The following is a 57,671-nucleotide window of genomic DNA, read 5'->3' on the forward strand; positions in this document are numbered from 1 at the left end:
AATCAGAGGGTTTTGTGTTGCCTGTGCGGACGCCATCGCGGGCAAGCCACGCTCCCACAGGATCGGGGTTACCACAGATTTGGCGAACGACGCCAAATCTGTGGGAGCGTGGCTTGCCCGCGATGAACGATGACGCGGTTTATCTTTGCAATACCAATATCCGCGACAACAACTCATCCCGGTCAACATAACAACCCTGGAAATGCCGGGCGCCGGTAGCGGGGTCGAAAGCGTTGCGGGCGTGGAGGGTGCGGCGGTTGTCGAAGCACCACAGCTCGCCGGGGTTGAGCCGGGTCATCACCCGGAAGCGCGCCTCGCGGGTCATCGCAATGAAGCGTCGGTAAGCGCGATACAGCTTGGGCATTTGCTCGACTGAAGCATCGAACGGCCCACGCAGAAAGTTCGCCATGCGGATTTCCGACACCTGCCCGAATGCATCCAGGTCAATGATCGGCGCCAGACAGCGGTAGTCGCTGTGGCGGTCCTTGTTGCGGAACTCCACGGGTATTTCACACAAGGCTTGAAACGCCTCGGGATCTTCCTGGCGCAAAGCTTCAGCGATGGCAAAACCGTCGACGAAAATGCTCTCACCACCGTCGGCGTCATTGACCAGGCAATGCAGAAATTGCAGCCCCGGTTGCAACTCTCGGGTCGGCAGGTCGCTGTGCAGCGGCAGGTTGAAGGCGGTGTAGGCATTGCTGTCGGCGTCGGCCTTGGATTGCACGTTGAACAGCACGCCGAAATTGCTCTCGCGGATGAAGGAGATCCGCTGTGCGATCAGCTTCAGCGAGCCCGGCTCAGTCGGTACGCCGCGAACCTGGGTCAGGCCGATGTCGCGCACGGCCAAGAGCCATTGCAGCAATGCTTCGTTGTCGTTCATCAACGCCTGATAGTCGAACACTGGAAGCTTCAGCTGGCTGTCCCACAGCTTACTTTTCGGTTTGGCGGCCCGGCGTTCGGCGCGGGACTCGTCGTCATAGGCGTGGGCTCGCAGCCAGCCTGGGTCGAAGCGGCTGAGGTGGCCGTCCTGCCAATCTATACACAGGCAACCTTCGGCATCGATTTGAGCGCTGTCAGGGATCAGATCTTCCGCGACATCGACGATTTCCAGCACTTGCTCGCGGGTCACGGTGTAGACGCACTGCGGGCACGGGCAGTTGTCCCGTAGCCATTGATGATGAAAAGGGCTGACCCGACCGTCCGCCCACTGCACTTGAATGCGGTCCGCCAGGGTGTGCATGGCGGTCAACGCGCTGATCAGCGGGTAGGTGCGGAAATCGGCAAAAGCGGCGGCGGTGTTCATGACGAGCTCCTTATTATTTTTCGGGCGGTAAAGCGATCACTCGGCCGATGAAGGCGGGGGCGGGCAGGTCGGCTTGCTCGGCGACAATGGCTTGTAGTTTGCTCAAGGTTTCTTCGCTGAACGGTGCGGATCGCGGCCCGGCCAGGTCGACGTGCAGCAGCATTTGTTCATTGCCCGCCAGCTCCTTGTCACCGCCCACCAGATGCAGGCTGTGGTAGAGGTGCAGGCGCTTGCGGTCATGGCCGATGATCTGGGTGTGCACTTCGACATCGGCATCGAGCTTCACTTCGTGCAGGTAGTTGAGGTGCAGTTCGAGGGTGAACAGCGAGTTGCCGCTGGCTTCGCGGTTGTTGCTGTCCATGCCCAGTTGATCCATCAGCGCGTCGGTGGCGTAGCTGAAAATCAGCAAATAGAAGGCATCGCGCAGGTGGCCGTTGTAGTCGACCCAGTCGGGGATGATTTTGGTTTGGTAGGTGGTGAGGGTGGGCATGGTGAGTGATCCAACGTTGGTGGTGTCTGGGCTGTCGCTATCGCGGGCAAGCCCGCTCCCACAGTGATTTGAGGTGTAAATACAATTTATGCCACCCAGTAGATCCCTGTGGGAGCGGGCTTGCCCGCGATGAGGCCAGACCTGCTGGCCTCTGACTTGGTTTATTCGCTAAACGCCATGCCATGTTTGGCCTTGGTGGTCTTCACCGCTTCCAGTACCGCCAGCAAGCAATCATCACGATAGCGCTCCAGCGCCGAAATGCTGTGCGTGCCCAACTGTTCGCTGGTGCCATCCACCACGTCATCGATCAATTTGTCGGTCAGCTCCGGTGCCGGCAGATACGTCCAGGGCAATTGCAACGCCGGCCCGAATTGCGCCATGAAGTGCCGCATGCCTGCGTCGCCACCCGCCAGGGTGTACGTCAGGAAAGTACCCATAAACGACCAGCGCAGGCCCGCGCCAAAACGAATTGCATCATCAATTTCGCCGGTGGTCGCCACGCCGTCGTTAACCAGATGCAGCGCCTCACGCCACAACGCTTCGAGCAAACGGTCGGCGATAAATCCTGGCACTTCCTTGCGCACATGCAACGGGCGCATCCCTAAGGATTCGTAGACTTTCATTGCCGCTTGCACCGCTTCCGGTGCGGTATTTTTGCCACCGACCACTTCCACCAAGGGCAGCAGGTAAACCGGGTTGAACGGGTGCCCGACCACGCAGCGTTCCGGGTGGGTCGAACTCTCGTAGAACTCGCTCGGCAACAGCCCCGACGTACTGGAACCGATCAAGGCATTGGGCTTGGCCGCCGCGCTGATTTTGCTGTGCAGTTCCAGTTTCAGGTCCAGTCGCTCTGGAGCACTTTCCTGAATGAAGTCCGCATCACGAACGCATTCTTCAATGGTGGCGACAAAGCGCAGACGATCCTGCGACGCGCCGGGTGCCAGGCCTTGTTTCTCCAGTGCGCCCCAGGCATTGGCGACACGTTTGCGCAGCGCCGCTTCGGCACCGGGCGCCGGGTCCCAGGCCACCACGTCGAGGCCGTGGGCGAGGGCGCGAGACACCCAGCCGCTGCCGATGACACCGCTGCCCAGGGCGGCGAAGGTTTTGATATCAGTGATAAAGCTCATGGCGACGTCCTAAAAAGTTCGGTGATCCCTGTGGGAACTGGCTTATGTGGCGAGGGGGCTTGCCCCCGTTCGGCTGCGAAGCAGTCGTAAAACATTGCATGCGGTGTGGCTGACACACCGCGGCTGCAGGTTTTGGGGCCGCTTCGCGACCCAACGGGGGCAAGCCCCCTCGCCACACAAGCCCGCTCCCACAGGTAAGGTGCAGGTTTGGTTAACCGCGCTTGGTCAGGCCCATTTTTGTCCGGCCTTCAGCTGGGGTCAGAACACGGGCGCCGAGGCGGCTGAGGATTTCCGAGGCGCGTTCGACCAGTTGGCCGTTGGTCGCCAAAACACCCTTGTCCAGCCACAGGTTGTCTTCCAGGCCAACCCGCACGTTGCCGCCGAGCAGTACAGCCTGTGCGGCCATAGGCATCTGCATGCGACCGATGCCGAACCCGGCCCAGACCGCGTCGGCCGGCAGGTTGTCGACCATGGCTTTCATGGTGGTGGTGTCGGCCGGCGCGCCCCACGGAATGCCCAGGCACAGCTGAAACAGCGGGTTATCGAGCAGGCCTTCCTTGATCATCTGCTTGGCGAACCACAGGTGACCGGTGTCGAAGATTTCCAGCTCAGGCTTAACGCCCAGTTCTTGAATGCGTTTGGCGCCAGCGCGAAGTTGCGCCGGGGTGGACACGTAAATGGTGTCGCCGTCGCCGAAGTTCAGGGTGCCGCAATCCAGGGTGCAGATTTCCGGCAGCAATTCTTCGACGTGGGCCAGACGGGTCAGCGGGCCGACCAGATCGGTGTTCGGGCCGAACTCCATCGGGTTCTCGCCCGCGCCGATTTCCAGGTCGCCGCCCATGCCGGCAGTGAGGTTGACGATGATGTCGACGTCGGCCTCGCGGATGCGCTCCATCACTTCGCGGTACAGCGCCACATCACGGCTGAATTTGCCGGTTTCGGGGTCGCGAACATGGCAGTGGACCACGGTGGCGCCAGCCTTGGCGGCTTCCACGGCAGCCGCGGCGATCTGTTTCGGGGTGACCGGCACGTGTGGGCTTCTGGCGGTCGTGTCGCCAGCACCGGTGAGTGCGCAGGTGATGATGACGTCGTGGTTCATGAGGCGGTTCCTTACAGGCGTGATTTTAGGTGTGGCTCAGGGCGTGACGATTCCGTTCGCAGCCCACATCGGGCTGCGAATCGGTGATTCATTTCAGGTTTATTTACTGGTCAGTTTCAGGTTTTCAGCAGCCGGTTTGCCGTCGAAGGTGGTCACGCCTTCGAGCCAGCGTTGCTTGTCTTGCGGGTGATCCTTGAGCCATTGCTTGGCCGACTCGAAGGCGTCCTTGTGATCGAGCAGCGGTTGCATCATTCGGCTCTCGTCTTCGGCGGTGTAGGTCAGGTTGCTCAGCAAGCGACCAATGTTCGGGCATTGCTCGGCATATTTCGGCGCGGTGACCGTCCAGACGGTGGCCATGCCTTCGTTCGGGCCGAGGGCGTCTTCACTGCCGGTGAGGTAGGTCATTTGCACGTTGACGTTCATCGGGTGCGGCGCCCAGCCGAAGAACACTACGGCTTCCTTGCGCCGCACGGCGCGATCCACCGCCGCAAGCATGCCGGCTTCGCTGGACTCGACCAGCTGGAACTTGCCCAGGCCAAACTGGTTCTTGGCGATCATCGCCTTGATCTGAGTGTTGGCGCCCGAGCCAGGCTCGATGCCGTAAATCTTGCCGCCCAGTTCTTTTTCGAATTTGGCGATGTCAGCGAAGGTTTTCAGGCCTTTGTCGGCGAGGTAAGTCGGCACGGCGAGGGTGGCGCGAGCATCCTTGAGGCTTGGGGCTTCAAGCACTTCGACCTGCTTGGCATCGACAAACGGCGTGATGGTCTGCGTCATCAGCGGGTTCCAGTAACCGAGGAACAAGTCCAGGCGCTGATCGCGAATGCCGGCGAAGATGATTTGCTGGGAGGCGCTGGTCTGTTTGGTGTTGTAGCCGAGGCCATCAAGCAATACTTGGGTCATGGCGCTGGTGGCGATCACGTCGGTCCAGTTCACTACGCCCATGCGCACGTTCTGGCACGACGCGGGTTCTGCCGCCATGACGCTGGCGCTCAAGAAAGTGGTACCGCTGAGTGCAAGAACACAGCTGCTGATCAGTCGTTTCATGTCGGGTTCCTCGGCAGACGTTATTGTGGGTTCCGGCATCTTCATGCGCCGGTGATGCCCAAGTTACGCAGCTGAGCCCCCGTAAAAACGCACTGCGGCGACCAGCTCTTGCACTGCAGCGACCTGCGCACTTGAATGCCGTCGGCAAGTGGCGTATCAACGTCCACACGCTTCCCGCCCTCTCGCTACCTGCCATCGAGTGCGCTCCATGTCCCAGGATTTCTACTTCTTGTTGATGCCGGGTTTTTCGGCGATCGGTTTTATCTCGGCGATCGAGCCGCTGCGGGTCGCCAATCGCTTTCGCGGCGAGCTGTACCGCTGGCATGTGTTGAGCGCTGATGGCGGGGCGGTGCTGGCCAGTAACGGCATGTCGGTCAACGCCGATGCGGCGCTGGAACCCCTGAAGAAAGGCGCAACCTTGCTAGTGGTCGCCGGTTTCGAGCCGCTGAAATTCACCAGCCCGGCACTGGAGCACTGGTTGCGTCGTTTGGACAACGAAGGCGTGACCCTCGGCGCCATCGATACTGGCAGCTTCGTCCTCGCCGAAGCCGGCCTGCTCGACGGCCACCGCCTGACCCTGCACTGGGAAGCGATCGACGCCTTCAAGGAGTCTTATCCACAGCTCAGCGTCACTCAGGAGCTGTTCGAGATCGACCGTCGGCGTATCACCTCTGCTGGCGGCACGGCTTCCATCGACCTGATGCTCGACCTCATCGGCCAGGCCCACGGCCCGGAACTGGCGATCCAGGTCAGCGAACAATTCGTACTCGGGCGCATCCGTCCGCGCAAAGACCACCAGCGCATGGAAGTCGCCACGCGGTATGGCATCAGCAACAAGAAACTGGTGCAGGTGATCGGGGAGATGGAACAGCACAGCGAACCGCCGCTGAGTACCCTGGAGCTGGCGGAATCGATCAAAGTGACCCGGCGTCAGCTGGAACGCCTGTTTCGCCTGCACCTGAACGACACGCCGAGCAATTTCTATCTGCGGTTAAGGCTGGAGAAGGCGCGGCAGTTGCTGCGTCAGACGAACATGAGTGTGTTGGAAGTGAGCATCGCGTGCGGGTTTGAATCGCCGTCGTATTTCACCCGCAGTTATCGGGCACGGTTTGAGCGGTGCCCGCGTGAAGACCGACGTACGGCTAAAGCGTAATTCTGACGACACCCGAGAAACCTGTGGGAGCGGGCTTGCCCGCGATGAGGCCTGCACATTCAATGTTGATGTTGACTGACACGCCGCCATCGCGGGCAAGCCCGCTCCCACAATGATCTGTGTTGATGAGAGAAAATGTTACTTCTTCATCAAGACCGAGCACGCCGCCTTGTAAGCCTCATGCTGATACTTGTTCAGCGTCTCCGGCAGTGCGAAATCGAACTTCTTGTTCTGCGCATTGATGGTCTGCGGCGACAGCAGCGTCACCTCGCAATTTTCCAGCAGCTGGAAAATCCCCTCAATCTTGAACGTAGTCGGCCCACCGGCGAATTCGCCTTTCTTGCTGCGCTTCTTGATCGCGATCCGGTCGATTGAATTCTCGCGAACAAACGACGCCACCTGAGCGGCAAAGACTTTAACGTTAGCGGCTTCGTCGTCCTCGTCGAGGGCGATTTTCTTGGTGGCGAGGGCGACGTGACTGAGCGCCTGACCGTCGAGGGAGGCCACGGCGATGATCGCTTCACTGCCTTTGATTTCGATGCCGCAGATTTTCATTTCAATCCCTTTTCCTGATGCTGGCGTTCAGCTTACAACTCTAGTTGGTTGGCGGTGATGCCAAAAGCTGCGGCAATTTTTTCACGGGTTGCCTTGCGGGGCTTGGCGACCGTTTCCTGCTGGGCGAAAGCCGGTTGGGAAATGCCCATGCGCTTGGCAACTTCATCCTGCGTAAGGTTCAGGTGTTCGCGCCAGGCGCGAATGGGCGTCGCGCCATCGACGATGCGACTGACCACTTCGTGGGGGATCAGATCGGGCTCGATCTTCTGCGCCACATACTGCGCGTACGGAATGACCACGAACGCCGGTTTTCCCTCCGCGTCGTTGATGATTTGAATCTCAGTAGGTGCGTTCATCGCGTTTTTTGACCTCTTGAATACTGACCACTTTGATCGCGCCATCCCAGTCGAACATGACCCGATAACTACTGACTCGCAGTCGATAGGCGTAGTCATGACCAACCAGTGCTTTGACGTTGCCTACATCAGGCATGCCAGCTAGCGCCGTGATGGCATCACGAACCTGGATCTGATGAACGGAATGCAATTTCAAGAGCTGCTTAACGGCCTTTCGAGTCCAGTGAATGCTGTTCATGGAGAATATAAGTCTTTTATAAGATTTGCTAATCTTTGCTTATATTTTTCAGGTGGCCAACAAACGAAATTTATCGGGATGTTGCTCGAAAAAACTGCTTTAACCCTTACCCCGCGGGACTTGTAGGCTTGCTCGGTGAAGCCTGTGGGAAAGGTCTTGATTGAAGGTAAAAGCTGGGAGGGCTACCAGCTTTCGACGGACGATTCAGGATCACTCCTGCCCAATCGACTCCAAAAACTCCGACCGCTCGTCACTCATGCGCGCCACGCAATCATTTTGCGCAATGGTGAACGCTTTGCTACCACTGGTCGCCGGAAATGCGTCCACTGCGCAATCGGCATCCCGGGTTTTCAGCCATTGCTGTTGCGCGGTTTTGATTTTGGCGGTGATGTCGGTCAGTTGCGCCTTGTTGTTGCCGTAAAGCGTTTGCATGCGCTCGGTCAGGCTCTGATAGTTGTCGCTCAGTAGCTGTTCGGCGGTGGTTCTGCTGTAGGCCGAGCATTCCAGGGTCTGGATTTCGTTTTCGACAGCATCGCAAGGGTTGTCGTCGGCCTCTTCAGCTGCTTGTACGCCAGTCGCAATCAGTGCCAAAGCCAGGAAGATCGATTTCATTGCGTCGCCGCCCCTTAATCCAGTCATGCATTCAGTAAAACATCCAGTGATGCGGCGAATTCTGGCCCAAGCGGGCGGCGTTGGATAGGTAGGCAATGACGCCTGTTGATGACCCTTTGTCGCGGATTGACGCTTTCGGCAATTCCTCTGTCGTTTTTGCACCCGGCTGCCCCGGCCCTCAGGCATATGCTGGCCCCAAAGCGCCGGCACACGATTCGGCGCATGAATCGCTAATAGGGGACAGCCTGATGAGCCCAGCCGAATTGCACGCCGACAGCATCGTTATCGACGGGCTGATTATTGCCAAGTGGAACCGCGAGCTGTTTGAAGACATGCGCAAGGGCGGTCTGACCGCGGCCAACTGCACCGTGTCGGTGTGGGAGGGCTTCCAGGCCACTGTCAACAACATCGCCGCCAGCCAGAAGCTGATCCGCGAGAACAGCGACCTGGTGATTCCGGTGCGCACCACCGCCGATATCCGCAAGGCCAAGGAGCAGGGCAAGACCGGTATCCTCTTTGGCTTCCAGAATGCTCATGCGTTTGAAGACCAGATCGGCTACGTCGAGGTCTTCAAGCAGCTCGGCGTCGGTATCGTGCAGATGTGCTACAACACCCAAAACCTGGTCGGTACCGGTTGCTACGAGCGCGATGGCGGCCTGTCGGGTTTCGGTCGTGAAATCGTCGCCGAGATGAACCGCGTCGGCGTCATGTGCGACCTGTCCCACGTCGGCTCGAAAACGTCCGAAGAAGTCATCCTCGAATCCAAGAAGCCGGTCTGCTACTCCCACTGCCTGCCGTCGGGTCTGAAGATTCACCCGCGCAACAAATCCGACGAAGAGCTGAAGTTCATCGCCGATCACGGCGGTTTCGTTGGTGTGACCATGTTCGCGCCGTTCCTGGCAAAGGGCATCGATTCGACCATCGACGACTACGCCGAAGCCATCGAATACACCATGAACATCGTCGGCGAAGACGCCATCGGTATCGGCACCGACTTCACCCAGGGCCATGGACAGGACTTCTTCGAATACCTGACCCATGACAAGGGCTACGCCCGCCGTCTGACCAGCTTCGGCAAGATCATCAACCCGCTGGGCATCCGCACCGTGGGCGAGTTCCCGAACCTGACCGAGACCCTGCTCAAACGCGGCCATTCCGAGCGGGTGGTGCGCAAGATCATGGGCGAGAACTGGGTGAACGTCTTGAAAGACGTTTGGGGCGAATAAGCCCACTTTGAATAACGATCCCTTGTAGCAGCTGCCGAGGTACGAGGCTGCGTCGGGCTGCGAAGCGGCCCCCGAGGGCGGTCCTACGGACACGCAACGCAGCCTCGTACCTCGGCAGCTGCTACGCAAAACACACAACGAATTTTCTGGAGTTAAGTTTCCATGGCCAAGATCGCCCCGCAATTGCCAATCGAAGTCGACAGCGAAACCGGTATCTGGACTTCCGACGCCCTGCCGATGCTGTACGTACCGCGTCACTTCTTCGTCAACAACCACATGGGCATCGAGGAAGTGCTGGGCGCCGAAGCCTACGCCGAAATCCTCTACAAGGCCGGCTACAAGTCCGCCTGGCACTGGTGTGAAAAAGAAGCTGAATGCCACGGCCTGGAAGGCGTCGCGGTGTTCGAGCACTACATGAAGCGTCTGTCGCAACGCGGCTGGGGCCTGTTCAAGATTCAGGACATCGACCTCGACAAAGGCACCGCCAGCGTCAAGCTCGAACACTCCGCATTTGTCTATGTGTACGGCAAGGTCGGGCGCAAGGTCGACTACATGTTCACTGGCTGGTTTGCCGGTGCCATGGACCAGATCCTGGCCGCTCGCGGCAGCAAGATCCGCACTGTCGCCGAACAAGTCTACGGTGGCTCCGAAGAAGGCCACGACGACGGTTTGTTCACCGTCAAGCCGTTGTAAGTCGAGGACCCCGCCATGGCTTTCGAAGCAATGTTCCAGCCGATCCAGATCGGCAAACTGACCATCCGCAACCGCGTGCTCAGCACCGCGCACGCCGAGGTCTACGCCACCGACGGCGGCATGACCACCGACCGGTACGTCAAGTATTACGAAGAGAAAGCCAAGGGCGGGATCGGCCTGGCGATTTGCGGCGGTTCCTCCAGCGTGGCCATCGACAGCCCGCAAGGCTGGTGGAAGTCGGTCAACCTGGCCGACGACCGGATTATTCCGCACTTCCAGAACCTGGCCGACGCCATGCACAAGCATGGCGCCAAGATCATGATCCAGATTACCCACATGGGCCGTCGTTCCCGCTGGGACGGCGAGCATTGGCCAACCCTGCTGTCGCCGTCGGGCATTCGTGAACCGGTGCACCGCGCGACCTGCAAAACCATCGAGCCGGAAGAAATCTGGCGGGTGATTGGCAACTACGCAAGCGCAGCCGCGCGGGCCAAGGCCGGTGGCCTGGACGGCGTCGAACTGTCCGCTGTGCACCAGCACATGATCGACCAGTTCTGGAGCCCTCGGGTCAACAAGCGTACCGACGAATGGGGTGGCAGCTTTGAAAACCGCATGCGTTTCGGCCTGGAAGTGATCAAGGCTGTGCGCAAGGAAGTCGGTCCTGACTTCTGCGTTGGCATTCGTCTGTGCGGTGATGAATTCCACCCGGATGGCTTGTCCCATGAGGACATGAAGCAGATCGCCAAGTACTACGACGACACCGGCATGATCGACTTCATCGGCGTCGTGGGCTCGGGTTGCGACACCCACAACACCCTGGCCAACGTTATTCCGAACATGAGTTATCCACCGGAGCCATTCCTGCACTTGGCCGCCGGTATCAAGGAAGTGGTGAAGGCTCCGGTTTTGCACGCGCAGAACATCAAGGATCCGAACCAGGCGACCCGTATTCTGGAAGGCGGCTACGTCGACATGGTCGGCATGACCCGCGCCCACATCGCTGACCCGCATTTGATCGCCAAGATCAAGATGGGCCAGGTCGACCAGATCAAACAGTGCGTCGGCGCCAACTACTGCATCGACCGTCAGTACCAGGGCCTGGACGTCTTGTGCATCCAGAACGCCGCGACTTCCCGTGAATACATGGGCGTGCCGCACATCATCGAGAAATCGACCGGTGTGAAGCGCAAAGTCGTGGTGGTCGGTGCCGGTCCTGCCGGGATGGAAGCGGCTCGCGTGTCGGCCGAACGCGGCCACGACGTGACCCTGTTCGAGAAGAAAGAATTCATCGGCGGGCAGATCACTACCGCGTCGAAAGCGCCGCAACGGGACCAGATCGCCGGTATCACTCGTTGGTTCCAGCTGGAACTGGCGCGCTTGAAAGTCGACCTGCGCCTGGGCGTGGCGGCGGATGCGGCGACCATTCTCGATCTGCGTCCGGACGTGGTGGTGCTCGCCGTCGGCGGTCATCCGTTCCTGGAGCAGAACGAACACTGGGGCGCGGCTGAAGGCCTGGTGGTCAGCAGCTGGGACATCCTCGACGGCAAGGTTGCACCGGGCAAGAACGTGCTGGTCTACGACACCATCTGCGAGTTTACCGGGATGTCGACGGCCGACTTCCTCGCCGACAAGGGCAGCCAGGTCGAGATCGTCACCGACGACATCAAGCCGGGTGTGGCCATCGGCGGTACGTCGTTCCCGACTTACTACCGCAGCATGTACCCGAAAGAAGTGATCATGACCGGCGACATGATGCTGGAGAAGGTCTACCGCGAAGGCGACAAGCTGGTGGCGGTGCTGGAAAACGAATACACCGGCGCCAAAGAGGAGCGGGTGGTCGACCAGGTGGTCGTCGAGAACGGCGTGCGTCCGGACGAAGAAATCTACTACGCGCTGAAGGAAGGCTCGCGCAACAAAGGCCAGATGGACATCGAAGCCCTGTTCGCGATCAAGCCTCAGCCTTCGCTGAGCCAGGCGGGCGACGGCTACTTGCTGTTCCGCATCGGCGACTGCGTGGCCCAGCGCAACACTCACGCGGCGATCTATGACGCGTTGCGGTTGTGCAAAGACTTCTAACGGCTTGCACATGACCCTGTGGGAGCGGGCTTGCCCGCGATAGCGGTGGGTCAGTCAATGCAAATGTGACTGACAAAATGCAATCGCGGGCAAGCCCGCTCCCACAGGAACCGAGTAAGGCATCTCGACCTGCAAGACCCCGAGGTCTTTGGGAGCTCCACATGTTGAACACCCTTCTTCCAATCCTGTTGTTCGCTGCCTTGGGCCTGGCTGTCCTGGGCGCGTTGCGGCGGGTGGCTATGTGGCGTCAGGGCCGGGCTTCGAAAGTCGACCTGATCGGCGGTCTGTTCGCCATGCCCAAACGCTACATGGTCGATTTGCACCACGTCGTCGCGCGGGACAAATACATTGCCAACACCCACGTCGCCACGGCTGGTGGTGCAGTGGCGTCCATTGTGCTGGCGATTCTGGTTCATGGCTTTGGCCTGCATAACCGCATCCTCGGTTATGCACTGCTGCTGATGTCGGCGGTGATGTTTGTCGGCGCGATCTTTATGTTCCTGCGCCGTCGCAACCCACCGGCCCGCTTGTCCAAAGGCCCGTGGATGCGCTTGCCGAAAAGCCTGATGGCGTTCTCGGCATCGTTCTTCCTGCTGACCCTGCCGGTCGCTGGCATCCTTCCGGAAAACTTCGGTGGTTGGTTGGTAGCTGCGATCCTCGGCGTTGGCGTGCTGTGGGGCGTTAGCGAACTGTTCTTCGGCATGACCTGGGGCGGGCCGATGAAGCACGCCTTCGCCGGTGCCTTGCACCTGGCCTGGCACCGTCGCGCCGAACGTTTTGGTGGCGGTCGTTCCACCGGTTTGAAGCCGCTGGACCTAAACGATCCAAACGCGCCACTGGGCGTGGAAAAACCCAAGGATTTCACCTGGAACCAACTGCTCGGCTTCGACGCCTGCGTGCAGTGCGGTAAATGCGAAGCGGCGTGCCCGGCGTTCGCCGCTGGCCAGCCGCTGAACCCGAAAAAACTGATTCAGGACATGGTCGTTGGTTTGGCTGGCGGTACTGACGCCAAATTCGCTGGCAGTCCGTATCCGGGCAAAGCCATTGGCGAACACAGTGGCAATCCGCATCAACCAATCGTCAACGGTCTGGTGGATGCTGAAACCCTGTGGTCCTGCACCACTTGCCGTGCCTGCGTCGAGGAATGCCCGATGATGATCGAGCACGTCGACGCCATCGTCGACATGCGTCGCCATCTGACTCTGGAAAAAGGCGCGACCCCGAACAAGGGCGCCGAAGTTCTGGAAAACCTGATCGCCACCGATAACCCGGGCGGCTTCGCGCCAGGCGGGCGGATGAACTGGGCGGCGGATTTGAACCTGAACCTGCTCAGCGAGAAGAAATCCACCGACGTGCTGTTCTGGGTCGGCGACGGTGCTTTCGACATGCGCAACCAGCGCACCCTGCGCGCCTTCGTCAAAGTGCTGAAAGCGGCCAAGGTCGACTTCGCAGTGCTGGGTCTTGAAGAGCGTGACAGTGGTGACGTGGCACGACGCTTGGGCGACGAAGCGACCTTCCAGCTGTTGGCCAAGCGCAACATCCAGACCCTGGCCAAGTACAGCTTCAACCGCATCGTCACCTGCGACCCGCACAGTTTCCACGTGCTGAAAAACGAGTACGGCGCCTTCGACGGCAACTACCTCGTACAGCACCACAGCACTTACATGGCGGAGATCATTGGCGAAGGCGCCCTGAACCTCGGCCAGCACAAAGGCAGCAGCGTGACCTATCACGACCCGTGCTACCTCGGTCGCTACAACGGCGAATACGAGGCGCCGCGTGAAGTACTGCGCGCGCTGGGCATCGAGATCAAGGAAATGCAACGCTCCGGTTTCCGTTCTCGCTGCTGCGGTGGCGGTGGCGGTGCGCCGATCACCGACATTCCGGGCAAGCAGCGGATTCCCGACATGCGCATGGAAGACATCCGCGAAACCGGCGCCGAACTGGTGGCCGTGGGTTGTCCACAGTGCACTGCGATGCTCGAAGGCGTGGTCGAACCGCGTCCAATGATCAAGGACATTGCCGAACTGGTGGCCGATGCGTTGCTCGAAGACGCAACGCCGGGAAAGCCATCGGCACCGGCCAAACGTGAACCTGCGGAGGTGCATTGATGAGCGACATTATCCGCCGCGACCCACGCGCCGAATGGATCGCCCGCAACCGTCTGCACCCGCTGCACGCGGCCATGCAACCGGCGCAACACAGCTGGATGGGGCCTAACGGCCTCATCCGCAAAAATCCTCACGGGATCGGTTTTATCGGCCCCAACGGCATCAAACGGATTGACCGCAGCGGCGCTCAGCAGGGCGGGGCGACTAAACGCTCGGCCGCGGTTGAAGTGCAATTGCCGCTGCATCAAGTGGCTGCACCTGCGTTCTACATCAGCGTGGTGCCGGACATGGTTGGCGGCCGCTTGAGCAGCCACGACCGCGACTTGCTCGGCCTGGCTCATCAGTTGGCCGGCAAGGACGGCGCAGTATTGGCTGTGGTCTTCGGTGAGCACAAGGAAAACGCCTTCGCCACGGCTGGCGTGGATCGCTTGCTGGTGCTTGAGGGCGACGAATTCAGCGGTTATGCACCGGAACAACGCGTCCAGGGCCTGCGGGCTGTGGATAACCAGTTCAGCCCACGTCACTGGTTGCTGCCGGACAGCCGCAGCGGTGGTGGCGAACTTGGTCGACGCTTTGCCGCCGCACTGGGCGAGCGCCCGGCCACGCGGGTCTGGCAGGTCAAGGATCAGGAGTGCATCGGCCGCGCCGGTGCTGGGTTGCAAGACCTGGCGCGTCCAGTCGCACGCTTGATTCTGGCTGCTGCCGAATGCGCTGAACCGGTCAGCGAAACCCGTCACGAGGCCTTGCCAGTGGAGTTATCCACAGCGGTCGCACGCAGCCTGTCGCGGATCGAAGATCTGGGCGCGGTGGCGGTGGACCCGGCGGCGATTCCGATGGCCGAAGCCGAATTCATCTTCTCCGGCGGCAACGGGGTCAAGGACTGGGGACTTTTCCACAGGACGGCCGAGGCGTTGGGCGCGACCGAAGGTGCGTCACGAGTGGCGGTGGACGACGGCTTCATGGCCCGCGACCGTCAGGTCGGTGCGTCCGGCACTTGGGTCACAGCACGGGTTTACGTGGCGGTGGGCATTTCCGGGGCGATCCAGCACCTGCAAGGCATCGGTGCCTGCGACAAGGTGGTGGCGATCAACCTCGATCCTGGCTGCGACATGATCAAACGGGCCGACCTGTCGGTGATCGGCGAGAGCGCCGAGATTCTTCAAGCCTTGATCGATGCGGTAGAGGCTTACCGCAATGAAGCCAAGCGCGATGCGGCTTAAGGAAAGGAAAGGGTTATGAGCACGAAAATCATCAGCCTGGTGTCCATCGGCGCCCACCCGACCTCCGGCCGGCCACGCCGCGCCGAGCAGGATGCGCGGGCGGTTGAACTGGGTTTGCAACTGGCTGGGGATAACCTGCAAGTGCTGCATGCCGGCGACGTCGCGGAACCGGCACTGCGCGCTTATCTGGGCATGGGCCTGGAGCAGCTGCATGTGCTGGAGCAGCCGGAAGGTGCTGACGCGCTGCCAGCATTGACCGCGTATTTGCGCGATGCCGGGGCGCAAGTGGTGCTGACCGGCAGTCAGGCGGAAACCGGTGAAGGCTCGGGCATGTTGCCGTTCCTGTTGGCGGAAAGTCTTGGCTGGCCGCTGGTGGTGGGGTTGGCGCAGGTCGAATCCATCGACGGTGGTTCGGCGCTGGTGCTGCAGGCCTTGCCTCGTGGGCAGCGTCGGCGCTTGAAAGTGCGCCTGCCGTTTCTGGCGACTGTGGATAACGCAGCGCCCAAGCCTCGGCAGAGCGCCTACGGTCCGGCCCGTCGCGGGGTATTGCAGGCGGATGAAGTCGAGGTGATTGACGATGAACTGCTGGCGGTGGCCACGCTGCAACCGGCCAAACCACGGCCCAAACGCTTGAAAGTGATCAAGGCCAAGAGCGGTGCAGATCGCATGAAGGCCGCGACGGCCAAGGCCAGTGGCGGAGGCGGGCAGGTGCTCAAGGGCGTGACCGCGCAGGCGGGCGCTGAAGCCATTCTCAAGTTACTGATTGAAGAAGGCGTGGTTCGCTAACGGTCCTGTGGAGCCCGGTAAATGGCAGTTGAGTTTCGTTCGGCCCTGCGCGCGGATGCGCGGGAGATTGCTCGCTTGTTTCAGATTTCATCAGAAGGTGCGGCGGATTACATCTGGAGCCAACTGGCGCAGCCTGGCCAGGACCTGCTGGAGGTCGGTGCCAGTCGTTACGCACGTGAAGACGTTGATTTCTCCTATCAGAACTGCCTGATCGCGCAGGCCGAGGGAAAGGTCATCGGCATGCTGCACAGCTACGCGATGCGCCATGACCCTCAGGCCGCTCCCGTGACCGATCCGGTCCTGGCGCCGTATGCCACGATGGAAATCCCCGACACCCTGTATATTTCGAGCCTGGCCCTGCATGAGGGCTGGCGCAATCAGGGTTTGGGCAAACAATTCCTCGCTTACGCCTACGACCGTGCCAACCGGTTGGAGCTCAACGGCTTGAGCCTGATCGACTACGCGGTGAACACCGGCGCCCGGCGGTTTTATGAGCGCCATGGCTTCCGGATCGTCGATACCTGCCAGATCACGCCCCACCCAATGATTCGGGTCACGGGGGAAGCCTATTTGATGTATCGGCCTTAAGGCTGAGCCCTGTTCGTGTGGGATCGCCGCACCGCCGCTCCCACATGGGTTCAGTGTCGAACACTGATTATGTGCACACCCACGTTACCCACAATCCCTGTTAGTGCTTCTGTGGATAACATGTTCGCCCCTCGCTACACCCCATGCCCATCAAGTCCTCCAGCCTTCCGTACAAAAAACAACCAATGTAAGCCACGGTTTTTTCGAGCTTTTTCCACAGAACAACTTCGCTCGTGAGCCGATACTTGCCCCCAATCTCTGTTGGCGCTTCTGTGGATAAGATGTTCGCTGTCCGCTACAGGCTATATAAAACGTGGCTTTCAGTGGGTTGATCAAATAATGTTCAATTGACCCTTTTCTCCCCCTGATCCTTCCGCAAACCCTGAATTTTCGCGGCTTTCAGCGGTTTTCCACAGAACCTGCAAAGTTGCCCCCAAAGTCTGTTGGCGCTTCTGTGGATAAGGTGTTCGCCATCCTCTACACGCCATATAAACCGTGGCCTGCAGACTTCTGATCAAAAAACGATCAATGCTTGCGTAAAACCCTGCTTCTGGATAAGTCACGGTTTTTCTTGGTTTTTTGTGAATGAATTTAGCCCGTCATCCACAGTTGTCCCCAATAGCTGTGGGTGGAGATGTGGATAACTTGTTCGCTAAACCCTGCAAGCCACGGCCCATATAGGCCACAACGCGATAGATCAGATTTCATACAGTTCTAAGGCACTACCTTGACTTCAATCTGTCGTCTGTCTTCACTCTCATGGCACAAGGACAGCCGTCACTTATCCACATCTGGTTCAGGGAGAACGCGTGATGGATAGCCAGCCACATCGCTCGCAGCCACATTCGCACCCCAGCCCCTGCATGACCTGTGTACCGACACCCGCCACCTTGCTGCGTAAACGGATTCATCGTCGCGCCACCAATCAGCGCGCTCGTCTATAGCGCCTGAAGCCTTTCCCCATCCCCTGACGCTGCTGCCATTGAGGCCCGACCGTGCCCGGTGACCAGGCGTTTGTTCGTCTATCGATTGCAGGCAACCACAGAGTTGCCCATCTGCCTGAGAGGAAATGACCCATGACACGGATCGCCACGCCCATCAGTGATATCAAGGAACATTACGACGTGATCGTCATCGGCTCCGGCTACGGCGGCGGGATCGCGGCGTCGCGCCTGTCCCGGGCCGGCAAGCGGGTGTGTCTGCTGGAGCGAGGCCGGGAAATCCAGCCCGGCGAATACCCTAATACGATGCTGGCGGCCACCGAAGAACTGCAAGTCCATGACCCGGACGGGCATATCGGTTCGCGCACCGGGTTGTTCGACCTGCACGTCAATGCCCAGCAGAACGTGGTGGTCGGTTGCGGCCTGGGCGGCACGTCGCTGATCAACGCTAACGTCGCTCTGGAACCGGAGCCCGGCGTGTTCGACGATCCGCGCTGGCCGCTGGCGGTGCGTGAACACCGCGACACGCTGCTTAAGGATGGGTACGCCCGGGCTCGGGAGATGCTCAAGCCCAATCCATACCCGAGTACCGCACCGAACCTGCCCAAACTAGACGCCAACAAAAAGTCTGCGGACTACCTCAAGCAAGGTGCGCATTTCTACAAGCCGCCGATCAACGTGACCTTCGACAAGCTGCCGAACAACCTCAACCATGTCGGCGTCGAGCAATTACCGTGCAACCACTGCGGCGACTGCGTGTCGGGCTGTAACAACAAGGCCAAGAACACCACGCTGATGAATTACCTGCCGGACGCCTGGAACCACGGCGCGGAGATTTTCTGCCAGGCCGAGGTGCGGCACCTGGAGCGCGACGGCGACGGCGACGGCTGGATCGTGCATTTCCAATACCTGGACAGCGGCCGCGAGAAGTTCTCGGCACCGACGCTATTCGTCAAGGCTGACGTCGTCGTGGTTTCGGCGGGCACCCTGGGTTCCACCGAAATCCTCCTGCGTTCTCGGGACAAAGGTCTGGCGACGTCCGATCAGCTCGGCGAGAACATGAGCGGCAACGGTGACATTCTCGGTTTCGGCCACAACTGCGACCAAGCGATCAACGGCATCGGTTTCGGCGCGCACCCGGCCAGTGAAATGAAACCGGTCGGCCCGTGCATCACCTCGATCATCGACATGCGCACCGAAGGCGACTGGCGCAGCCGCATGGTCATCGAAGAAGGCTCGATCCCCGGCGCGCTCGGCCGGCCCATGGTGCCGAGCATGGCCGCGTTCGCCGGGTTGATCGGCAAGCCCACCGATGACAGCTTCAGCGGCAAGCTCAAGTACGCCGAGCGAGAAACCGAAAGCTTCCTGCGCGGCCCGTATCACGGCGCCCTGCATAACATGCAGACCTACCTGATCATGAGCCACGACGACGGCAAGGGTCGCATGGTGCTCGACAGCAAGGATCAGCTGCGCATCGACTGGCCGGGTGTTGGCGAGCAGGAAAACGTCAAACTCGGTAACGAGCGTCTGCACCAGAGCACCAAGGCATTAGGCGGGATCTGGGTCGAGAATCCGATCTGGACCGAGCTGCTCAAACACAGCATCGTTTCCGTCCACCCGTTGGGCGGTTGCGTCATGGGCGAGGACGCGGAGCAAGGCGTGGTCAACCACAAGGGCCAGGTGTTCAGCAGTACCAGTGGCACCAATGTCTATGCCGGGTTGTACGTGACCGACGGCGCGGTGATTCCGACCTCCCTGGCGGTCAATCCGCTGCTGACCATTTCCGCCGTGAGCGAGCGCAACATGGGCCTGCTGGCGGCCGATCGCGGTTGGCACATCGACTACACGCTGCCCTCGGCGCCGCGCAAACAGGTGGCGCCGCCGACTCTCGGGGTGCAGTTCACCGAAACCATGAAGGGCTATTTCTCCAAAGACTTCACTCAGCCTCAAGGCACCGATCTCAAACTCTACGAGGCGGCGGCCACACGCGGCGAGTCAGAGAACTCGCCGATCGAGTTCACCCTGACCATCACCGCCAACGACCTCAACCGCATGATCAAGGAGCCGCAACACGCCGCGACGCTGGTCGGCACGCTCAATGCGCCGGGCCTGTCGCCGGAACCGCTGACCGCCAGCAATGGCGTATTCAATCTGTTCGAGGAATATCAGGAACAGGTCGGCGTGCGGCACATGAAATACGACATGAAACTGACCGCCGAGGACGGCAGCGATTATTACTTCAGTGCGTTCAAAACGGTGCCCGAAGACAACGGCGTGCTGAACGTCTGGCACGACACCAGCACCCTCTATGTGACGCTGTATCGCGGATCGGACAAGACCGGTGAAGTGATTGGTTCGGGTGTAATGCACATCCATCCAGTCGATTTCGCCAAGCAGATGACCACCATGAAGGTGCTCAATGCCCGCAACGAACGCGAGCGCATCGACGGGCTGGCGCGGTTCGGCAAGTTCTTCGCCGGCATCTTGTGGGAGAGCTACGGCGGGGTATTCGCGGGTGACATCTACTTCAATCCCGATGCACCGCCACGGCAGAAACGCCCGCTGGATGCGCCGACCCCGAGCGTGCATTTCTTCCAGACCGAAGACAACGTACAGCTACGCCTGACCCGCTATCAGGGTGGCAGCAAAGGGCCGGTGATGCTGGTGCATGGCTTGGGCGTGGGTTCGAATATTTTCTCCACCGACACCATCCAGACCAACCTGCTGGAGTACCTGTGCAAGCACGAGTACGACGTCTGGTTGCTGGATTTGCGAGTGAGCATTCTGTTGCCCGCGAGCAAGAAGGAATGGAATGGCGACCAGATTGCGCAGTACGACTTCAAGGCCGCCATCGCGCAGATCCAGCAAGCAACCAAGGCCGCGGACGTGCAATGCGTGGTGCATTGCTACGGCGCGACGACTTTCTTCATGTCGCTGCTGGCCGGATTGCAGGGCGTGCGTTCGGTGGTGTGTTCGCAGATCGCCGCGGATACGGTGGTCGCCACGGCAACCGGGCTCAAGGCAGGTCTGCACCTTCCGGGGATGCTTGACGCCATCGGCATCAAATCCCTCACCGCGTATGCCGACAACAAGGAGAGCTGGTTCAACAAGCTCTACGACAAGGCTCTCAACGGGTATGCCCGCATCGAGGCTCAGGGCTACTGCACCAACCCGGTGTGCCATCGCATCACCTTCATGTACGCGTCGTTGTACCGCCACGACACGCTCAACGAGACCCTGCATGACAACCTGCATGAGCTGTTCGGTGAATCGAACATGCAGACCTTCGAGCACTTGGCGTTGATCCTGCGCAAAGGTCATCTGGTGGACTTCAAGGGCCAGGACGTCTACATGCCGCACTTCGACCGGCTGACCATGCCGATCTGCTTCATCAGCGGCGAAGACAACCAGTGCTACCTGCCGGAAAGCACGCTCAAGACCTATGAGCGCGTGTGCAAAGTCCATGGGCCGGAGCGCTACAGCCGCCATGTGGTGCCGGGTTACGGGCATATCGACTGCATGTTCGGAAAGAATGCGGTGCTCGATGTGTACCCGATCATCCTGCAACACCTGGAGAAAACCGCTCAGGGTTGACGCAACCCCTGTAGGAGCTGCCGCAGGCTGCGATCTTTTGACTTTGCTTTAAAAAACAAGATCAAAAGATCGCAGCCTGCGGCAGCTCCTACGGGAGTGGTGTCGCGCTCGAAATGGACAAAAGGAAATGGATGCCATGGACAGTTACATCCGCTGGTTTCAACGCTTCATCTGGCTAGGCATTGTGATGAACATGGTTTTCGCGATTCCGGCGCTGTTTGCGCCGGCGTTGCTGACCTCAATGCTCGGGATGCCGCCGCAGCTCTCCGATCCGTGGCTGGAAAACGCCGGCATGCTGTTGGTGGGGATCAGCCTGTTCTACATGCCGTCTGGCTTCAACGCACCAAGATACGTCGTGCATTCATGGCTATGCGTGCTGTCGCGATTGGTCGCCGTTGCGTTCTGGATCTACCTGATCAACACCAGCAACCAGGCACAGGTATTTGTGCCGATGCTACTGGGTGATCTGAGCATGTTCCTGATCCTCGGGATTCTGTTGTACCGGGGCAGCGCGCCGGCCAATCGGCCCTTGGCGTTGCTTCGCGACGGCTGGCATGAGTGGCGCGCAGCGTGGGCGCGACGCTGGCAGCGGCACAGCTTCAAGGTTGCCACGCTGGTCGTGGTGCTGGCGTTGGGGTTTATCGGCTATGAGACCTGGTACCAGATGCTGCGGGTGGTACCGGAAGAGCAATACGCCTCCGATGAGGATCACTACAAATACGGCGCCATCGGCCTAGGCATCGAAGCGCGGATTCCCTATTACCTGTTCGCCGTATTGCCGCAAATGTGCCCGGATAAACTGCCGAAACCCGGCGGCTATGAAGTCTTCGGTTTCCTCTACGAGAATGGCAAGGACCTGCCGATCGGCATGGCCAAGCGGCAGATCGGCTACCCGACCGTAGAGCCCAACTGCGCCCTGTGTCACACCGGTTCCTACCGGGCCAATACCAGCGACGTCGCCATCCCGGTGACCACCGCGCCGGCCAATACCCTGCAACTGCAGGCCTTCCAGTGGTTCGCCTACAATTGCGCCAGCGATCCGAAATTCACCCCAGACGCGGTGATGACGGCGATCAACAGCAAGTTCCAGCTCGGGTTCTTCGAGCGGTTGTACAACCGCTACGTGATCATTCCGATGGCCACGAGCGCGCTGGTCAAACAGAAGCAGGCCTATGCCTGGCAACGCCTGCGCGCGCCGCAAGGGCCGGGGCGCACCGACACCTTCAACCCGACAAAAATGGTGGTGTTCGGCTTCCCGGATGACTCGACCATCGGCACGGTCGACTTGCCGCAAGTCTGGAACCAGAAGCCTCGGGAGTCGCTGTACCTGCACTGGGACGGCAACAACAACGACATCCATGAGCGCAACTACGCGGCGGCCATGGCGGTGGGCGCGACGCCGGAGTCGGTGCTGCCGGCCAGTTTCAACCGCGTGACCAACTGGTTGCTGGGCCACAAGGCGCCGACATGGCCGTTCGCGCTGGATCAGGCCAAAGTCGCACGGGGCAAACCGGTCTGGGAAAACAACTGCGCCGGTTGCCACGATTTCGGCCGCACCGACACCGGTCAGGTCACCACCAACATTGAGGAACTGGGCACTGATCCCCATCGGCTCAACTCGTTCACCAATGGTTTGGTGACGGCTTTCCATGGCTTCAAGAAATCACCGTTCGACTTTGGCGCCTATCGCAAAACCCAGAGCTACAGCAACACGCCCACCGACGGCGTCTGGTTACGCGCGCCGTATCTGCATAACGGTTCGGTACCGACCCTGTGGGACTTGCTGCAACCACCGGAAAAGAGGCCGCTGGTGTTCTTCACCGGCTCCGATGTGTACGACCCGGACAAGGTCGGCTTCGTCACCAGTGGCGCGCAGATGAAAGCCTCGGCGGACTTCAAATACGACACCCGTCTGGAGGGCAACCACAACGGCGGCCACCTGTACGGCACGCAGCTGTCGGAACTCGATAAGCGGGCGCTCATCGAGTTCATGAAAACCCTGTAATTCCACTACGGATGGAGGAAAACGACATGTCATTAGTCAGTCATTGGGAACACGAGTACGACAAGGTCAAGCTACGCGTACACGGCTTGTTCACTCGCCTGGAAATGGCCTGGAAGAAGCTCGTCAGCGAGCTTGAACCGGAGGAGTTCGAAGCCATCGTCGCGCTGCTGCAACGGGGTCACGATCAGGCGCAATACGTGCTCAAGCACGGCGATATGCCAGACGATCAGCCGAGTGTGCCGTGGGAGTTGTCCCACGGCTTGTCGATCCTGCACATCGGCAACGCCAGCCCCTTGCCGCAATCGGTAGACGAGCTGCAAACCCGAGTGCTCAAGGACGGCAGCCTGCTCGGTTGTCGCAAATGGGAGCTGCTGGATCTGTTGTGGAGCGAGGCGTTGCTCAAATGGATCGAGAACCTGCGGCATCACGCGCCGTTCGCCACCAACCCGGCGCTGATGCGCATGGACAGTGACGTGACCCTGGCCATCGCCGGCGACTGGGGCACCGGGCCGTTCGACAGCCATGCTCCGGCGGTGTCGGTGGCCAACCAGATGCAACTGGCCCAGGCTGACTTCACCATTCATCTGGGGGATGTGTATTACGCCGGCACCCGCTCCCAGGAAGACGTCGACATGGTCGGCTGGCCCATGGGCAAGCACGGCTCGTTCACCCTCAACTCCAATCACGAGATGTACAGCGGTGCCCATGGCTATTTCAAGGAACTGGCCAAGCGTTTCCCGGCGCAGCAGGGCACCAGTTATTTTGCGTTGTACAACGATGACTGGCTGGTGATCGGGCTCGACACGGCTTACGCCTCGGATGCGATCAACCTGTACATGGACGGTGCACTGAACAAGGAGCAGATCGACTGGATGAAAGACCTGCCTCAGCGCAAGAAGATCATGGTGCTCAGTCATCACCAGGGCTTCGACATTTCCGGGCACAACAAGACGGCGCTGTATCAACCGGTGTGCGATGCCTTGGGCCGTGAGCCGGATTACTGGTATTGGGGGCATTTGCACAACGGCATCTGCTACGCCGCTCAAGGCGGGTTGCATGCGCGCTGCGCCGGGCACGGGGCGATTCCCTACGGCAATGCCAGCGAGCTGAACGGGCATGCGCGGGTGCTGTGGTCGGAAACGGAAAATGCGCGGGATGAGGCGTACCCGGATCGGGTGTTGAACGGTTATGTGAAGGTGCGGCTGGTGGGGGAGAACATCGAAGAAACGTTTATTGGGGAGGACGGGTCGGTGCGGTGGTCTTCGAGTTAACGGGGTGACCGTGTTGGCCTCATCGCGGGCAAGCCCGCTCCCACAGTGATGGGGGTGTTCACAAAATCTGTGTACGCCGCCGATCCTTGTGGGAGCGGGCTTGCCCGCGATGCTTTTGCTCTTAGCCTTGAACCGGAACACCTTTGAGGTACGGCGCAGGCTCGGCCCCCAGGTTGTTCAGCAGACGCTCGCTGTACCAATCCACGAAGTTCACCACGCCAAACTCATAGGTCTTGGAGTAAGGCCCTGGCTGGTACGCGGTGGAGTTGATCCCGCGCTGGTTTTCTTCGGCCAGGCGACGGTCCTGGTCGTTGGTAGCATCCCAGACCTGGCGCATGCGCTCCACGTCGTAGTCCACGCCTTCGACCGCGTCCTTGTGGACGATCCACTTGGTGGTGACCATGGTTTCCTGAGCACTGATCGGCCACACGGTGAACACGATGATGTGGTCGCCCATGCAGTGGTTCCACGAGTGCGGCAGGTGCAGGATGCGCATCGAGCCCAGGTCCGGGTTCTGGATCCGGCCCATGAGTTTTTTGCAGCCCTGCTTGCCGTCGATCGTCATCGACACGGTGCCCTTGAGCAGCGGCATGCGCACGATACGGTTACGCAGGCCGAAACTGGCGTGGGCGTAAGGGATCTTCTCGGCTTCCCAGGCAGCGGCCGAAGCAGCGACGTGGTCCTTGAAGGCCTGGTCGGCACGCGGGTCGGTGACGTCGTCCCATTCCAGCAGGGTTTTCAACAGTTCCGGGTGCGACGCGTTGCAGTGGTAGCACTCGCGGTTGTTTTCCAGCACCAGTTTCCAGTTGGCCTTTTCGAACAAGGTGGTCTGGATCGCCACCTTGGTGTTCTCCATGTCGTACGGTTCCATGTAATGGTTCAGCGTCGACAGGAAGTCATCAATGGCCGGCGGGTTCTCCGACAGGCTGATGAAGATGTAACCGCCAGCGGTTTTCACATTCACAGGCTTCAAGCCGTACTGCTTCATGTCGAAGTCGGCGCCCATTTCGGTGCCGGCGAACAGCAGGCGACCGTCCAGCTCATACGTCCACTGGTGGTAGTGGCAGACCAGTTTGGCGACTTTGCCTTTTTCACTGGTGCACAGCCGCGAACCGCGGTGACGGCAGACGTTGTGGAACGCATGGACCACGCCGTCGGCGCCACGAATCACGATGATCGGGTTCTTGCCGACTTGCAGGGTCAGGTAGTTGCCCTTGGTCGGGATTTCGCAGGTCATGCCGGCGATCAGCCACTCTTTCTGAAAGATTTCCTGCATGTCGATATCAAACAGCCGCTCGTCAGAGTAAAACGGCTGCGGCAGCGAGAAAGTGCGCTCGCGCTCTTGCAGCATCTGCGCGGTGGCCTTGCGTGCGGGTTCCAGTGGATCGCCCAGGCTCAGGGTAGTGGTGACGTCCATCGTGTGTTTCCTCAAGGCCATCTGCGTGGCCGCGAAAGTGGCTGATCAGGTTTGCTACGCAAGGTGTAAAGGTTGTGTCTTGGTATGGGGCGAGTGTGGGGCCGGCGCTCGCCAGAACCTTATCCATGGGCGACATGGCCCAATCTGTTCCCGACGCGCAACCCCCGGTAATTGGGGGCTGGTCGCGATAAGTATGTGAATGTCGCAGATAGGTAAATGGAGGGGCTGCGCTATACGCAGAATCGCCAACATGAAGGCCGGCAGTCGGCCGTGGAGATCAGCATGTCCAACAGCTTCCTGAACCCGGTAACCACCCAGACCTGGGCCAATGGTCGACATATTGTCCGTTGCGTCAAAGTCATCCAGGAAACCTGGGATGTGCGCACCTTCTGCTTTATGGCCGACCAGCCAATCCTGTTCTTTTTCAAGCCCGGGCAGTTCGTCACCCTGGAGCTGGAAATCGACGGCGTGCCGATTATGCGCTCCTACACCATTTCCAGCTCGCCGTCGGTGCCGTACAGCTTTTCGGTGACCATCAAGCGCGTGCCGGGTGGCAAGGTGTCCAACTGGTTGCACGACACCCTGCATGAAGGCCAGGAACTGGCGGTACACGGGCCGGTCGGGCTGTTCAACGCCATGGATTTCACCGCGCCGAAAGTGCTCTACCTCAGCGGTGGCGTTGGCATCACGCCCGTTATGTCGATGGCTCGCTGGTTCTACGACACCAACGGCAACGTCGACATGGTGTTTATCCACAGCGCCCGGTCGCCCAAAGACATCATTTATCATCGCGAGCTGGAACACATGGCGTCGCGGATCGATAACTTCAGCCTGCACCTGATTTGCGAGAAACATGGTCTAGGCGAGCCGTGGGCCGGTTATCGCGGTTACCTGAATCACAAGATGCTCGAACTGATGGCGCCGGACTTCCTTGAGCGTGAAGTCTTCTGCTGCGGCCCGACCCCATACATGAACGCGGTCAAGCGCATGCTCGAGACGGCCGGTTTCGACATGACGCGTTATCACGAGGAATCCTTTGGTGCGACACCAGCGGAAGCCCGTGCCGACGCGGTGGAACAAGCCGAAATCGCAGCAGATGCACCGGAAGTCGACGTTGCCGACCTGCATCAGGTCGAATTCACCGCGTCCGGCAAAAGCATTCGCGTGGCGCCGGGCGAAACCGTGCATGCGGCGGCGGCCAAGCTTGGCCTGCTGATCCCGAAAGCCTGCGGGATGGGGATCTGCGGGACCTGCAAGGTGATGAAGCTGGGGGGCGAGGTCGAAATGGACCACAACGGCGGGATTACCGAGGAAGACGAAGCCGAAGGGTTCATCCTGTCGTGCTGCAGCGTGCCGAAGGGCGATGTGCGGATCGAGTTTTGAACCTGTGGGAGCGGGCTTGCTCGCGAAGACGGCAGCGCAGTCAACATTGATGTTGCCTGACACACCGCTTTCGCGAGCAAGCCCGCCCCCACAATGGTTGGTATTTCAGTCCACAAACAAGTCTGGCATCAGCTTGTCTTGGGTGCCGGGCTCAAAGCGGTAATGATCGAATTCGGTCACGCCATGCTCCCGCAGAATCTCCTCATCAATCAGCAAGCGCCCGGTAATGCTGCGGCCACTGCTATCCAGAATCGCGTAAGCAGCATCCGCCATAATTGCCGGCGAACGCGCATGCTTGAACGACTCGCGTGACCCCAGCTGAAACTCGATGGCGGCAGTGGCGATCATGGTCTGCGGCCACAGGGAATTAACGCTGATGCCGTAGGAGGCGAACTCCTCATTCATGCCCAAAGTCAGCATGCTCATGCCGTATTTGGTCACCGTGTAAGGGCTGTACTGGGCGAACCACTTGGTGGCCAGGTTCAGCGGTGGTGACAGGTTGAGGATGTGCCCGGCGGATTTTTTCAGATAGGGCAGGGCAGCCTGGCTGCAAAGGAGCACGGCGCGGGTGTTGATCTGATGCATCAGGTCGAAGCGCTTGAGTTCGATGTGTTGCACGCCGGTCAGCTTGATCGCCCCGGCATTGTTGATCAGCGCATCGATGCCGCCGAAATGTGCACTGGCGTCGGTCATGGCCTGGCGCACAGCAACTTCATCACGCACATCCACCTGCAAAGCCAACGCCTTGCCGCCCGCGGCTTCAACCTCCGCCGCCACGCTGAAGATGGTGCCAGGCAGTTTGGGGTGAGGAGTGGCGCTTTTGGCGGCAATCACGATGTTGGCCCCGTCCTTTGCTGCCCGCAGCGCAATCTCACGCCCAATGCCACGGCTGGCGCCGGTGATGAACAGGGTTTTGCCTTGTAATGACATGCGTACGCTCCTGATTGTTGTTATCTGAGCGGATCGAAACGGCTCGCCAGTCAATGTAGACCAACTCTTGCGGGGCATTTTGCATCAGGGCTTTTTGTGGCGAGGGGGCTTGCCCCCGTTGGGTTGCGCAGCAGCCCCAAAGCCTGAGCATGCGGCCTGTCAGGCAGACCGCGTTGGTTGGTTTTTACGACTGCTGCGCAGCCGAGCGGGAGCAAGCTCCCTCGCCACAAAAGCTTGGGGCGTCAGGCTGCCATGACTTCCCGAATATCCGTCGCCAATTCGCGCACGCGTTCTTCTTCGGTGTCCCACGAGCACATGAACCGTGCGCCGCCGTTGCCGATGAAGGTGTAGAAGCGCCAGCCCTTGGCAGTCAATGCGGCAATGGCCGGTTCCGACAGTTGCAGGAACACGCCGTTGGCCTGTACCGGGAACATCAGTTCCACGCCCGGAATGTCGCTCACCAGTTCGGCCAGCAGCTGCGCGCAGTGGTTGGCGTGGCGGGCGTATTTGAGCCAGGCATCGTTTTCCAGAATCCCGACCCACGGCGCCGAGAGGAAGCGCATCTTCGACGCCAGTTGACCGGCCTGTTTGCAGCGGTAATCGAAGTCTTCGGCCAGTTTGTGGTTGAAGAACAGAATCGCTTCGCCCACCGCCATGCCGTTTTTCGTGCCGCCGAAGCACAACACGTCAACGCCGGCCTTCCAGGTCAGGTCGGCTGGTGAGCAGCCCAGATACGCACAGGCATTGGAGAAGCGTGCGCCGTCCATATGCAGGTTCAGGCCCAGTTCTTTGCAGGTGGCGCTGATGGCGCGGATTTCGGCCGGGGTGTACACGCTACCGACTTCGGTAGCCTGGGTCAGGGTCACGACGCGCGGTTTCGGGTAGTGGATATCCTGGCGCTTGAGGGCGATTTCGCGGATCGATTCCGGCGTCAGCTTGCCGTTCTCGGTGCGGGCGATGAGCAGCTTGGAGCCGTTGGAGAAAAACTCCGGTGCGCCGCATTCGTCGGTTTCGACGTGGGCGGTTTCCGAGCAGATCACGCTGTGATAACTCTGGCACAGTGATGACAGGGCTAATGAGTTGGCCGCGGTGCCGTTGAAGGCGAAGAACACTTCGCAGTCGGTTTCGAACAGTTTGCGGAATTGATCCGCTGCGCGTGCGGTCCACTCATCGTCGCCATAAGCGCGCTGGTGGCCGTGGTTGGCCTGTTCCATGGCAGCCCAGGCTTCAGGGCAGATACCGGAATAGTTGTCGCTGGCGAATTGTTGGCTCTTATCGGTCATGGCCGGCTTCCGTAATCGAGGCTCTTATGGTGAAGAGCTTCGTGGTCAATGATGGTGCGCACTTTACCGAAGATCGTCCGGGGAGCACACGGGATGTTGCTGTCAGAAAAATACACGGTTGACGGGCAATTATGCACATGACGCAACGGGATGGGGCGCTGGATCTGCTCAAGTGGCTCGCGCTGCTGAGCATGGTGCTCGATCACCTGCGATATGTCGGTTATTCCATCGATCTGCTGTATGTGCCGGGTAGGTTGGCGTTCCCGTGGTTCTGTCTGGCGATGGCGGCGAACCTGTCGCGAACCCGTGCAGTAACGACGGATGGCCAGTGGCGTTACCTCGGTTGGTTGTTGCTGTTTAGCGCTCTGAGCGAAATTCCCTACCGGATGTACATTCCTGATCACAACACCTTGAACGTGTTGCCCACGTTGATTCTGGGGCTGTTGGTCGCGCTTGGCTGGCAGAACCAGATGCTTCAATCGCGGCTATTGGCGGCCGGTGCACTTTTGCTGGCAGCACTGTTCCCGGAGCGACTGATGTTCGGGTTCTTCGGCGTGCTGTTGCCGCTGGCGATGTTGCTGGTGATCCAACGGCCCTGGTATTTCAGCCTGCTGCCGGGGCTGGTCTGTCTGGCGGCCAATCAATGGCAAGTGCTGTATTACGCTGCACGACTTCATAGCAGCGCAGCGATGCTCGGCATTGCCGCTTGTCTGATTGCGCCATTGCTGGGGCTGTTGCTCTTGCGACATGCCCAAGGCATCCGGCCACCGCCGATGCGTCGCTGGGCTTACGCGCTCTATCCCGCGCATTTCCTCGTGCTTCTGGCCTTGCGCCAACTCATCGCCTGATCCCCATACTCTTGTGGCGAGGGAGCTTGCTCCCGCTGGGCTGCGTAGCAGCCCCAAACCCAGTGCATGCGGTTCGTCAGGTTGATCGTGTTGGTCGTTTTTACGACTGCTGCGCAGCCGAGCGGGAGCAAGCTCCTTCGCCACAAGAGCCTTCCCTGGTCCTGCCTTTCTGGCCCATGTCGTAAACGCACCTTTGCGTGGCGTCCATAGGCATTTGACCTGTCTGCGCCGGTCATACCATCGCATCCAAAGGGCACTGCCGTAACGCCAGTGCCTTACCGAGACGAATGGCGCATAGATGCCGCTGGGAGAGACGCGATGTTCAGCAAGCAAGACCAGATCAAGGGTTACGACGATGCACTGCTGGCGGCGATGAATGCCGAGGAGCAACGCCAGGAAGATCACATCGAGCTGATCGCGTCAGAGAACTACACCAGCAAACGCGTCATGGAAGCGCAGGGCAGCGGCCTGACCAACAAGTACGCCGAAGGCTATCCGGGCAAGCGCTACTACGGTGGTTGCGAGCACGTGGACAAGGTTGAAGCCCTGGCCATCGAACGCGCCAAGCAACTGTTCGGCGCCGATTACGCCAACGTGCAGCCGCACTCCGGTTCCTCGGCCAACAGCGCCGTGTACCTGGCCCTGCTGCAAGCCGGCGACACCATTCTGGGCATGAGCCTGGCCCACGGTGGTCACCTGACCCACGGTGCCAAGGTGTCGTCCTCGGGCAAGCTGTACAACGCCGTGCAGTACGGTATCGACACCAAAACCGGTCTGATCGATTACGACGAAGTGGAGCGCCTGGCCGTCGAATGCAAGCCGAAGATGATCGTCGCCGGCTTCTCGGCCTACTCCAAGACCCTCGACTTCCCACGCTTCCGCCAGATCGCTGACAAGGTCGGTGCGCTGCTGTTCGTCGACATGGCTCACGTCGCCGGTCTGGTCGCTGCCGGTCTGTACCCGAATCCGCTGCCGTATGCCGATGTGGTCACCACCACCACCCACAAGACCCTGCGCGGTCCACGTGGCGGCCTGATCCTGTGCAAGTCCAACGAAGAAATCGAGAAGAAGCTCAACGCGGCAGTCTTCCCGGGTGCCCAGGGCGGCCCGCTGATGCACGTAATCGCCGGTAAGGCGGTGTGCTTCAAGGAAGCGTTGGAGCCTGGCTTCAAGGCTTACCAGCAACAAGTGATCGACAACGCCCAGGCCATGGCCGGCGTATTTATCAAACGCGGCTACGATGTAGTGTCCGGCGGCACCGATAACCACCTGTTCCTGGTCAGCCTGATCCGTCAGGGCCTCACCGGCAAAGAGGCGGACGCAGCACTCGGTCGCGCCCACATCACTGTGAACAAGAACGCTGTCCCGAATGATCCACAGTCGCCGTTCGTGACCTCCGGCCTGCGTATCGGCACCCCGGCGGTGACCACTCGTGGCTTCAAGGTTACCCAGTGCACTGAACTGGCCGGCTGGATCTGCGACATCCTCGACAACCTCGGCGACGCCGATGTCGAGGCCAATGTCGCGCAGCAAGTGGCAGCCCTGTGCGCGGACTTCCCGGTTTATCGCTGAGCGCGGTTTTGGAGTAAATGACTATGCAACGCTATTCGGGCTTCGGCCTCTTCAAACACTCCCTCAGCCATCACGAAAACTGGCAGAAGATGTGGCGCACGCCGACCCCTAAAAAGGTCTATGACGTGGTCATCGTCGGCGGTGGCGGGCATGGTCTGGCGACCGCCTACTACCTGGCCAAGGAACACGGCATCACCAACGTGGCCGTGGTCGAGAAAGGCTGGTTGGGCGGCGGTAACACCGCGCGCAACACCACCATCGTTCGCTCCAACTACCTGTGGGACGAGTCGGCGCACCTGTACGAACACGCGATGAAATTGTGGGAAGGCCTGTCCCAGGATCTGAACTACAACGTGATGTTCTCCCAGCGTGGCGTTTACAACTTGTGCCACACGCTTCAAGACATTCGTGATTCCGAGCGTCGGGTCAGCGCCAACCGCCTCAACGGCGTGGACGGCGAACTGCTCGATGCCAAACAGGTAGCCGACGAGATTCCGTACCTCGACTGCTCCAAGAACACTCGCTACCCGGTGATGGGCGCAACCGTCCAGCGTCGCGGCGGCGTGGCCCGTCACGATGCCGTGGCGTGGGGCTTTGCCCGTGCCGCTGACGCATTGGGTGTGGACCTGATTCAACAGACCGAAGTGATCGGCTTCCGCAAGGAAAACGGCGTGTGCATTGGTGTTGAAACCAACAAGGGCTTCATCGGTGCCAAGCGCGTCGGTGTGGTCACCGCCGGTAACTCCGGGCACATGGCCAAACTCGCCGGTTTCCGTCTGCCGATCGAATCGCACCCGCTGCAAGCGCTGGTGTCCGAGCCGATCAAGCCGATTATCGACAGCGTGATCATGTCCAACGCCGTACACGGTTACATCAGCCAGTCCGACAAGGGCGACCTGGTGATCGGCGCCGGTATCGACGGCTACAACGGCTACGGCCAGCGTGGTTCGTACCCGGTGATCGAGCACACCATTCAGGCCATCGTCGAGATGTTCCCGGTGCTGTCGCGCGTACGCATGAACCGTCAGTGGGGCGGCATCGTCGACACCACGCCGGATGCGTGCCCGATCATCTCGAAAACCCCGGTACCTAACATGTTCTTCAACTGCGGTTGGGGCACCGGTGGCTTCAAGGCAACACCTGGCTCGGGCAACGTGTTTGCCGCAAGCCTGGCCAAGGGTGAAATGCACCCATTGGCCGCACCTTTCTCCATCGACCGTTTCCACAACGGTGCGTTGATCGACGAACACGGCGCTGCTGCGGTTGCCCACTAACAGGAGAAATCCCCATGTTGCATATCTTCTGTCCTCACTGCGGCGAACTGCGCTCCGAAGAGGAATTCCATGCATCCGGCCAGGCGCACATCCCGCGCCCACTGGATCCGAACAGCTGCACCGACGAGGAGTGGGGCGACTACATGTTCTTCCGCGACAACCCTCGCGGTCTGCACCACGAACTGTGGGATCACGTCGCCGGTTGCCGTCAGTACTTCAACGCCACCCGTGACACCGTGACCTACGAGATTCTCGAAACCTACAAGATCGGCGCCAAGCCGCAGTTCACCGACAAGACCGACAGCCCGAAAGCGGCCGCCACGGCTCTGGGAGAGAAGGTATGAGCCAGATCAATCGCCTGTCCAACGGCGGACGGATCGACCGTAACAAAGTGCTGAGCTTCACCTTCAACGGCCAGGTCTACAAAGGCTTTGAAGGTGACTCCCTGGCCGCAGCCTTGCTGGCCAACGGTGTCGACATCATCGGCCGCAGCTTCAAATATTCGCGCCCGCGCGGCATCTTCGCCGCCGGTGCCGAAGAGCCGAACGCTGTGCTGCAGATCGGTGCGACCGAAGCCACGCAGATCCCGAACGTACGCGCCACGCAACAAGCGCTGTATCAAGGCCTGGTCGCCACCAGCACCAACGGCTGGCCGAGCGTGAACAACGACATGATGGGGATTCTCGGCAAGGTCGGCGGCAAGCTGATGCCGCCGGGCTTCTACTACAAAACCTTCATGTACCCGCAATCGTTCTGGATGACCTACGAGAAGTACATTCGTAAGGCTGCCGGCCTTGGCCGCTCGCCGACCGAGAACGATCCGGACACCTACGACTACATGAACCAGCACTGCGACGTGCTGATCGTCGGCGCTGGCCCTGCGGGTCTGGCAGCTGCACTGGCGGCTGCCCGTAGTGGTGCGCGTGTGATCCTGGCCGATGAGCAGGAAGAGTTCGGCGGCAGCCTGCTCGATTCCCGCGAAAGCCTCGACGGCAAGCCTGCCACCGAGTGGGTCGCCAGCGTCATCGCCGAGCTGAAAAACACCCCGGACGTGCTGCTGTTACCGCGCGCCACGGTCAACGGTTACCACGACCATAACTTCCTGACCATTCACGAGCGCCTCACCGATCACCTCGGCGATCGCGCCCCGATCGGCCAGGTGCGTCAGCGCATCCACCGGGTTCGCGCCAAGCGTGTAGTGCTGGCGACCGGTACTCATGAGCGTCCACTGGTTTACGGCAACAACGACGTGCCGGGCAACATGCTTGCCGGCGCTGTGTCGACTTACGTGCGCCGTTACGGCGTGGCACCGGGCAAGAAACTGGTGCTGTCGACCAACAACGACCATGCCTACCGCGTAGCGCTGGATTGGCTCGACGCCAGTATGCAAGTGGTGGCGATCGCCGATGCCCGCAGCAACCCTCGCGGTGCGCTGGTGGAAGAAGCGCGCGCCAAAGGCATCCGCATTCTGACCGGTAGCGCCGTGATCGAAGCCCGTGGCAGCAAGCACGTCACCGCCGCTCGTGTTGCAGCGATTGATGTAAAAGCGCACACCGTCACCAGCCCAGGCGAATGGCTCGATTGCGACCTGGTCGCCAGTTCCGGCGGCTACAGCCCGGTGGTTCACCTGGCGTCGCACTTGGGTGGCAAGCCGATCTGGCGTGAAGACATCCTCGGTTTCGTACCGGGCGAAGCACCGCAAAAACGCGTGTGCGTCGGTGGCATCAACGGCGTCTACGGCCTCGGCGATTCGCTGGCCGATGGTTTTGAAGGGGGCGCTCGCGCCGCCAGCGAAGCCGGTTTCAGCGGGGTCGAAGCGACCTTGCCGAAAGCCCTGAGCCGTCTGGAAGAACCGACGTTGGCGCTGTTCCAGGTGCCTCACGAAAAAGCCACCGCACGGGCGCCGAAGCAATTCGTCGACCTGCAAAACGACGTCACCGCTGCCGCCATCGAACTGGCGACCCGCGAAGGCTTCGAGTCGGTCGAGCACGTTAAACGCTACACCGCGCTGGGCTTTGGCACCGATCAGGGCAAGCTCGGTAACGTCAACGGTCTGGCCATTGCCGCCCGTTCGCTGAACGTGACCATCCCGCAGATGGGCACCACCATGTTCCGTCCGAACTACACGCCGGTGACCTTCGGCGCCGTGGCCGGTCGTCACTGTGGGCACATCTTCGAGCCGGTTCGTTTCACCGCGCTGCATCATTGGCACGTGAAGAACGGCGCCGAGTTTGAAGACGTCGGTCAGTGGAAACGTCCATGGTACTTCCCGAAAAACGGTGAAGACCTGCATGCCGCCGTGAAGCGCGAATGCAAAGCCGTGCGCGACAGCGTCGGCCTGCTGGACGCTTCGACCCTGGGCAAGATCGACATCCAGGGCCCGGACACGCGTGAGTTCCTCAACCGCATCTACACCAACGCCTGGACCAAACTCGACGTGGGCAAGGCCCGCTACGGCCTGATGTGCAAAGAAGACGGCATGGTGTTCGACGACGGCGTAACCGCCTGCCTCGCCGATAACCACTTCGTGATGACCACCACCACCGGCGGCGCTGCACGCGTGCTGCAATGGCTGGAAATCTACCATCAGACCGAATGGCCAGACCTGAAGGTGTACTTCACTTCCGTGACTGACCACTGGGCGACCATGACCCTGTCGGGGCCGAACAGCCGCAAGCTGCTCAGCGAAGTCACCGACATCGACTTGAGCAACGAAGCCTTCCCGTTCATGACCTGGAAAGAAGCTCTGGTCGGCGGTGTGCCGGCGCGGGTATTCCGGATTTCGTTTACCGGTGAGCTGTCGTACGAAGTCAACGTGCAGGCCGACTATGCAATGGGCGTGCTCGAGAAAATCGTCGAGGCCGGCAAGAAGTACAACCTGACCCCGTACGGCACCGAAACCATGCACGTACTGCGGGCGGAGAAGGGCTTCATCATCGTTGGCCAGGACACTGACAGCTCGATGACCCCGGACGACCTGAACATGGGCTGGTGTGTCGGTCGCACCAAACCGTTCTCGTGGATCGGCTGGCGTGGCATGAACCGCGAAGACTGCGTGCGTGATCAGCGCAAACAGCTGGTCGGTCTGAAGCCGATCGATCCGACCAAATGGCTGCCGGAAGGTGCGCAACTGGTGTTCAACACCAAGCAAACCATCCCGATGACGATGGTCGGTCACGTGACTTCCAGCTACCTGCACAACTCCCTCGGCTATTCGTTTGCCATGGGTGTGGTCAAGGGCGGTCTGAAGCGCATGGGTGAGCGTGTGTTCGCACCGCTGGCCGACGGCAGCGTGATCGAGGCGGAAATCGTTTCTTCGGTGTTCTTCGATCCGAAAGGCGATCGCCAGAACGTGTAACACCACAGTCCCCTGTGGGAGCGGGCTTGCCCGCGATGAACGATAACGCGGTGCCACAGGCAGACCGAGTTGCTCCCATCGCGGGCACGCTCCCACAGGAAATTGAATTCAGGAACAGGTGCTTTATGACCGCAGCCAATGTTTACCAACAACGCCCAACCTCCGGGGCCAAGGCCGAGTCGTCGCTGCATCATGCCGACCTCGCCAGCCTGGTGGGCAAGGGTCGCAAGAACGCCGGCGTGATCGTGCGTGAGAAAAAACTCCTCGGTCACCTGACCATCCGTGGCGATGGGCACGACCCGGCATTCGCCGCCGGCGTGCACAAGGCCCTCGGCCTGGAACTGCCAGCCGCGCTGACCGTGGTGATCAAAGGTGAAACCAGCCTGCAATGGATGGGGCCGGATGAATGGCTGCTGATCGTGCCGACCGGCGAAGAATTCGCTGCCGAGAAAAAGCTGCGTGAAGCACTGGGTGACCTGCACATCCAGATCGTCAACGTCAGCGGCGGCCAGCAGATCCTCGAACTCAGCGGCCCGAACGTACGTCAGGTGCTGATGAAATCCACCAGCTATGACGTGCACCCCAACAGCTTCCCGGTGGGCAAGGCTGTCGGCACCGTGTTTGCCAAGTCGCAACTGGTGATCCGCCATACCGCTGAAGACACCTGGGAACTGCTGATCCGCCGTAGCTTCTCGGATTACTGGTGGTTGTGGTTGCAGGATGCGGCCGCTGAGTACGGGCTTAGCGTCCAGGCGTAATTGTGGCGAGGGAGCTTTTGTGGCGAGGGGGCTTGCCCCCGTTGGGCTGCGAAGCGGCTCCAAATCCTGAAAGCGCGGTCTGTCTGATACACCGCGTTTTCCGGATTTACGACTGCTTCGCAGCCGAACGGGGGCAAGCCCCCTCGCCACAGGCAAGCCCTTACTCACAGAGTTCTCTCTGATCACAGATGTTGCAGCAGGAGTCACCGCACTATGAGCCGCGCCCCAGACACATGGATTCTGACCGCCGATTGCCCTAGCGTCCTCGGCACCGTGGATGCGGTGACCCGCTTTCTGTTCGAGCAGGGCTGCTACGTCACCGAGCACCATTCCTTCGATGACCGGCTCTCGGGCCGTTTCTTCATTCGCGTGGAATTTCGTCAGCCCGATGGCTTCGACGAACAAGCTTTTCGCGCCGGTTTGGCAGAGCGTGGTGACGCCTTCGGGATGGTCTTCGAGCTGACCCCGCCGCACCACCGGCCAAAAGTGGTGATCATGGTCTCCAAGGCCGATCACTGCCTCAACGACTTGCTCTACCGCCAGCGCATCGGCCAGTTGTCGATGGACGTGGTCGCCGTGGTCTCCAACCACCCGGACCTCAAGCCGTTGGCCGACTGGCACCAGATTCCGTACTACCATTTCCCGCTGGACCCGAACGACAAACCGTCGCAGGAGCGTCAGGTCTGGCAGGTGGTCGAAGAGTCCGGCGCCGAACTGGTGATTCTTGCCCGCTACATGCAAGTTCTGTCGCCAGAGCTGTGCCGCAAACTCGATGGCAAGGCGATCAACATTCATCACTCCCTACTGCCGGGTTTCAAGGGTGCGAAGCCCTATCACCAGGCCTACAACAAGGGCGTGAAACTGGTCGGCGCCACGGCGCACTACATCAACAACGACCTGGACGAAGGCCCGATCATCGCCCAGGGCGTGGAGGCTGTGGATCACAGCCATTACCCCGAAGATTTGATCGCCAAAGGGCGGGATATCGAAGGGCTGACGCTGGCGCGGGCTGTTGGTTATCACATTGAACGACGCGTGTTTTTGAACGCCAATCGCACGGTCGTTCTTTAGATCGCCATCGCGGGCAAGCCCGCTCCCACAGTGAGCTGAGGTGTGCCCGACATTTGTGAACGACACAAAGACCTGTGGGAGCGGGCTTGCCCGCGATGAGGCCCTGACAGACAACGCAAAAAGACACAGGCAATAACCCGAGCAATCAACGCGCCGCCGATCCATGGCGACGCGACCGCTACATAAAAACAACAGCGAGGTGAAAGCATGTCTGGCAATCGTGGTGTGGTGTATCTCGGCAATGGCAAAGTCGAAATACAAAAAATCGACTATCCGAAAATGCAGGACCCGCGCGGCAGGAAGATTAACCACGCCGTCATCCTGCGTGTGGTTTCCACCAACATCTGTGGTTCCGACCAGCACATGGTGCGCGGCCGTACCACTGCTCAGACCGGTCTGGTGCTCGGCCACGAGATCACCGGTGAAGTGATCGAGAAAGGCAGCGACGTCGAGAACCTGCAAATCGGCGACCTGGTGTCCGTACCGTTCAACGTAGCTTGCGGGCGCTGCCGTTCCTGCAAAGAGATGCACACCGGTGTCTGCCTCAGCGTTAACCCGGCGCGTCCGGGCGGTGCTTATGGTTATGTCGACATGGGCGACTGGACCGGTGGTCAGGCTGAGTACGCGATGGTGCCGTACGCAGACTTCAACCTGCTGAAGCTGCCTGATCGCGATCGCGCAATGGAAAAAATCCGCGACCTGACCTGCCTCTCCGACATCCTGCCGACCGGTTACCACGGTGCAGTGACCGCCGGCGTTGGCCCTGGCAGCACTGTATACATCGCCGGTGCCGGTCCAGTCGGTCTGGCGGCTGCCGCTTCTGCTCGCCTGTTGGGCGCTGCAGTGGTGATCATCGGTGACGTCAACACTGTCCGCTTGGCGCATGCCAAGGCGCAGGGTTTCGAAATCGCCGACCTGTCCCTGGATACCCCACTGCACGAACAGATCGCTGCGCTGTTGGGCGAGCCTGAAGTGGATTGCGCTGTCGACGCCGTAGGCTTCGAAGCCCGTGGTCATGGTCATGACGGCGTGAAACACGAAGCTCCGGCGACCGTGCTCAACTCGCTGATGGGCGTGGTTCGCGTGGCCGGCAAAATCGGTATCCCTGGCCTGTACGTGACTGAAGACCCGGGTGCTGTGGATGCAGCCGCGAAAATGGGTAGCCTGAGCATTCGCTTCGGTTTGGGTTGGGCTAAATCCCACAGCTTCCACACCGGCCAGACGCCAGTGATGAAGTACAACCGCCAACTGATGCAGGCGATCATGTGGGATCGCATCAAGATTGCCGACATCGTGGGTGTTGAAGTCATCAGCCTGGATGACGCGCCACGTGGTTATGGCGAGTTCGATGCGGGCGTGCCGAAGAAGTTTGTGATCGATCCGCACAAGTTGTTCAGCGCGGCGTAAGGCTTCACGCAAAGCAAAACGGCGACCCTCGGGTCGCCGTTTTTTTATGCGTCACACTAACCCTGTGGTGAGGGGGCTTTGTGACAACCCCCCTCGCCACAAAAGTCGCCTCAGTTCTTTCTCCAGATCCGGGTGCCTGTATGCCATTCATCGCGTGAGTCCGGGGTTTCACGTTTCATAGACGTGACGGGGGAACATGCCGACGGATGTCCGGTCAAATTGGCAGTTTTTCCGCCTCGTTACCGGGCGGTTTTCATGCCACTAGAGGATGTCTTGATGAAAGTTTCACGCGGTTTTGCACTGGCATCGCTCATGGCTGTCGCTTCGTTGACGACGCTGGCCGCCAGCCCGGCCTTTGCAGAGTTCAGCCTCAGCGATGCGGCCAATGTGGTTTCGGCGATGCAGGGCAACCAAGGCAACCAGGGCGATGGCGCTGTGGCGGCGGCACCCAAGGCGGCCGGGTTGCTCAACACCTTGGGCTCGCAGCTCGATATCACTCCGGAGCAGGCTGTCGGCGGTGCTGGTGCGATGTTGGGGTTGGCCAGGAATCAACTCAGCGGCGAAGACTTCTCCGAGCTGAGTAAAAACGTGCCGGGCCTCAGTCAAATCGCTGGCAACAGCGCCATCGGTGGCCTGAACGGTCTGGGCGGGTTGCTCGGCGCGGGGTCGGACAAGAATGCGTTGCTCGACGGCTTGCTGGGTAACGTCAAGGACACCAACGACCTGAACAACGCCTTCAGCGCGTTGGGCATGGACAGCGGCATGATCGGCCAGTTTGCTCCGGTAATCCTGCAATACCTCGGTCAGCAAGGCGTTGCCGGTTCGCTGCTGCAAAACCTCGGCGGGATCTGGGGCGCGGGAACCGGTAGCTGAGTCAGCCTTCGGCGCGTAGCGCCTTGATGCGCCGGTCTTTTTCGATCCAGAGCTGGTTGACCCAGTTCTGGACCTTTTCGCGAAACGCCGCATCGTTTTCGTAATCACCTTGCCACAGCGCCGGGTCCAGCTCGCGGGTCTGGATATCGATGATCACCCTCGGCACGTTGCCGCTGATCAAATCCCAAAATCCCGGAATCTTCTGCTGTGGGTACACCACTGTCACATCGAGAACGGCATCCAGCTGTTCACCCATCGCCGCCAGCACAAAAGCCACGCCGCCAGCCTTGGGCTTGAGCAGGTGGGTGAACGGTGACTGCTGCTGGGCGCTTTTCGCCGAGGTGTATCGAGTGCCTTCCAGGTAATTGACCACCGTCACTGGCTGACGCTTGTACAGCTCGCAGGCTTCTTTAGTGATCTCCAGATCCTTGCCGGCCAACTCTGGGTTCTTTGCCAGAAACGCCTTGGTGTAGCGCTTCATGAACGGATAGTCCAACGCCCACCAGGCCAGGCCCAGGAACGGCACCCAGATCAGTTCTTTCTTGAGGAAGAATTTGAAAAACGGCGTGCGCCGGTTAAGCGTCTGGATCAGTGCCGGAATATCGACCCAGGATTGATGGTTGCCGATCACCAGATACGAGGTGTCGCGGCGCAGATCATCGCCGCCGCGAATGTCCCATTGGGTGGGGATGCACAGTCGGAAGATCAGCTTGTCGATCTCGGCCCAGGTTTCGGCAATCCACATCACCGTCCAGGAAGCGTAATCGCGGAAGCGCCCGGGCAGGAGCAGTTTCAACAGGGCGAACACCATCAAAGGCCCGAACAGCACCAGGGTGTTTAGCAACAGCAGCAGGGTAACGAAACAGCCGGTGAGCAGGCGGCGCATAAGTAACTCTTGAAAGCGTTTGGGCGCGCCATGATAAGCAGCTTCAGGCGATAGGCCAAATTGGTGGTGACGAATGTTTCACGTTTGTGGCGGTATGCTTCCAGCGTTATGAGTTCTCTGTGGCGAGGGGGCTTGCCCCCGTTGGAGGCCGAAGGACTCCCAAAACCAGGCCCCGCGATTTTTCAGGTACACCATATAGACCGTTTTACGACTGCTGCGCAGCCGAACGGGGGCAAGCCTCCTCGCCACAAGCAAGCTCCCTCGCCACATAGGTGTGAGGCGGACCAACTATCGTTGTTTTTTACGGTCTAGAATTCGGCCATGCCTCCACATTCCCTAAGGAAGCCCCCCTACGTGAAATCTCTCCTAGCACTACTTTCCCTCGTGGCCCTGCCGATTCTGGCCGCCGAGCCGACCCTGTACGGGCGTTATGAATACATCGCGCTGCCGGAAATCGGCGGCGAAGTCCTCAAGGCCAAAATGGACACCGGCGCCCTGACCGCGTCGCTGTCGGCCAAAGACATCGAAACCTTCACCCGCGATGGCGACGAATGGGTGCGTTTCCGCCTCGCCACCAAAGGTGCCAGCAACAAGGTCTACGAACACAAGATCGCGCGGATCAGCAAGATCAAGACCCGCTCCGAAGAAGACGAGGATGACAAGGAAGCGATCGAACCCACCAAGCGGCCAGTGGTTGATCTGGAACTGTGCCTGGGCAACGTCAAGCGCACCGTCGAGGTCAACCTCACCGACCGCAGCAGCTTCAATTACCCGTTGCTGATCGGCGCCAAAGCGCTGCGTGAATTCGGTGCTGCAGTGAACCCGGCACGGCGTTTTACGGCAGACAAACCCGACTGCTGATTGACGGCGAATCAGCCTTGGGGCACCGTTCGCCCACTTAACTAGCGGGCTCGGACGCCATGCCTCATATCCTGATTGTCGAAGACGAAGCGGCGATTGCCGACACCCTGATTTTCGCCTTGCAGGGCGAGGGCTTCACTACCACCTGGTTGAGCCTTGGCGCGGCGGCGCTTGAACATCAGCGCGCCACGCCTGCCGACCTGATCATCCTCGATATCGGCCTGCCAGACATCAGCGGCTTTGAGACCTGCAAGCAGTTGCGGCGTTTCAGCGAAGTGCCGGTGATTTTCCTCAGCGCCCGTGATGCAGAGATCGATCGGGTGGTGGGCCTGGAAATCGGTGCCGACGACTACGTGGTCAAACCGTTCAGCCCCCGGGAAGTGGCGGCGCGGGTCAGGGCGATTCTCAAGCGTATGGCGCCACGACCGGTGGCGGAGGTGGCGTCCGTGCTGTTTCGCATCGACAGTGAACGGGTGCAGATCAGCTATCGCAGTCAGCCCCTGAGCCTGACTCGCCATGAGTTTCGTTTGCTGCAATGCCTGCTCGAGCAACCCGAGCGAGTCTTCAGCCGCGAGCAATTGCTCGATGCACTGGGTGTGGCCGCCGATGCCGGCTACGAGCGCAGCATCGACAGCCACATCAAGAGCGTGCGCGCCAAATTGCGCCAGGTGAAGGCCGACGCCGAGCCGATCCAGACTCACCGCGGCCTCGGTTACAGCTACAGCCCGGTGCACAGCTGATGCCCCTGGGGATCCGGATTTTTCTGGTCTACGTGCTGTTCATCGGCCTGACCGGCTACTTCGTGCTCAACACCGTGATGGAAGAAATCCGCCCCGGCGTGCGCCAGTCCACCGAAGAAACCCTGGTGGACACCGCCAACCTGATGGCCGAGATCCTGCGCGACGACTTCAAGGCCGGCACCCTCAGCCAGAACCGCTGGCCGGAGTTGCTCAAGGCTTACGGTGAGCGGCAACCGAAGGCGAAAATCTGGGGCATGCCGAAGAATCAGGTTAACCACCGGATTTACGTCACCGATGCCAAGGGCATTGTGGTGCTGGATTCCAGCGGCATCGCGGTGGGCCAGGACTACTCGCGCTGGAACGACGTCTACCTGACCTTGCGCGGCGAGTACGGCGCTCGTTCGACGCGCAGCGACCCGGATGATTCGAACTCGTCGGTGATGCATGTCGGGGCACCGATTCGCGACAACGGCCAAATCATCGGTGTGGTGACGGTGGCCAAGCCCAACAGCTCGCTGCAGCCCTACGTTGATCGCACCGAGCGGCGATTGCTGATTTATGGCGCCGGGCTGATAGGCCTCGGTTTGCTATTCGGTGCGTTGTTGTCGTGGTGGCTGAGCGCGGCGCTGCGACGGTTGACGGCGTATGCCCAGGCAGTCAGCGAAGGCCGGCGGGTCGAGGTACCGCATTATCGTGGCGGCGAGCTGGAACAACTGGCCACGGCGGTGGAGCAGATGCGCACCCAGCTTGAGGGCAAAGCCTACGTCGAGCGTTATGTGCACACCCTGACCCATGAATTGAAAAGCCCGCTGGCGGCGATTCGTGGTGCGGCGGAGTTACTGCAAGGTGAGATGCCGCTGGCTCAGCAGCAGCGTTTCGTCAGCAACATCGACAGCGAAAGTGCGCGCATGCAGCAGTTGATCGAACGACTGTTGAACCTCGCGCAGGTCGAACAGCGCCAAGGGCTGGAAGAGCGCGTGGCGGTGCCGTTGGCGGATTTGGTAGATGAGCTGTTGAGCGCGCAGGCTGCGCGAATCGAAGGCAAGCAGTTGCGTGTGGAACAGCAAATTGCAGCGGATCTGAACCTGCTCGGCGAACCGTTTCTGTTGCGCCAGGCGCTGGGCAATCTGCTGGAGAATGCCTTGGACTTCACCCCGGATCGAGGCGTGCTGCGATTCAACGCCGAACGACTCGGTGAGCAGATGGAGTTCAGGCTGTTCAACCAGGCCGAGGCGATTCCCGACTATGCATTGCCGCGCTTGAGCGAGCGCTTCTACTCACTGCCGCGTCCGGACAGTGGGCGTAAAAGTACGGGGTTGGGGCTTAACTTCGTTGAAGAGGTGGTCAAGTTGCATGGCGGGGCGATGAGTATCGGTAATGTCGACGGCGGGGTTGAAGTGAGATTGTGTTTGCCTTCCGAGCGCTAAAGATCGCAGCCTTCGGCAGCTCCTACGCCGAGCGCGGACTCCTGTAGGAGCTGCCGAAGGCTGCGATCTTTTCTGAACTCCACACACTCTCCACATTCCCCCCATAAAACTCCCACACACCGACTCCAGACTTTCCCCATCCAAACAGGGAGAGTCCCATGAACCGTAGCCTGACCCTAAAACTCGGGGCGATTGCCCTTTTGATTCTGTTGCTGCTGATCCCGTTGCTGATGATCAACGGTGTGATCCAGGATCGGCAACAACTGCGCGATGGTGTGCTCGAAGACATCGCCCGCAGTTCCAGTTACAGCCAGCAACTGAGCGGCCCGCTGATGGTGGTGCCCTATCGCAAAACGGTACGTACCTGGAAAACCAACGAAAAAACCAACCAGCGTTACCAGGACGTCGGCGAGGAACGCGGGCGTTTGTATTTCCTGCCGGAGCGCTTCGAACTGGACGGCCAGGTCCAGACCGAACTGCGCGCCCGGGGTATCTACGAGGCGCGGCTGTTTCATGCCGACAACCGCATCAGCGGGCATTTCTCGGTCCCGGCGCAATTGGGCATCAAGGAGGACTTCGCCGATTACCGCTTCGACCAACCGTTCCTGGCCGTCGGCATCAGCGACATTCGCGGCATCGAGAATGCATTGAAACTCGAACTCAATGGCCAGAGCCTGGATTTTGTACCGGGTAGCCAGGTGGGCTGGTTGGGTGAGGGCGTGCACGTGACGCTGCCAGCGCTGGATACCAAACAGGCCACGGAACTGGCCTTCGGTTTCGACTTGCGCCTGCAAGGCACCGGCCAGTTGCAGATTCTCCCGGTGGGCAAGACCAGCAAGGTTTCACTGGCCGCCAATTGGCCTCATCCAAGCTTCATCGGTAACTACCTGCCGGCCCAGCGTGAAATCACCGATCAGGGTTTCACCGCCAATTGGCAAACCTCGTTTTTCTCCACCAACCTGCAAGAGGCATTGAACAGTTGCGTGTCTGGCGGCCAGTGCGAGGCGTTCAGCGGTCGCAGCTTCGGCGTGAGTTTCATCGACCCGGTGGACCAGTACCTGAAAAGCGACCGGGCAATCAAATATGCGCTGCTGTTCATCGTCCTGACCTTCGCCGGTTTCTTCCTCTTCGAAGTGCTGAAAAGCCTGGCGGTACACCCGGTGCAATACGCGCTGGTCGGCGTGGCGCTGGCGTTTTTCTACTTGTTGTTGCTGTCGCTGTCCGAGCACATTGGCTTTGCCTTGGCATATCTGCTGTCGGCGAGTGGCTGTGTGTTGTTGATCGGTTTCTATGTCTGTCATGTGCTGCGCAGCGTGCATCACGGTTTGAGTTTTTCGGCGGGGCTGGCGGCGTTGTATGGCTTGCTCTACGGCTTGCTGAGTGCCGAGGATTACGCGTTGTTGATGGGCTCGCTGCTGTTGTTCGGTCTGCTGGGCGTGTTTATGGTGCTGACCCGCAAGCTGGACTGGTACGGGTTCGGGCAGAAAACCGCCAAGCCGCTGGCCTTTGATATTGGAGCCGTGGAATGAGCCGGTCGTTGGGGTTGCGCGAGGATCAGCGGGTGGGTGAGGTATTGGCGACGCGGATTGCGGGGTTGTTTCCAGTTGATCGAAGGCAAGCTGGTGTTGAAGGTCAGGTTGCCGTGATCCGCCTCCAGCGATCCGTAGCATCGTCGTCTAAGCTCAAGTGATTGCGCATCGAGTGCCCCGCACATGGAATCTGCATACGCTTTGCACCGCAACACCCCGACAATCGCTGTTATCGACAGTCGTGGATTGACCGTTGCTTGCGTTGCCTATTACCGCAAGAGCAGCAGTGATGCACCGCCCGAGACACGCGTGACACGCGAAACTTTCGATGTGGCGGGACGATCAGTGGCAAATTGGGATGCTCGTTTGGGGGCAGGTCCTGCGCCAATTGCCTCGATGATTCGAATTCGCGGCCTGTCGGGGTTATCCCTGTTGACCGTCAGCGTGGATGCCGGCTGGCGGCTGACGTTGCCGGATGAGGCGGCACAGGTCCGGCAAAGCTGGGACGAGGCAGGTAACACGGCGCGCTTTGAATACGACTCGATGGGCAGGCTGCTGACTATCGAAGAAGCCACAAAGTGTGTGGAGCGTTTGTATTATGGCGCAGCCGAAGTAGAGACCAGCGCTCGGAATCAATGCGGTCGGTTGATTCGTCATATGGATACCGCCGGTGCACGTGAGGTGACTGACTACACCCTACAAGGCAAGCCGATCATGGAGTCGCGGCGCTTTCTGGCAGAATTGGATCACTCTGGGTGGCCCGAAAACCAACAAAATGCCTTACTGGAACAGGGTGCGGACAAAACCTACATCACCCGCTGGCAATACGATGCATCGGGTGGCGTGCTTGACCAGATGGATGCAGCGGGGCACACACGGCGTTATGCCTACAGCGCTCAAGGGCAATTACAGAGCACCTGGTTGAAGGTGGCCGGCAAGCCGGAGCACTTGTTAGTCAGTGATATCGCTTATAACGCTTTCGGTCAGGTTGAGTACGAGAGGGCAGGCAATGGCGTCATCAGTTCCAGTGTCTTCGATCCCGCCGACGGTCGACTGCAGCGCCTGCTTGCGTGCAAAGGCGCGTGGAACCTGCAAGAGCTGCATTACGACTATGACCCTGTGGGCAACATCCTCTGCCTGACCGATAAGTCCCAGCCCGTCAGTTGGTTCGCCAACCAACGTATCGAACCGATTAATCGCTATTGGTACGACACGCTCTATCAACTGATCAGCGCGACTGGGCGTGAAGTGGCTTCAGCGGTCAATGGCCCGGCGCTACCGGCGCTGATCTCGCCTCTGGATCCGAGTCGATTGCAACCCTACAGCCAGAGCTGGAGTTATGACGCGGGCGGCAATCTACTCGAACAGCATCACAGCAATAAACCAACGCATTTAATGGACATTGCCCCGGACAGCAATCGCGGACTGACTCGGGTGAAGGGGCAAACACCGGACTTCGACGCGAGTTTCGACGGCAACGGTAATCTCAAGTTGTTGGCGCCGGGGCAACCGATGCGTTGGACGGCGCGCAACCAACTCAGTGAAGTTCGACTGGTGAGCCGTGAAGATGGCCTGGACGACAGTGAGTGTTATGTCTACGACAGTGCCGGTATGCGGGTCCGTAAAGTCCGTCATGCGCTGGCGGCGAGCGTGACCCGAATAGCGGAGGTTCGTTACCTGCCGGGGCTGGAGATCCGCACCGAGGGGACGGACAATCCTGACGAAGTCCTGCACGTTATTAATATTCAGGCGGGACGCAGTAGTGTCCGGTTATTGCATTGGGAACAGGGGCGGCCGGGTGGCATCGATGAAGATCAAGTGCGCTACAGCCAGGATGATCATTTGGGCAGCAGTACGCTTGAGCTTGATCACTGTGGAAACCTGATCAGTTACGAAGGTTATTACCCATATGGTGGTACGGCCTGGTGGATGGGGCGTTCGCAGGTTGAAGCTGATCACAAGTGTATTCGTTACTCTGGAAAAGAGCGGGATGCAACAGGGCTGTATTATTACGGGTTTCGGTATTACGCACCGTGGCTACAGCGGTGGATTAGTCCGGATCCGGGGGGGATTTTTGATGGCTTGAATATGTTTTATATGGCCGGTAATAATCCGGTGACCCATCAAGATGTGATGGGACTGTACAGCGGGACACCAGGAGATCATCAGGAAAGAATTGTAGAGCAGGATTCGGTGATGGTTGGGCGTGGGCGCGCAAGAATGCCGGCAGCAGTAATCGAGTTTGTAGACCACGCTTTCGAAATTGCCGATATCTTGGTAAGCGAAGCTGTCGTGGCAATGCAAGAAACGGGACGGGCACGTCGCTCAATCGATCAAACGCTGAAACAAGTGTTCTCGAATCTAGATCGTAGGTCTGAACTGGAGTCTCGTTTTCAGGTACTCAAGACAGCGATTAAACTTTATAGAAATGGTGTGAGACACGATGAGCTGGCCTTCGTTAAATCGAAAAAATCAAGCGATTCAACATTGGCGTCTGTTGTAGGGAAGGACCCCTTAAAACGAATATTTATCCGCTCTCGAGCCTGGGAGGATAGGTCTCGACGGGGGGCTGTGTTACTGGCGACAACTCTTATTCACGAAATCAGCCATTTGGATCTCCAAACTAAAGACAACTATTACTACGCTTCGCCAGGGACGCGATCCATGATAGACGAAAGTTATTGGCTTAATGCTTTTAACGAGGCGGAAATGGTTTCAAGTGGTCGCTATGACACAGAAATAATAAAAAATATTGAAGAGAGCAAGCTTGGCAGTACCAGTTTGCAGGCAATGTTTGGTGAGAAAAGTCTGGAACGAATTAAAGCGGGGTTTCACGGATTTCGAGCGGATTCGCTTTACCACAACGCAGACTCCTACTCTCAAGCATCGGTGTTGCTTGGTCTACCCGTTTTGGACGAGCGTTTAAGTTCGCGTAGAGAACGATATAGCGCCCCACCACCCGAGCCAAAACCTGATTACTGAGCATTCCGTCTTTGGAATGAAAGTAACACTGCACTATACCTTCGGCATCGTCGCAATCATCGAAGGCCGCTGACTCACCTCAAAATACCACTCCGCCAGCTTAGGATTCTCTTTGCGCCATTCCAGATCCGGATGACGCAGATCCAGATAACCCAAAGCACAGGCAACACTGATTGCCGCCACATCGAAATGGCTGGTCAGCTCGGCAATCGCGTCGGCTTCCAGTAGCGCCAGGGCGCGACGAATCTTGTCGCGCTGACTGTCGAGCCATTCGTCCCAGTGTTTTTCCGGGGTGCGCAGGGCCACTTCATAGCGAACCATCACCGCGGCATCCATGATCCCGTCTGCCAGGGAGGCCAACGTCAGGCGCCGCCAGCGCGCTGAGCCATCGCGAGGGATCAGCGGATTGCCGACGTGCTGATGATCGAGATAGTCGAGGATCACCCGGCTGTCGTACAACACATTGCCATCGGCCAGGCGCAGGGCTGGAATTTTGCCTAGCGGGTTGTCTTCGTTGAGGGCCAGATCCGGGCTGACCGGTGTGAGCTGGCTGGCTTGCAGCGCCACGCGGTTCGTTTGACCGGTTTCGTGCAGCAGCACCATGACTTTGCGAACGAAGGGCGACGCGGGGTTGTGGAACAAGGTCATGCTGGGGGCGGACATGGCGACGATCTCGATCATGGGCAGTGTCGGCAGCATAGCGCTTTAAAGCTTGAGCTCAAGCGCGAACTCACGGTTGAGCACCGAACGAAGTGTGGGAGCGAGCAAGCCCGCTTGTGTCTTGGGCAGGAATTAGACTGAGGGTGAGAGCGGTGAGTGGCAAGCTGAATGCCCGGAGTGCTTAAAGCACGTGTGGGAGCCCATGCTGCCATTCACCTCTCCGCTCTGGTTATTGAGCCCGAACAGTTGAACGAGCCGACCTCGAACATTACAAGCGTGGTGCCCAGCCAGAGCGCTCTCACCTTTGAGTGTAAGAGGGTTCGGCTATGTTTTCCTGCGCAGGCATCGATGTTTCCAAAGATACCCTTGAAATTTGGATTAACCCGCAAGACATTGGCGCCAGTTACCTCAATACCGCCAGTGACTTCCTTGGGCTGATTGATTGGTTAAAGCGCTACCAGGTCAGCCGCGTATTGCTGGAAGCCACCGGCGGCTATGAGCGAGAGGTCATGAAAGCGCTTCAGGCTGCCGGCTTCGAAGTCTTGCGGATCAACCCTCGCCGAGCCAGAGACTTTGCCAAGGCCATGGGGCAGCGCGCTAAAACCGACCCGATAGATGCGCGGCTGCTCGCGCAGTTTGCCGAAGTCATAAAGTCGCCAAGCAACCGAATCACCAGCCCTGAACAGGACAATTTACGTGCGCTGGTACAGCAACGTGAAAACTTTGTTCAGCAACATGGCGACGATTTACGGCGCCTCAAAACAGCCTCTGCTGACACGGTAAAACCCTGTCTGCGAAGTCATATCGACTATTTATGCCAAGCAATAAAGTCGATAGAAAGGTTGATCCGTCAAACTGCTAAAGACCTGGACAGTGATAAAACGGCCCGTTTGTGTTCGGTCAAGGGTATAGGGCTCGTGACGGCAGCCAGCTTGATGGCCTATTTACCTGAGCTGGGCGAGGTTGGACGGCACGAGATCGCAGCGCTGGCAGGCATAGCCCCCTACAACGACGACAGCGGCAAACATGAAGGCCCCCGCCACATTGGCGGTGGCAGGTTTGCTGCGCGTCGGGCGATGTACATGGCGTGCTGGGTGGTGATTCAGCGACAGCCTGAGTTCAAAGCGCGGTATGACGCACTGCGTCATAAGGGCAAATGCGCAAAAGTAGCGCTCATCGCCTGTATGCGCGTGTTGTTGATACGGCTGAACGCCATGATCCGAGACCGAACTGAGTGGAAAGAACCCTTGGCCTAAACGGGTCGCGGTGTTCCTGTAGGGCATCGCATGGCCTAAAGCTGTGGGAGTTCAGCTGTCTATCAATATGCCTTCAAAATAAAGGTCATCAAGACAGTTGCTCCCACATTTTTGGTTGCGTGTCGTTCAATGGCGTTGCAGCAGCCCGCGCAAGGCGAGGACGGCAGGGATGCCCAGCCCGAGCCAGCTCAATGCATCCCACACGCCATCGCCCAGCAACGCAGCAAACAGCCCCGCGGCGCTGAGCAGGGCGATGACGGTTGGTGTGGCGAAGACCTTCCAGAAATTCGACTGTCTCGGCCTCATGTCGGGCACTCCGCGTTTTCGAGCACAGGTTTCGCGACCTTGCGCCGCACCACCCACAAATAAACTCCACTGCCGAGCACGATGATGGTCAGCACATCGAGGGTCGCCCAGAGGATTTTCATTGGCATGCCGCCATAATCACCGAAGTGCAGCGGCTGCGACATGCCCATGGCGTCCATGTACCACGGCCGCTCGGCCACCGCCGTGACTTGCAGGGTGCGGGCGTCGATCAACACCGGCGTCAGCAGGTGCGAAGTCAGTTGGGTGCTGCCTTTCATGAAGACGGCGTAATGGTGTTCGCTGGAAAACCGCGTACCGGGGAAGGCGATGAAATCGGGCTGCATGCCCGGCGCGACGTCTTTGGCGATGTCGAGCAGACGAGTCGCAGGAGCCAATTGAGTCAGCGGCGGCGCATCGCGATAAGGCGCGATCATCGCGCTCAGGCTATCGTTGCGCCACGCGGCGATCAGCAAGTCGGCGCAGGCACTGATTACGCCGGTCACGCCGACCACCAGGGCCCAGGTCAGCGTCACCACGCCGATCAGGTTATGCAAGTCGAGCCAACGCAGGCGGGTGGATTTGTCGTGGCGCACGGTGGCGAACTTCAAACGCCGCATGAACGGCAGATACAGCACCGTTCCGGAAACAATCGCCAGCACAAACAGAATCCCCATGAACGCCAGCAGCAACTTGCCTGGCAGCCCGGCGAACATGTCCACGTGCAGACGCAGCATGACCATCATCAGCCCGGTGTTGGCCGATGGCATTTCCAATGCTTCGCCGGTGCGAGCGTCGAGCATGAAGGTGTGGGACGAGTTCGGCTCGGTGCCGGCGGTGGGCGCCATGATTGCGATCACGCCGTTGGGGTCTTCTTCGTCGTAGCCGAAATACTGCATGACCTCGCCGGGACGATGCTTTTCAGCCGCCTGCACCAACTGCTGCAAATTCAGCTGCGGGGTGTCGGCGGGCATGGATTTCAACTCGGCGGCATCGCCCAGCAGATGGTCGATCTCGTGGTGGAAGATCAACGGCAGGCCGGTGAGGGCCAGCATCAGCAGGAATACCGTGCAGATCAGGCTGGTCCAGGTGTGAACGAATGACCAGCGGCGGATGGTTTTGCTTTTCATGATTCATCCAAATGCAAAAGGGCCACGGCTGTGCCGTGACCCTTGTTTTGTCGCGATGGGGTCAATCCGTTACCACTTGTAATTCACGCTGGCGACCACGTTGCGTTCGTCGCCGTAGTAGCAGTAGAAGCCGTCGCAGGTGGACAGGTAGTCCTTGTTGAACAGGTTCTTGGCATCCACTGCCACCGAGACCCCTTTGAGCGAACTGTTCAGGCGACCGAGGTCGTAATGGGCCGAGGCGTCATACACGGTGTAGGAGCCGACGTGGCCCCAATCGGTGTTGGTGGTATTGCCGTAGGTGTCGCCGACATAACGCACACCGGCGCCCACGCCGAAACCGTCGAGCAGGCCGTTGTGCCAGGTGTAGTCGGCCCATGCAGTGGCCTGGTGGCGCGGAACCTGTGCCATGCGATTGCCTTTTTCGGCGCTGGCACCTTTGGTGATTTCGCTGTCGTTGTAGGTGTACGAACCGACCAGTTTGAGATTGTCGGTAACGTCGCCGCTGGCTTCCAGTTCCAGGCCGCGTACCCGGACTTCACCCACCTGACGGGTGATGTTGTTTTCGGTGACCGACAGGTTTTCCTGAGTCAGGTCGAACACGGCAGCGGTTAGCAGCGTTTTGGTACCGGGTGGCTGGTACTTGATCCCGGCTTCGTATTGCTTGCCTTCAGTCGGCTTGAACGAATCGGTGCTGTTGACCGCGGCACCGGTTGCTGGCTGGAAAGACTCCGCATACGACAGGTAGGGCGTTACACCATTGTCGAAGACATAGCTGAGCGCCGCGTTGCCACTGAATTTCTCGTCGCGCTGAGTGTTGGTCGCATCGTTCTGATTGTGGAACACCGTGCCGGTATGGACCCAGTCTTCACGCCCGCCGAGGGTCAGGCGCCAGTTGTCCAGGGCAATCTGATCCTGAGCGTAGAGGCCCGTTTGTTGGGTTTTTTGGTTGTAGTCGTACATCGTGAAGTAGGTGACGTTGGAAAAATCCTGTCCGTACACCGGCCGGTTGATGTTGCTGGACGGCACGCCCGCCGAACCCCACAACCAGCGGGAATTGGTGTTGGAGCGCTGGTGGTCCAGGCCCAGCAGCAAGGTGTGGCTCAGGGCCCCGGTCTGGAAGTCGGCCTGGAAGTTGTTATCCACCGCGAACTGGCTGGTGTCCTCATCGACCTTGCCTGCGGTGCGCTGGATGGTGCCATCGTCGCTGACGGCTTCATCCGGGCCCGCCGGCCAGATCTGCCCGCCCGCGGTGATGCCCTGAAATTCCAGATCATTCTTGGTGTAGCGCAGGTTCTGGCGGAACTGCCAGGTGTCATTGAAGCGGTGCTCGAAGGCGTAACCCAGGGCGTAATAGGTGCGGTCGTAGAATTCCCAGTCCGGATCGCCAAGGTTCTTGTGATGGGAAATCTTTCCGGCGGGCGTACTCAGTTTTGTGCCTTGCAGCGGCAGAAACTGCCCGGTGATACCGGTGTCGTCGCGGGTGTATTGGGACAGCAAGGTCAGCCGGGTGTCGTCGTTGATGTTCCAGGTCAGGCTGGGTGCCAAGTTGTAGCGTTTGTCGGGAATGTGATCGACCGGCGCATTGCTGTCCCGAACCACGCCACTGACGCGATAGAGAAACTGCCCTTCGTCGTCGATTTTGCCGGTGCTGTCGAAGTTGATCTGCTTGTGTTCGTTGCTGCCGGCCTGCAGTTCCACTTCGTGGCTGCTTTGTGCCTCGGGTCGACGGCTGACCATGTCCAGCAGACCGCCGGGCGGGGTCTGGCCGTAAACCGAGGACGCCGGGCCACGCAGGACGGCGATGCGCTCAAGGTTCCACGGTTCGATTTTCGGCGTGGCGTAGTTGCCTTTTGGCAGCGGCAAACCATCGAGGAACTGAGTGGGTATAAAACCGCGCACCAGCAGCCAGTCATTGCGCGAATCCGAGCCATAACCGCTGCTCTGTACACCAGCGGTATAGCGCAGGGCATCGTTGAGGCTGAGCACGGAGCGATCATCCATTTGCTCGCGGGTGACCACTGAGACTGAGCGAGGGAGTTCGGCAATCGCGGTGTCGGTCTTGGTGCCTGCCGCGGTGCGGGTGGCCAGGTAGCCTTCGGTCGGGCCCCAGGCGCTTTCAATATTTCCCGCGCCGATGATTGCGGTTTCCGGCAAGGCCATCACGCCCTCGGGCACTGCCACCAGGCTGTAGGTGCCGGTGCTGCTCTGTTCCAGTTGCAGGCCGGTGCCGCGCAAGGCTTCACGCAGGGCGCCGGTGGCGTCGAACTGGCCCTTCACCGGGGCCGAGGTCTTGCCTGCTGCCAGCGACGGATTCAACGACAGCGCCAAACCGGCCTGGCTGGCAATCTGATTCAGGGTGCTGGCCAATGGCGCAGCCGGCAGGTTGTAGGCGCGAACGCTGGACGCCTGTTCAGCGGCGATCAGTTGGCTGCTGGCCAGAGGGGCGCAAAGGGCAATAGCGACCGCCAGCAAACGGGGGCGCAACACGGTGTCTAGCGAACGGGACATACAGCGGCTCCTGAATGGAAATATTTCTCAATTGCCTAGGTGCCGGACGAGAATTCAAAAGTGATAGGGCGAGATGAAAATAATTTCGATTTATCAATTGCGGTGAGGCGGATGGCCCCATCGCGGGCAAGCCACGCTCCCACAGGTTTTGTGTCGAGCGGGAGTTCTGTGAACGACACAAAACCTGTGGGAACGGGCTTGCCCGCGAAGGCGGCGGATCAGGCGCAGCAGCTTTTAGGGCTTGGCCTCAGTCTTCGTCGCCACTGTCACCCACCATGGCGTGTGCTGTTCGATCTGCACCGGCAGGGTCGGCAAAAGTGCACTCAGCGCCTTGTCGGTATCGTTCAAGGGGAAGCTGCCGGTGATGCGCAGGTCGGCGACTTCCGGTGTGACGCCAAGATGCCCGCGACGATAACGGCCGAGTTCCTGGACCAGATCCTCCAGCCGCGCGTTGTCCACCACCAGCATGCCGCGGGTCCAGGCATCGGCGCCGAGGTTGAGGGCGATGATCGGGCCCAGGCCATTGCTGCGCATCAGCACTTGCTGGCCTTCGCGCAGGATCTGTTCCTCGGGGCTCGATTCGGGATGGGCGGCGACCGCTGATTTCAATACGCTCAGGCGCGTGCCTTCTTCTTCACGCTTGACCAGGAACCGCGTCCCCAATGCACGCATGCTGCCTTCGCGGGTCTCGACGATAAACGGCCGGGCATCGCCATGGCCGGTTTCTACGAGGATTTCCCCTTCCTGAAGGACGATCAGTCGCTGCTTCTCATCGAAGCGCACATCCACTGCGCTGTGGGTGTTTAGGTTGATCAGCGTGCCGTCGGTCAGGCGTAGGGTGCGCTGCTCACCGGTAGCGGTGCGCTGGTCGGCCAGCCAATAATCGATGGGCAGATAACGATCACCGGCGAACAGCGCCAGGCCGATCACCGCCACGATGCTGGCCAGACCGCTGCCGAGCTTGCGCACCCGTCGCCGGATGCTTTCGCGCGATTGCAGCAAGGCTGTGCGGGCCGGGCCGTTGGCGACGCTGAAACGCTGGTCGAGCATGCCCAACTGACGCCACGCCCGAGCATGTTCTTCGTGGGCGGCGTGCCATTTGGCGAATTCCTCGCGCTCGACCGTGTTGCCGGAATCCAGTGACAGTTGCCAGGCAATCGCGGCATCCAGCACTTGCGCCGACACGGGCTTGGAGTTGACCGGGCTCATACCGGCTCACCGTACAACGCGATGTAGCACTGACGAATGCCTTGGGCCAGATACTGACGAACCCGCGGCACCGACACGCCCAGACGCTGAGCGATTTCGGCGTGGCCGAGACCATCGAGACGGTTATAGAGAAACGCCGCCCGAGCCTTGCTCGAGAGCTTGCCCAGCAGGCGGTCAATGGCTTTGAGGTCTTCGAGGATCAGTTGCTGTTCTTCCACCGACGGTTGTTCACCTTCGGGGATCAGCATCAATTCGGTGAGGTAGGCCTGTTCCAGCGCGGCGCGGCGGAAATAGTCGAACAGCAGGCCCTTGGCGATCGCCACCAGAAACGCCCGGGGTTCGCGAGGCTCCTTGAATTCATCACGGCCCAACAAGCGCACGAAGGTGTCCTGACTCAGGTCTTCGGCCCGTTGTGGGCAGGCCACGTTGCGCCGCAGCCAGGCCAATAGCCAACCGCGATGGTCGCGATACAACGCACCGACGAGCTCACTGTGAGGGCTTTGGACTGACGACACGCAACATCACCGAATGAGAAGTGTTAAGTAACGAGAATTGTTCGCGATTGTGGCAGAGGCAGGGGAGGTAAGCAATTGGCGCTGGTCGGGTGGTTTTTGCGGGGGGAATATCCAGTCAGACCGAGTTATCGTTCATCGCGGGCAAGCCACGCTCCCACAGGTTTTGTGCCGTTTGCAAAATCGGCGGACGACGAAAAACCTGTGGGAGCGTGGCTTGCCCGCGATGGGGCCCGAACAGTCACCGAAGATCTAGAGCGAAGGCGCTTGCCGCCGCCGCTTCCACTGACTCAGCCGCTGCTGCAAATTCAACGGGCTATGAATCTGCTGCTGTCGCGCCCGGCTGAATAAAATCAGCACCAGCTCCGCCGTCGCCAAGGCATCGGCACTGGCGTTATGCCGTTCGAAGACCTCCAGCTTGAACCAGTCGATCCACTCGTCCAGCCCGGCCTCGCGAAAGTGCGCCTGCGGGCACAGCAGCGGCGCGATGTCTGCCACGTCCAGAAACGGATGCTGCAACTTGTAGCCCAGATGTTCTTTCAGCGCGCGCCCCAGCATGTGCTGATCGAACGGCGCATGAAACGCCAGCACCGGACTGTCGTCGATGAACTCCATGAATTCGAGCAGGGCCTGCGCGGGGTCGCTGCCGGCAGCAATGGCGCTGGGTCCCAGACCGTGAATCAACACGCTGGGGCCGAGTTTGAGTTCGCTGCATTGCAACGTGCGTTCGAATTGCTGGCTGAAATCGATCGCCCCGTCCTCGATCACCACCGCCCCGATGGACAGCAGCCGATCCTTGTTCAGGTTCAGCCCGGTGGTTTCCAGGTCGAGTACCACCCAGCGTTGCTCGCGCAGGCTGCAATCACCCAGCTCGGCCACGGCAGGCAAGCGTTCCAGACGTTGTTGCAGTTCGCCGGGCAAAATGGGGTTGACCGGCCGCAGCCATGAAAACAGGCTCATAACTGATACCGCAGGGTCAGGCTGCTTTGCAGGCGTTGGGCCTGGC

49 protein-coding genes (1 of these 49 only partly in view) are annotated in these 57,671 nt (G+C 59.8%); 27 read left to right on the forward strand and 22 right to left on the reverse strand.

Annotation, left to right across the window (positions count from 1 at the left end; translation table 11 throughout):
- Positions 1-139 precede the first annotated feature (139 nt).
- The 5 genes from JFU11_RS18955 to JFU11_RS18975 all read right to left on the reverse strand — a co-directional run bounded on the left by JFU11_RS18955 (position 140) and on the right by JFU11_RS18975 (position 5,063).
- A complete protein-coding gene (locus JFU11_RS18955; RefSeq protein WP_201061782.1) occupies positions 140-1,303 on the reverse strand; it encodes a gamma-butyrobetaine dioxygenase in 1,164 nt (387 codons plus the stop codon).
- Positions 1,304-1,316: 13 nt separating this feature from the next.
- Entirely contained in the window at positions 1,317-1,793 is a 477-nt protein-coding gene (locus JFU11_RS18960; protein WP_201061784.1) for a thioesterase family protein, read from the reverse strand.
- Between the two features lie 161 nt (positions 1,794-1,954).
- Positions 1,955-2,920, reverse strand: coding sequence for an L-carnitine dehydrogenase (locus JFU11_RS18965; protein WP_201061786.1), 966 nt, complete (start codon positions 2,918-2,920; stop codon positions 1,955-1,957).
- 211 nt (positions 2,921-3,131) lie between these two features.
- Positions 3,132-4,019: a 3-keto-5-aminohexanoate cleavage protein gene (locus JFU11_RS18970; protein ID WP_123719630.1), complete on the reverse strand. Its 888-nt coding sequence runs from the start codon at positions 4,017-4,019 to the stop codon at positions 3,132-3,134.
- 99 nt (positions 4,020-4,118) lie between these two features.
- Positions 4,119-5,063 (reverse strand): choline ABC transporter substrate-binding protein, encoded by a 945-nt coding sequence (locus tag JFU11_RS18975; RefSeq protein WP_123719629.1) that lies wholly within the window; start codon positions 5,061-5,063, stop codon positions 4,119-4,121.
- Between the two features lie 208 nt (positions 5,064-5,271).
- Here JFU11_RS18975 and JFU11_RS18980 point away from each other — a divergent pair, with 208 nt between their 5' ends.
- Positions 5,272-6,216, forward strand: coding sequence for a GlxA family transcriptional regulator (locus tag JFU11_RS18980; protein ID WP_123719628.1), 945 nt, complete (start codon positions 5,272-5,274; stop codon positions 6,214-6,216).
- Positions 6,217-6,354: 138 nt separating this feature from the next.
- Here the strand turns inward: JFU11_RS18980 and JFU11_RS18985 are convergent, their stop codons facing one another.
- The 4 genes from JFU11_RS18985 to JFU11_RS19000 all read right to left on the reverse strand — a co-directional run bounded on the left by JFU11_RS18985 (position 6,355) and on the right by JFU11_RS19000 (position 7,977).
- Positions 6,355-6,771 carry a DUF3010 family protein gene (locus JFU11_RS18985; RefSeq protein WP_007907538.1) on the reverse strand — a complete coding sequence of 139 codons (417 nt, stop codon included), beginning with the start codon at positions 6,769-6,771 and terminating at the stop codon, positions 6,355-6,357.
- A gap of 32 nt (positions 6,772-6,803) precedes the next feature.
- A complete protein-coding gene (locus JFU11_RS18990; protein WP_123719627.1) occupies positions 6,804-7,127 on the reverse strand; it encodes a helix-turn-helix transcriptional regulator in 324 nt (107 codons plus the stop codon).
- The gene (locus tag JFU11_RS18995; protein ID WP_201061788.1) at positions 7,111-7,365 is read right to left on the reverse strand and encodes a type II toxin-antitoxin system RelE/ParE family toxin; all 255 of its coding nucleotides are present in this window, start codon (positions 7,363-7,365) and stop codon (positions 7,111-7,113) included. Before JFU11_RS18995 ends, JFU11_RS18990 begins: the two co-directional genes overlap by 17 nt.
- A 210-nt stretch (positions 7,366-7,575) precedes the next feature.
- Entirely contained in the window at positions 7,576-7,977 is a 402-nt protein-coding gene (locus JFU11_RS19000; protein ID WP_038981114.1) for a lysozyme inhibitor LprI family protein, read from the reverse strand.
- Between the two features lie 248 nt (positions 7,978-8,225).
- Between JFU11_RS19000 and JFU11_RS19005 the strand changes: the two genes are divergently transcribed.
- The 7 genes from JFU11_RS19005 (at position 8,226) to JFU11_RS19035 (ending at position 16,677) form a co-directional block, all read left to right on the forward strand.
- Positions 8,226-9,203: a dipeptidase gene (locus tag JFU11_RS19005; protein ID WP_008033250.1), complete on the forward strand. Its 978-nt coding sequence runs from the start codon at positions 8,226-8,228 to the stop codon at positions 9,201-9,203.
- A 162-nt stretch (positions 9,204-9,365) separates the two neighbouring features.
- Complete coding sequence (locus tag JFU11_RS19010) at positions 9,366-9,896, forward strand: DUF5943 domain-containing protein (RefSeq protein WP_038981116.1); 531 nt, start codon at positions 9,366-9,368, stop codon at positions 9,894-9,896.
- A gap of 15 nt (positions 9,897-9,911) precedes the next feature.
- Positions 9,912-11,972, forward strand: coding sequence for a dimethylglycine demethylation protein DgcA (gene dgcA / locus JFU11_RS19015; protein ID WP_008008115.1), 2,061 nt, complete (start codon positions 9,912-9,914; stop codon positions 11,970-11,972).
- 161 nt (positions 11,973-12,133) lie between these two features.
- On the forward strand, positions 12,134-14,083 hold the full coding sequence (dgcB, locus tag JFU11_RS19020; protein WP_201061791.1) for a dimethylglycine demethylation protein DgcB: 1,950 nt from the start codon (positions 12,134-12,136) through the stop codon (positions 14,081-14,083).
- Positions 14,083-15,303: an electron transfer flavoprotein subunit alpha/FixB family protein gene (locus JFU11_RS19025; RefSeq protein ID WP_038981121.1), complete on the forward strand. Its 1,221-nt coding sequence runs from the start codon at positions 14,083-14,085 to the stop codon at positions 15,301-15,303. Before dgcB ends, JFU11_RS19025 begins: the two co-directional genes overlap by 1 nt.
- 15 nt (positions 15,304-15,318) lie before the next feature.
- On the forward strand, positions 15,319-16,089 hold the full coding sequence (locus JFU11_RS19030) for an electron transfer flavoprotein subunit beta (protein ID WP_030128552.1): 771 nt from the start codon (positions 15,319-15,321) through the stop codon (positions 16,087-16,089).
- A 21-nt stretch (positions 16,090-16,110) separates the two neighbouring features.
- Positions 16,111-16,677 carry a GNAT family N-acetyltransferase gene (locus JFU11_RS19035; protein WP_123719624.1) on the forward strand — a complete coding sequence of 189 codons (567 nt, stop codon included), beginning with the start codon at positions 16,111-16,113 and terminating at the stop codon, positions 16,675-16,677.
- A gap of 332 nt (positions 16,678-17,009) precedes the next feature.
- Here JFU11_RS19035 and JFU11_RS19040 read toward each other — a convergent pair whose 3' ends face one another.
- Positions 17,010-17,240, reverse strand: coding sequence for a hypothetical protein (locus JFU11_RS19040; protein WP_201061793.1), 231 nt, complete (start codon positions 17,238-17,240; stop codon positions 17,010-17,012).
- Positions 17,241-17,753: 513 nt separating this feature from the next.
- Here JFU11_RS19040 and JFU11_RS19045 point away from each other — a divergent pair.
- The 3 genes from JFU11_RS19045 to JFU11_RS19055 all read left to right on the forward strand — a co-directional run bounded on the left by JFU11_RS19045 (position 17,754) and on the right by JFU11_RS19055 (position 24,488).
- Complete coding sequence (locus tag JFU11_RS19045) at positions 17,754-21,212, forward strand: alpha/beta fold hydrolase (RefSeq protein ID WP_201061795.1); 3,459 nt, start codon at positions 17,754-17,756, stop codon at positions 21,210-21,212.
- Positions 21,213-21,348: 136 nt separating this feature from the next.
- On the forward strand, positions 21,349-23,217 hold the full coding sequence (locus JFU11_RS19050; protein ID WP_201061797.1) for a hypothetical protein: 1,869 nt from the start codon (positions 21,349-21,351) through the stop codon (positions 23,215-23,217).
- A gap of 26 nt (positions 23,218-23,243) precedes the next feature.
- Positions 23,244-24,488, forward strand: a complete 1,245-nt coding sequence (locus JFU11_RS19055; RefSeq protein WP_123719622.1) for a metallophosphoesterase — start codon at positions 23,244-23,246, stop codon at positions 24,486-24,488.
- A 121-nt stretch (positions 24,489-24,609) separates the two neighbouring features.
- Here the strand turns inward: JFU11_RS19055 and gbcA are convergent, their stop codons facing one another.
- Positions 24,610-25,905, reverse strand: a complete 1,296-nt coding sequence (gbcA, locus tag JFU11_RS19060; protein ID WP_030128547.1) for a glycine-betaine demethylase subunit GbcA — start codon at positions 25,903-25,905, stop codon at positions 24,610-24,612.
- A 282-nt stretch (positions 25,906-26,187) separates the two neighbouring features.
- Between gbcA and gbcB the strand changes: the two genes are divergently transcribed.
- Positions 26,188-27,288 carry a glycine-betaine demethylase subunit GbcB gene (gbcB, locus tag JFU11_RS19065; RefSeq protein WP_123719621.1) on the forward strand — a complete coding sequence of 367 codons (1,101 nt, stop codon included), beginning with the start codon at positions 26,188-26,190 and terminating at the stop codon, positions 27,286-27,288.
- A gap of 105 nt (positions 27,289-27,393) precedes the next feature.
- Here gbcB and JFU11_RS19070 read toward each other — a convergent pair whose 3' ends face one another.
- On the reverse strand, positions 27,394-28,218 hold the full coding sequence (locus JFU11_RS19070) for an NAD(P)-dependent oxidoreductase (protein WP_201061799.1): 825 nt from the start codon (positions 28,216-28,218) through the stop codon (positions 27,394-27,396).
- Positions 28,219-28,460: 242 nt separating this feature from the next.
- Positions 28,461-29,501 carry a low specificity L-threonine aldolase gene (locus tag JFU11_RS19075; RefSeq protein WP_123719619.1) on the reverse strand — a complete coding sequence of 347 codons (1,041 nt, stop codon included), beginning with the start codon at positions 29,499-29,501 and terminating at the stop codon, positions 28,461-28,463.
- A gap of 131 nt (positions 29,502-29,632) precedes the next feature.
- Between JFU11_RS19075 and JFU11_RS19080 the strand changes: the two genes are divergently transcribed.
- From JFU11_RS19080 to JFU11_RS19120, 9 genes are all read left to right on the forward strand, one after another.
- Positions 29,633-30,349 carry a TraX family protein gene (locus JFU11_RS19080; protein ID WP_201121345.1) on the forward strand — a complete coding sequence of 239 codons (717 nt, stop codon included), beginning with the start codon at positions 29,633-29,635 and terminating at the stop codon, positions 30,347-30,349.
- Between the two features lie 318 nt (positions 30,350-30,667).
- The gene (gene glyA / locus JFU11_RS19085) at positions 30,668-31,921 is read left to right on the forward strand and encodes a serine hydroxymethyltransferase (protein WP_123719617.1); all 1,254 of its coding nucleotides are present in this window, start codon (positions 30,668-30,670) and stop codon (positions 31,919-31,921) included.
- 23 nt (positions 31,922-31,944) lie between these two features.
- Positions 31,945-33,195: a sarcosine oxidase subunit beta gene (locus JFU11_RS19090; RefSeq protein ID WP_007947735.1), complete on the forward strand. Its 1,251-nt coding sequence runs from the start codon at positions 31,945-31,947 to the stop codon at positions 33,193-33,195.
- 14 nt (positions 33,196-33,209) lie between these two features.
- Complete coding sequence (locus JFU11_RS19095; RefSeq protein WP_033053963.1) at positions 33,210-33,539, forward strand: sarcosine oxidase subunit delta; 330 nt, start codon at positions 33,210-33,212, stop codon at positions 33,537-33,539.
- A complete protein-coding gene (locus JFU11_RS19100; RefSeq protein ID WP_201061803.1) occupies positions 33,536-36,553 on the forward strand; it encodes a sarcosine oxidase subunit alpha in 3,018 nt (1,005 codons plus the stop codon). The genes JFU11_RS19095 and JFU11_RS19100 overlap by 4 nt, the downstream gene beginning before the upstream one ends.
- Positions 36,554-36,678: 125 nt before the next feature.
- The gene (soxG, locus tag JFU11_RS19105; RefSeq protein WP_201061805.1) at positions 36,679-37,311 is read left to right on the forward strand and encodes a sarcosine oxidase subunit gamma family protein; all 633 of its coding nucleotides are present in this window, start codon (positions 36,679-36,681) and stop codon (positions 37,309-37,311) included.
- 213 nt (positions 37,312-37,524) lie between these two features.
- The gene (gene purU / locus JFU11_RS19110; RefSeq protein WP_007907570.1) at positions 37,525-38,382 is read left to right on the forward strand and encodes a formyltetrahydrofolate deformylase; all 858 of its coding nucleotides are present in this window, start codon (positions 37,525-37,527) and stop codon (positions 38,380-38,382) included.
- 207 nt (positions 38,383-38,589) lie between these two features.
- Positions 38,590-39,789 (forward strand): formaldehyde dehydrogenase, glutathione-independent, encoded by a 1,200-nt coding sequence (gene fdhA / locus JFU11_RS19115; protein ID WP_123719614.1) that lies wholly within the window; start codon positions 38,590-38,592, stop codon positions 39,787-39,789.
- A gap of 276 nt (positions 39,790-40,065) precedes the next feature.
- Entirely contained in the window at positions 40,066-40,662 is a 597-nt protein-coding gene (locus JFU11_RS19120) for a DUF2780 domain-containing protein (protein ID WP_123719613.1), read from the forward strand.
- 1 nt (position 40,663) lies between these two features.
- On the opposite strand, the gene JFU11_RS19125 is transcribed toward JFU11_RS19120, so the two are convergent.
- Positions 40,664-41,548 (reverse strand): acyltransferase, encoded by an 885-nt coding sequence (locus tag JFU11_RS19125; RefSeq protein ID WP_123719612.1) that lies wholly within the window; start codon positions 41,546-41,548, stop codon positions 40,664-40,666.
- Between the two features lie 354 nt (positions 41,549-41,902).
- Between JFU11_RS19125 and JFU11_RS19130 the strand changes: the two genes are divergently transcribed.
- From JFU11_RS19130 to JFU11_RS19150, 5 genes are all read left to right on the forward strand, one after another.
- A complete protein-coding gene (locus tag JFU11_RS19130) occupies positions 41,903-42,409 on the forward strand; it encodes an ATP-dependent zinc protease (protein ID WP_123719611.1) in 507 nt (168 codons plus the stop codon).
- Positions 42,410-42,468: 59 nt separating this feature from the next.
- Complete coding sequence (gene creB, locus JFU11_RS19135; protein ID WP_123719610.1) at positions 42,469-43,149, forward strand: two-component system response regulator CreB; 681 nt, start codon at positions 42,469-42,471, stop codon at positions 43,147-43,149.
- A complete protein-coding gene (gene creC / locus JFU11_RS19140; RefSeq protein ID WP_201061807.1) occupies positions 43,149-44,576 on the forward strand; it encodes a two-component system sensor histidine kinase CreC in 1,428 nt (475 codons plus the stop codon). The genes creB and creC overlap by 1 nt, the downstream gene beginning before the upstream one ends.
- 158 nt (positions 44,577-44,734) lie before the next feature.
- A complete protein-coding gene (creD, locus tag JFU11_RS19145) occupies positions 44,735-46,105 on the forward strand; it encodes a cell envelope integrity protein CreD (protein WP_123719608.1) in 1,371 nt (456 codons plus the stop codon).
- Between the two features lie 183 nt (positions 46,106-46,288).
- Positions 46,289-49,087: an RHS repeat-associated core domain-containing protein gene (locus JFU11_RS19150; protein ID WP_201061809.1), complete on the forward strand. Its 2,799-nt coding sequence runs from the start codon at positions 46,289-46,291 to the stop codon at positions 49,085-49,087.
- Between the two features lie 33 nt (positions 49,088-49,120).
- Here JFU11_RS19150 and JFU11_RS19155 read toward each other — a convergent pair whose 3' ends face one another.
- Positions 49,121-49,750 carry a glutathione S-transferase gene (locus JFU11_RS19155; protein WP_123719735.1) on the reverse strand — a complete coding sequence of 210 codons (630 nt, stop codon included), beginning with the start codon at positions 49,748-49,750 and terminating at the stop codon, positions 49,121-49,123.
- A 323-nt stretch (positions 49,751-50,073) separates the two neighbouring features.
- Here JFU11_RS19155 and JFU11_RS19160 point away from each other — a divergent pair, with 323 nt between their 5' ends.
- Positions 50,074-51,003, forward strand: a complete 930-nt coding sequence (locus JFU11_RS19160; RefSeq protein WP_123719003.1) for a transposase — start codon at positions 50,074-50,076, stop codon at positions 51,001-51,003.
- Between the two features lie 126 nt (positions 51,004-51,129).
- Here JFU11_RS19160 and JFU11_RS19165 read toward each other — a convergent pair whose 3' ends face one another.
- The 7 genes from JFU11_RS19165 to JFU11_RS19195 all read right to left on the reverse strand — a co-directional run.
- Positions 51,130-51,309 (reverse strand): hypothetical protein, encoded by a 180-nt coding sequence (locus tag JFU11_RS19165; RefSeq protein ID WP_123719606.1) that lies wholly within the window; start codon positions 51,307-51,309, stop codon positions 51,130-51,132.
- Positions 51,306-52,436 carry a PepSY-associated TM helix domain-containing protein gene (locus JFU11_RS19170; RefSeq protein WP_123719605.1) on the reverse strand — a complete coding sequence of 377 codons (1,131 nt, stop codon included), beginning with the start codon at positions 52,434-52,436 and terminating at the stop codon, positions 51,306-51,308. Before JFU11_RS19170 ends, JFU11_RS19165 begins: the two co-directional genes overlap by 4 nt.
- Positions 52,437-52,505: 69 nt before the next feature.
- Complete coding sequence (locus tag JFU11_RS19175; RefSeq protein WP_201061813.1) at positions 52,506-54,944, reverse strand: TonB-dependent siderophore receptor; 2,439 nt, start codon at positions 54,942-54,944, stop codon at positions 52,506-52,508.
- Positions 54,945-55,178: 234 nt separating this feature from the next.
- Positions 55,179-56,153 (reverse strand): FecR family protein, encoded by a 975-nt coding sequence (locus JFU11_RS19180; protein WP_201061815.1) that lies wholly within the window; start codon positions 56,151-56,153, stop codon positions 55,179-55,181.
- The gene (locus JFU11_RS19185; RefSeq protein ID WP_201061817.1) at positions 56,150-56,668 is read right to left on the reverse strand and encodes an RNA polymerase sigma factor; all 519 of its coding nucleotides are present in this window, start codon (positions 56,666-56,668) and stop codon (positions 56,150-56,152) included. The genes JFU11_RS19180 and JFU11_RS19185 overlap by 4 nt, the downstream gene beginning before the upstream one ends.
- A gap of 249 nt (positions 56,669-56,917) precedes the next feature.
- Positions 56,918-57,625 (reverse strand): 3'-5' exonuclease, encoded by a 708-nt coding sequence (locus JFU11_RS19190; protein ID WP_201061819.1) that lies wholly within the window; start codon positions 57,623-57,625, stop codon positions 56,918-56,920.
- On the reverse strand, positions 57,622-57,671 hold the final stretch of the coding sequence (locus JFU11_RS19195; protein WP_201121346.1) for a putative nucleotidyltransferase substrate binding domain-containing protein. 1,891 nt of this gene lie beyond the right edge of the window; the window shows 50 of its 1,941 coding nt (coding positions 1,892-1,941); its start codon lies off the right edge, out of view — the gene reads right to left on this strand; its stop codon occupies positions 57,622-57,624. Before JFU11_RS19195 ends, JFU11_RS19190 begins: the two co-directional genes overlap by 4 nt.

The sequence above is a fragment of the Pseudomonas sp. TH37 genome, assembly GCF_016650735.1.
In the GTDB taxonomy this organism is placed as follows: Bacteria; Pseudomonadota; Gammaproteobacteria; order Pseudomonadales; family Pseudomonadaceae; genus Aquipseudomonas; species Aquipseudomonas farris.

What these genes read in the sequence shown, in the direction of transcription:
- JFU11_RS18955 (WP_201061782.1), bottom strand. Translation starts at nt 1,303, where the DNA reads ATGAACACCGCCGCCGCTTTTGCCGATTTCCGCACCTACCCGCTGATC.
- JFU11_RS18960 (WP_201061784.1), bottom strand. Translation starts at nt 1,793, where the DNA reads ATGCCCACCCTCACCACCTACCAAACCAAAATCATCCCCGACTGGGTC.
- JFU11_RS18965 (WP_201061786.1), bottom strand. Translation starts at nt 2,920, where the DNA reads ATGAGCTTTATCACTGATATCAAAACCTTCGCCGCCCTGGGCAGCGGT.
- JFU11_RS18970 (WP_123719630.1), bottom strand. Translation starts at nt 4,019, where the DNA reads ATGAACCACGACGTCATCATCACCTGCGCACTCACCGGTGCTGGCGAC.
- JFU11_RS18975 (WP_123719629.1), bottom strand. Translation starts at nt 5,063, where the DNA reads ATGAAACGACTGATCAGCAGCTGTGTTCTTGCACTCAGCGGTACCACT.
- JFU11_RS18980 (WP_123719628.1), top strand. Translation starts at nt 5,272, where the DNA reads ATGTCCCAGGATTTCTACTTCTTGTTGATGCCGGGTTTTTCGGCGATC.
- JFU11_RS18985 (WP_007907538.1), bottom strand. Translation starts at nt 6,771, where the DNA reads ATGAAAATCTGCGGCATCGAAATCAAAGGCAGTGAAGCGATCATCGCC.
- JFU11_RS18990 (WP_123719627.1), bottom strand. Translation starts at nt 7,127, where the DNA reads ATGAACGCACCTACTGAGATTCAAATCATCAACGACGCGGAGGGAAAA.
- JFU11_RS18995 (WP_201061788.1), bottom strand. Translation starts at nt 7,365, where the DNA reads ATGAACAGCATTCACTGGACTCGAAAGGCCGTTAAGCAGCTCTTGAAA.
- JFU11_RS19000 (WP_038981114.1), bottom strand. Translation starts at nt 7,977, where the DNA reads ATGAAATCGATCTTCCTGGCTTTGGCACTGATTGCGACTGGCGTACAA.
- JFU11_RS19005 (WP_008033250.1), top strand. Translation starts at nt 8,226, where the DNA reads ATGAGCCCAGCCGAATTGCACGCCGACAGCATCGTTATCGACGGGCTG.
- JFU11_RS19010 (WP_038981116.1), top strand. Translation starts at nt 9,366, where the DNA reads ATGGCCAAGATCGCCCCGCAATTGCCAATCGAAGTCGACAGCGAAACC.
- dgcA (WP_008008115.1), top strand. Translation starts at nt 9,912, where the DNA reads ATGGCTTTCGAAGCAATGTTCCAGCCGATCCAGATCGGCAAACTGACC.
- dgcB (WP_201061791.1), top strand. Translation starts at nt 12,134, where the DNA reads ATGTTGAACACCCTTCTTCCAATCCTGTTGTTCGCTGCCTTGGGCCTG.
- JFU11_RS19025 (WP_038981121.1), top strand. Translation starts at nt 14,083, where the DNA reads ATGAGCGACATTATCCGCCGCGACCCACGCGCCGAATGGATCGCCCGC.
- JFU11_RS19030 (WP_030128552.1), top strand. Translation starts at nt 15,319, where the DNA reads ATGAGCACGAAAATCATCAGCCTGGTGTCCATCGGCGCCCACCCGACC.
- JFU11_RS19035 (WP_123719624.1), top strand. Translation starts at nt 16,111, where the DNA reads ATGGCAGTTGAGTTTCGTTCGGCCCTGCGCGCGGATGCGCGGGAGATT.
- JFU11_RS19045 (WP_201061795.1), top strand. Translation starts at nt 17,754, where the DNA reads ATGACACGGATCGCCACGCCCATCAGTGATATCAAGGAACATTACGAC.
- JFU11_RS19050 (WP_201061797.1), top strand. Translation starts at nt 21,349, where the DNA reads ATGGACAGTTACATCCGCTGGTTTCAACGCTTCATCTGGCTAGGCATT.
- JFU11_RS19055 (WP_123719622.1), top strand. Translation starts at nt 23,244, where the DNA reads ATGTCATTAGTCAGTCATTGGGAACACGAGTACGACAAGGTCAAGCTA.
- gbcA (WP_030128547.1), bottom strand. Translation starts at nt 25,905, where the DNA reads ATGGACGTCACCACTACCCTGAGCCTGGGCGATCCACTGGAACCCGCA.
- gbcB (WP_123719621.1), top strand. Translation starts at nt 26,188, where the DNA reads ATGTCCAACAGCTTCCTGAACCCGGTAACCACCCAGACCTGGGCCAAT.
- JFU11_RS19070 (WP_201061799.1), bottom strand. Translation starts at nt 28,218, where the DNA reads ATGTCATTACAAGGCAAAACCCTGTTCATCACCGGCGCCAGCCGTGGC.
- JFU11_RS19075 (WP_123719619.1), bottom strand. Translation starts at nt 29,501, where the DNA reads ATGACCGATAAGAGCCAACAATTCGCCAGCGACAACTATTCCGGTATC.
- JFU11_RS19080 (WP_201121345.1), top strand. Translation starts at nt 29,633, where the DNA reads ATGCACATGACGCAACGGGATGGGGCGCTGGATCTGCTCAAGTGGCTC.
- glyA (WP_123719617.1), top strand. Translation starts at nt 30,668, where the DNA reads ATGTTCAGCAAGCAAGACCAGATCAAGGGTTACGACGATGCACTGCTG.
- JFU11_RS19090 (WP_007947735.1), top strand. Translation starts at nt 31,945, where the DNA reads ATGCAACGCTATTCGGGCTTCGGCCTCTTCAAACACTCCCTCAGCCAT.
- JFU11_RS19095 (WP_033053963.1), top strand. Translation starts at nt 33,210, where the DNA reads ATGTTGCATATCTTCTGTCCTCACTGCGGCGAACTGCGCTCCGAAGAG.
- JFU11_RS19100 (WP_201061803.1), top strand. Translation starts at nt 33,536, where the DNA reads ATGAGCCAGATCAATCGCCTGTCCAACGGCGGACGGATCGACCGTAAC.
- soxG (WP_201061805.1), top strand. Translation starts at nt 36,679, where the DNA reads ATGACCGCAGCCAATGTTTACCAACAACGCCCAACCTCCGGGGCCAAG.
- purU (WP_007907570.1), top strand. Translation starts at nt 37,525, where the DNA reads ATGAGCCGCGCCCCAGACACATGGATTCTGACCGCCGATTGCCCTAGC.
- fdhA (WP_123719614.1), top strand. Translation starts at nt 38,590, where the DNA reads ATGTCTGGCAATCGTGGTGTGGTGTATCTCGGCAATGGCAAAGTCGAA.
- JFU11_RS19120 (WP_123719613.1), top strand. Translation starts at nt 40,066, where the DNA reads ATGAAAGTTTCACGCGGTTTTGCACTGGCATCGCTCATGGCTGTCGCT.
- JFU11_RS19125 (WP_123719612.1), bottom strand. Translation starts at nt 41,548, where the DNA reads ATGCGCCGCCTGCTCACCGGCTGTTTCGTTACCCTGCTGCTGTTGCTA.
- creB (WP_123719610.1), top strand. Translation starts at nt 42,469, where the DNA reads ATGCCTCATATCCTGATTGTCGAAGACGAAGCGGCGATTGCCGACACC.
- creC (WP_201061807.1), top strand. Translation starts at nt 43,149, where the DNA reads ATGCCCCTGGGGATCCGGATTTTTCTGGTCTACGTGCTGTTCATCGGC.
- creD (WP_123719608.1), top strand. Translation starts at nt 44,735, where the DNA reads ATGAACCGTAGCCTGACCCTAAAACTCGGGGCGATTGCCCTTTTGATT.
- JFU11_RS19150 (WP_201061809.1), top strand. Translation starts at nt 46,289, where the DNA reads ATGGAATCTGCATACGCTTTGCACCGCAACACCCCGACAATCGCTGTT.
- JFU11_RS19155 (WP_123719735.1), bottom strand. Translation starts at nt 49,750, where the DNA reads ATGTCCGCCCCCAGCATGACCTTGTTCCACAACCCCGCGTCGCCCTTC.
- JFU11_RS19160 (WP_123719003.1), top strand. Translation starts at nt 50,074, where the DNA reads ATGTTTTCCTGCGCAGGCATCGATGTTTCCAAAGATACCCTTGAAATT.
- JFU11_RS19165 (WP_123719606.1), bottom strand. Translation starts at nt 51,309, where the DNA reads ATGAGGCCGAGACAGTCGAATTTCTGGAAGGTCTTCGCCACACCAACC.
- JFU11_RS19170 (WP_123719605.1), bottom strand. Translation starts at nt 52,436, where the DNA reads ATGAAAAGCAAAACCATCCGCCGCTGGTCATTCGTTCACACCTGGACC.
- JFU11_RS19175 (WP_201061813.1), bottom strand. Translation starts at nt 54,944, where the DNA reads ATGTCCCGTTCGCTAGACACCGTGTTGCGCCCCCGTTTGCTGGCGGTC.
- JFU11_RS19180 (WP_201061815.1), bottom strand. Translation starts at nt 56,153, where the DNA reads ATGAGCCCGGTCAACTCCAAGCCCGTGTCGGCGCAAGTGCTGGATGCC.
- JFU11_RS19190 (WP_201061819.1), bottom strand. Translation starts at nt 57,625, where the DNA reads ATGAGCCTGTTTTCATGGCTGCGGCCGGTCAACCCCATTTTGCCCGGC.